The 57671-nt window shown below is 34.2% G+C and carries 47 protein-coding genes (2 of these 47 only partly in view); 27 read left to right on the forward strand and 20 right to left on the reverse strand.

Annotated elements, in window-relative coordinates; all coding sequences use genetic code 11:
* On the reverse strand, positions 1-142 hold the 5' portion of the coding sequence (locus tag LPB88_RS14510) for a GbsR/MarR family transcriptional regulator (protein WP_089351967.1). Its footprint begins 362 nt before the window's first position; the window shows 142 of its 504 coding nt (coding positions 1-142); it begins with the start codon at positions 140-142; its stop codon lies beyond the left edge, outside the window.
* 333 nt (positions 143-475) lie between these two features.
* Here LPB88_RS14510 and LPB88_RS14515 point away from each other — a divergent pair, with 333 nt between their 5' ends.
* The 13 genes from LPB88_RS14515 (at position 476) to LPB88_RS14575 (ending at position 12991) form a co-directional block, all read left to right on the forward strand.
* The gene (locus LPB88_RS14515; protein WP_230716412.1) at positions 476-1129 is read left to right on the forward strand and encodes a hypothetical protein; all 654 of its coding nucleotides are present in this window, start codon (positions 476-478) and stop codon (positions 1127-1129) included.
* Positions 1130-1220: 91 nt separating this feature from the next.
* Positions 1221-1397 (forward strand): DUF1843 domain-containing protein, encoded by a 177-nt coding sequence (locus LPB88_RS14520; RefSeq protein ID WP_089351965.1) that lies wholly within the window; start codon positions 1221-1223, stop codon positions 1395-1397.
* A gap of 95 nt (positions 1398-1492) precedes the next feature.
* On the forward strand, positions 1493-1663 hold the full coding sequence (locus LPB88_RS14525) for a DUF1843 domain-containing protein (protein WP_089351964.1): 171 nt from the start codon (positions 1493-1495) through the stop codon (positions 1661-1663).
* A 79-nt stretch (positions 1664-1742) separates the two neighbouring features.
* A complete protein-coding gene (locus tag LPB88_RS14530) occupies positions 1743-3173 on the forward strand; it encodes a radical SAM/SPASM domain-containing protein (RefSeq protein WP_110835494.1) in 1431 nt (476 codons plus the stop codon).
* Position 3174: 1 nt separating this feature from the next.
* Positions 3175-3753, forward strand: a complete 579-nt coding sequence (locus LPB88_RS14535; protein WP_230716413.1) for a tRNA (guanine-N(7)-)-methyltransferase — start codon at positions 3175-3177, stop codon at positions 3751-3753.
* A 34-nt stretch (positions 3754-3787) separates the two neighbouring features.
* Positions 3788-4618, forward strand: coding sequence for a hypothetical protein (locus LPB88_RS14540; protein ID WP_230716414.1), 831 nt, complete (start codon positions 3788-3790; stop codon positions 4616-4618).
* A 30-nt stretch (positions 4619-4648) separates the two neighbouring features.
* Positions 4649-5878, forward strand: a complete 1230-nt coding sequence (locus tag LPB88_RS14545; protein ID WP_230716415.1) for a hypothetical protein — start codon at positions 4649-4651, stop codon at positions 5876-5878.
* 5 nt (positions 5879-5883) lie between these two features.
* Positions 5884-6798, forward strand: coding sequence for a glycosyltransferase family 2 protein (locus LPB88_RS14550; protein ID WP_230716416.1), 915 nt, complete (start codon positions 5884-5886; stop codon positions 6796-6798).
* Positions 6799-6810: 12 nt separating this feature from the next.
* Positions 6811-8007 carry an AMP-binding protein gene (locus LPB88_RS14555; RefSeq protein ID WP_230716417.1) on the forward strand — a complete coding sequence of 399 codons (1197 nt, stop codon included), beginning with the start codon at positions 6811-6813 and terminating at the stop codon, positions 8005-8007.
* A 268-nt stretch (positions 8008-8275) separates the two neighbouring features.
* Positions 8276-10054: a hypothetical protein gene (locus tag LPB88_RS14560; protein WP_230716418.1), complete on the forward strand. Its 1779-nt coding sequence runs from the start codon at positions 8276-8278 to the stop codon at positions 10052-10054.
* 101 nt (positions 10055-10155) lie between these two features.
* Complete coding sequence (locus tag LPB88_RS14565) at positions 10156-10569, forward strand: DUF1842 domain-containing protein (protein ID WP_230716419.1); 414 nt, start codon at positions 10156-10158, stop codon at positions 10567-10569.
* A 145-nt stretch (positions 10570-10714) separates the two neighbouring features.
* A complete protein-coding gene (locus tag LPB88_RS14570) occupies positions 10715-12202 on the forward strand; it encodes a hypothetical protein (protein WP_230716420.1) in 1488 nt (495 codons plus the stop codon).
* 93 nt (positions 12203-12295) lie between these two features.
* Positions 12296-12991 (forward strand): hypothetical protein, encoded by a 696-nt coding sequence (locus tag LPB88_RS14575; protein WP_230716421.1) that lies wholly within the window; start codon positions 12296-12298, stop codon positions 12989-12991.
* 126 nt (positions 12992-13117) lie between these two features.
* On the opposite strand, the gene LPB88_RS14580 is transcribed toward LPB88_RS14575, so the two are convergent.
* Positions 13118-13777 (reverse strand): vancomycin high temperature exclusion protein, encoded by a 660-nt coding sequence (locus tag LPB88_RS14580; RefSeq protein ID WP_230716422.1) that lies wholly within the window; start codon positions 13775-13777, stop codon positions 13118-13120.
* A 144-nt stretch (positions 13778-13921) separates the two neighbouring features.
* Positions 13922-15949: a M3 family metallopeptidase gene (locus tag LPB88_RS14585; protein WP_230716423.1), complete on the reverse strand. Its 2028-nt coding sequence runs from the start codon at positions 15947-15949 to the stop codon at positions 13922-13924.
* A 229-nt stretch (positions 15950-16178) separates the two neighbouring features.
* Between LPB88_RS14585 and LPB88_RS14590 the strand changes: the two genes are divergently transcribed.
* The gene (locus tag LPB88_RS14590; protein ID WP_230716424.1) at positions 16179-16847 is read left to right on the forward strand and encodes a hypothetical protein; all 669 of its coding nucleotides are present in this window, start codon (positions 16179-16181) and stop codon (positions 16845-16847) included.
* A 141-nt stretch (positions 16848-16988) separates the two neighbouring features.
* Here LPB88_RS14590 and purE read toward each other — a convergent pair whose 3' ends face one another.
* The 5 genes from purE to LPB88_RS14615 all read right to left on the reverse strand — a co-directional run bounded on the left by purE (position 16989) and on the right by LPB88_RS14615 (position 23084).
* Entirely contained in the window at positions 16989-17474 is a 486-nt protein-coding gene (gene purE / locus LPB88_RS14595; RefSeq protein ID WP_230716425.1) for a 5-(carboxyamino)imidazole ribonucleotide mutase, read from the reverse strand.
* 94 nt (positions 17475-17568) lie between these two features.
* Positions 17569-18717 (reverse strand): 5-(carboxyamino)imidazole ribonucleotide synthase, encoded by a 1149-nt coding sequence (locus LPB88_RS14600; protein ID WP_230716426.1) that lies wholly within the window; start codon positions 18715-18717, stop codon positions 17569-17571.
* A gap of 204 nt (positions 18718-18921) precedes the next feature.
* Positions 18922-19473, reverse strand: a complete 552-nt coding sequence (locus LPB88_RS14605) for a hypothetical protein (protein ID WP_230716427.1) — start codon at positions 19471-19473, stop codon at positions 18922-18924.
* 21 nt (positions 19474-19494) lie between these two features.
* Positions 19495-21591, reverse strand: a complete 2097-nt coding sequence (locus tag LPB88_RS14610; RefSeq protein WP_230716428.1) for a TonB-dependent receptor — start codon at positions 21589-21591, stop codon at positions 19495-19497.
* Between the two features lie 221 nt (positions 21592-21812).
* A complete protein-coding gene (locus tag LPB88_RS14615; protein WP_230716429.1) occupies positions 21813-23084 on the reverse strand; it encodes a sorbosone dehydrogenase family protein in 1272 nt (423 codons plus the stop codon).
* 184 nt (positions 23085-23268) lie between these two features.
* Here LPB88_RS14615 and hpt point away from each other — a divergent pair, with 184 nt between their 5' ends.
* From hpt to obgE, 4 genes are all read left to right on the forward strand, one after another.
* Positions 23269-23799 carry a hypoxanthine phosphoribosyltransferase gene (gene hpt / locus LPB88_RS14620; RefSeq protein ID WP_230716430.1) on the forward strand — a complete coding sequence of 177 codons (531 nt, stop codon included), beginning with the start codon at positions 23269-23271 and terminating at the stop codon, positions 23797-23799.
* 75 nt (positions 23800-23874) lie between these two features.
* Complete coding sequence (locus LPB88_RS14625) at positions 23875-24447, forward strand: adenylate kinase (RefSeq protein WP_089351946.1); 573 nt, start codon at positions 23875-23877, stop codon at positions 24445-24447.
* Between the two features lie 237 nt (positions 24448-24684).
* On the forward strand, positions 24685-25959 hold the full coding sequence (locus LPB88_RS14630; RefSeq protein WP_255673711.1) for a hemolysin family protein: 1275 nt from the start codon (positions 24685-24687) through the stop codon (positions 25957-25959).
* 107 nt (positions 25960-26066) lie between these two features.
* Entirely contained in the window at positions 26067-27068 is a 1002-nt protein-coding gene (obgE, locus tag LPB88_RS14635) for a GTPase ObgE (RefSeq protein ID WP_230716432.1), read from the forward strand.
* 103 nt (positions 27069-27171) lie between these two features.
* Here obgE and LPB88_RS14640 read toward each other — a convergent pair whose 3' ends face one another.
* Positions 27172-27702, reverse strand: a complete 531-nt coding sequence (locus LPB88_RS14640; protein WP_230716433.1) for a porin family protein — start codon at positions 27700-27702, stop codon at positions 27172-27174.
* A 310-nt stretch (positions 27703-28012) separates the two neighbouring features.
* On the opposite strand from LPB88_RS14640, the gene LPB88_RS14645 reads away from it, so the two are divergent.
* Positions 28013-30157, forward strand: coding sequence for a S46 family peptidase (locus LPB88_RS14645; protein ID WP_230716434.1), 2145 nt, complete (start codon positions 28013-28015; stop codon positions 30155-30157).
* Positions 30158-30320: 163 nt separating this feature from the next.
* Here LPB88_RS14645 and LPB88_RS14650 read toward each other — a convergent pair whose 3' ends face one another.
* Positions 30321-36605 carry an alpha-2-macroglobulin gene (locus LPB88_RS14650; protein ID WP_230716435.1) on the reverse strand — a complete coding sequence of 2095 codons (6285 nt, stop codon included), beginning with the start codon at positions 36603-36605 and terminating at the stop codon, positions 30321-30323.
* Positions 36606-36734: 129 nt separating this feature from the next.
* Between LPB88_RS14650 and LPB88_RS14655 the strand changes: the two genes are divergently transcribed.
* Together LPB88_RS14655 and murC are read left to right on the forward strand one after the other, a co-directional pair.
* Complete coding sequence (locus tag LPB88_RS14655; RefSeq protein ID WP_230716436.1) at positions 36735-37421, forward strand: lipopolysaccharide assembly protein LapB; 687 nt, start codon at positions 36735-36737, stop codon at positions 37419-37421.
* Positions 37422-37512: 91 nt separating this feature from the next.
* Positions 37513-38868, forward strand: coding sequence for a UDP-N-acetylmuramate--L-alanine ligase (gene murC, locus LPB88_RS14660; protein ID WP_230716437.1), 1356 nt, complete (start codon positions 37513-37515; stop codon positions 38866-38868).
* 83 nt (positions 38869-38951) lie between these two features.
* Here murC and LPB88_RS14665 read toward each other — a convergent pair whose 3' ends face one another.
* Positions 38952-39578: a DUF1287 domain-containing protein gene (locus LPB88_RS14665; RefSeq protein ID WP_230716438.1), complete on the reverse strand. Its 627-nt coding sequence runs from the start codon at positions 39576-39578 to the stop codon at positions 38952-38954.
* 130 nt (positions 39579-39708) lie between these two features.
* On the opposite strand from LPB88_RS14665, the gene LPB88_RS14670 reads away from it, so the two are divergent.
* Genes LPB88_RS14670 through LPB88_RS14685 form a run of 4 tightly spaced genes read left to right on the forward strand, consistent with a single transcriptional unit; the run spans position 39709 to position 42311 of the window.
* Entirely contained in the window at positions 39709-40179 is a 471-nt protein-coding gene (locus LPB88_RS14670) for a GNAT family N-acetyltransferase (protein WP_230716439.1), read from the forward strand.
* Positions 40180-40869: a DNA repair protein RadC gene (gene radC / locus LPB88_RS14675; RefSeq protein ID WP_230716440.1), complete on the forward strand. Its 690-nt coding sequence runs from the start codon at positions 40180-40182 to the stop codon at positions 40867-40869.
* 3 nt (positions 40870-40872) lie between these two features.
* Entirely contained in the window at positions 40873-41559 is a 687-nt protein-coding gene (locus tag LPB88_RS14680; protein WP_230716441.1) for a YjjG family noncanonical pyrimidine nucleotidase, read from the forward strand.
* 2 nt (positions 41560-41561) lie between these two features.
* Positions 41562-42311: a hypothetical protein gene (locus tag LPB88_RS14685; protein WP_230716442.1), complete on the forward strand. Its 750-nt coding sequence runs from the start codon at positions 41562-41564 to the stop codon at positions 42309-42311.
* 15 nt (positions 42312-42326) lie between these two features.
* Here LPB88_RS14685 and LPB88_RS14690 read toward each other — a convergent pair whose 3' ends face one another.
* Positions 42327-43604, reverse strand: a complete 1278-nt coding sequence (locus LPB88_RS14690) for a replication-associated recombination protein A (protein ID WP_230716443.1) — start codon at positions 43602-43604, stop codon at positions 42327-42329.
* 152 nt (positions 43605-43756) lie between these two features.
* Between LPB88_RS14690 and LPB88_RS14695 the strand changes: the two genes are divergently transcribed.
* Together LPB88_RS14695 and LPB88_RS14700 are read left to right on the forward strand one after the other, a co-directional pair.
* Positions 43757-44521 (forward strand): rhomboid family intramembrane serine protease, encoded by a 765-nt coding sequence (locus LPB88_RS14695; protein ID WP_230716444.1) that lies wholly within the window; start codon positions 43757-43759, stop codon positions 44519-44521.
* A 69-nt stretch (positions 44522-44590) separates the two neighbouring features.
* Positions 44591-45100, forward strand: coding sequence for a hypothetical protein (locus tag LPB88_RS14700; protein ID WP_230716445.1), 510 nt, complete (start codon positions 44591-44593; stop codon positions 45098-45100).
* 17 nt (positions 45101-45117) lie between these two features.
* Here LPB88_RS14700 and LPB88_RS14705 read toward each other — a convergent pair whose 3' ends face one another.
* From LPB88_RS14705 to LPB88_RS14740, 8 genes are all read right to left on the reverse strand, one after another.
* Positions 45118-45873: a DUF2490 domain-containing protein gene (locus tag LPB88_RS14705; RefSeq protein WP_230716446.1), complete on the reverse strand. Its 756-nt coding sequence runs from the start codon at positions 45871-45873 to the stop codon at positions 45118-45120.
* A gap of 88 nt (positions 45874-45961) precedes the next feature.
* Positions 45962-46696 (reverse strand): 23S rRNA (guanosine(2251)-2'-O)-methyltransferase RlmB, encoded by a 735-nt coding sequence (gene rlmB / locus LPB88_RS14710; RefSeq protein ID WP_230716447.1) that lies wholly within the window; start codon positions 46694-46696, stop codon positions 45962-45964.
* 85 nt (positions 46697-46781) lie between these two features.
* Positions 46782-47279 (reverse strand): lipid-binding protein, encoded by a 498-nt coding sequence (locus tag LPB88_RS14715; protein WP_230716448.1) that lies wholly within the window; start codon positions 47277-47279, stop codon positions 46782-46784.
* A gap of 15 nt (positions 47280-47294) precedes the next feature.
* Positions 47295-47897, reverse strand: coding sequence for an immunoglobulin-like domain-containing protein (locus LPB88_RS14720; RefSeq protein ID WP_230716449.1), 603 nt, complete (start codon positions 47895-47897; stop codon positions 47295-47297).
* A 36-nt stretch (positions 47898-47933) separates the two neighbouring features.
* Complete coding sequence (locus LPB88_RS14725; protein ID WP_230716450.1) at positions 47934-49391, reverse strand: SusD/RagB family nutrient-binding outer membrane lipoprotein; 1458 nt, start codon at positions 49389-49391, stop codon at positions 47934-47936.
* 16 nt (positions 49392-49407) lie between these two features.
* The gene (locus tag LPB88_RS14730; RefSeq protein WP_230716451.1) at positions 49408-52608 is read right to left on the reverse strand and encodes a SusC/RagA family TonB-linked outer membrane protein; all 3201 of its coding nucleotides are present in this window, start codon (positions 52606-52608) and stop codon (positions 49408-49410) included.
* Positions 52609-53195: 587 nt separating this feature from the next.
* On the reverse strand, positions 53196-54656 hold the full coding sequence (locus tag LPB88_RS14735; protein ID WP_230716452.1) for a SusD/RagB family nutrient-binding outer membrane lipoprotein: 1461 nt from the start codon (positions 54654-54656) through the stop codon (positions 53196-53198).
* 11 nt (positions 54657-54667) lie between these two features.
* Positions 54668-57671, reverse strand: the 3' portion of a protein-coding gene (locus tag LPB88_RS14740) for a SusC/RagA family TonB-linked outer membrane protein (RefSeq protein WP_230716453.1). It continues 275 nt past the right edge of the window; the window shows 3004 of its 3279 coding nt (coding positions 276-3279); its start codon lies beyond the right edge, outside the window; it ends in the stop codon at positions 54668-54670.

Genomic DNA, 57671 nt, shown 5'->3' on the forward strand with positions numbered 1-57671 from the left:
CCATAATGTCCTCCATAGAAACAGCTTCGTTCGAGACCATTAATAAAGCATGGATTTGCGCCATGGTTTTATTAATTCCCCATTGAGAACCTAATGCTCCCCAGGTTTGTACAAACTTATTTTTTGCTTCTTTGAATTCCATGAAACAAATGTAAGTAAAAGTTTTTAAACTTTCAAAAATAAATGAAAGTTTATTTGATGAGGTTTTTTTAAGAATTATCTTATGTCATGTTTTTAGTGTCTTATGACAGATAATTCTCATCTTATTACATTTTTTTTCTTACATCTTCCTATCTAAAATAGCTTTGATATAGAAAATTAAAGAAAAATTAGTTTTCTAAGTCATTCATTATCAGGTAATGAGTGAAAAATGAAAGAGTGGAGCAGAACCCACTGAAAAAACGAACTGTTTCGCACAGTTAAAAGCGAAGGCGGATCTGAAAAGCCTCATGAGTAGGACCAAAAATTAATTATCATGCAAGCAATACCAGTAAAAGTAAAAAATGTAAATGTGTATCCGTATGTCGATTGGAATGGTGGGGGAGTTGGACCCGTTATTCTTCCGGTTGTTGAAGGAGCCAGCGGAACCTATGCTGTTGGTACACTTATCAGGTCAGTATTCTACAATCTAGATTTACAGACTAAAAATTCTAAACTTGGCATACACCAGAAGTATGTAGCAATTGGAGAGACAGAAGATGGTACTCCATTTACAACTCCGTGGATGTACAGTACAAATGTAACTAACGAAGCAGAGTTTGGCAGAACTATAACACTTAATCAGCCAAATTCAGAAGCAATTAGCGCAGTAAGTGTGCCGCCTTATATCACACTTGGCCCTCTAACTGATATTACCGTTTCTCAGCTATTTCCTGCACCGGCAATAGGAGAGAGACTGTTAATTGAAAATGGTTCAGGTAATGTTATTGCAACCAGAACAGGTACACCACACGAAATGGGAGTTGAGGTAATCAGCGGTAATCGTTCAGGAAAATTAGTGGTTGGGATGAAAAATATCATCATTTCAGGAAAAAACAAAGAAGGAAAAACAGTCACTTTTGGACATCTAACTTGTTTGAATCCAAATGAACCAGCGATTTTTCTGCATCAATTTGGTTCGAATGAGTAAAGAAATAGGACAATCTCTTTTATAGAAAAGTATTTTTTATAAAAGAGATGTCCCTTTTACAAATAAGTAATAACCGCTAAAAACAACAACTATGGGAGTAATTATGCCTTATGGTGTCGCTATCAGAGAAGCTATAGCTTCAAACGATTTGACTAAAATGCAGGCTATTGCCGAGCAAGCCAAAAAAACAATAAAAGACCAGGGAGATCTGGGCGGCGCTTTGTTAGAATTGCTGGATGCGATAGACGCTCTAAAAAATAAAAAATAATAGAGCCCTCTAAAAACAAACTGACTTGTACAGTAAAACAAGGGTGTAGCTGAAAAACCTTAAGAGTAGGACTAAAAAACAAAAAACAAACTATTATGGGAGTAACAATGCTTTACGCAGCAGGAATCAGAGAGGCGATCGCTTCGAATGATTTAGAAAAAATGAAGGCAGTAGCTGAACAGGCGAAACAAACTGTAAGAGAACAAAAAGATTTACACGCAGCGTTGTTAGAATTGCTAGAAGCAATCGACACTTTTAGAAAGTAATCTTTACAAAAGACGGTTTATCAAGTTTTACTTCTTAAACCGTCTTTTAATTAATTGTCAAACCGTAAACAAAACTAAGATGGATACTATTAAGACCTCAACACGATACAGAGTAAGAGATGATTACAAAACTGCCACCCCCGTTCATGTAGTGTGGGAAATAACATTAGCCTGTAATCTGAAATGCTCGCATTGCGGATCCAGAGCCGGAAAGGTAAGACCGGGTGAATTAACGACGGAACAATGTTTTGGTGTTATTGATAGTCTTAAACGTCTTGGCACCAGAGAAATTACGATTATTGGCGGAGAAGCTTTTTTAAGAAAAGACTGGCTCGAAATTATTGAAAGAATACATCAAAGCGGAATCGAATGCTCGATGCAGTCCGGTGCTTACAATTTAACCGAAGAGCGAATTGTTGATGCGAAAAAAGCAGGAATACGAAATATTGGAGTTTCTATCGACGGAATGCCGGAAACTCACAATAAAATACGAGGAAGAAGAGATTCTTTCGAACACGTAATAAATTGTCTGCAACTGCTTAAAAAACACAATATACCATCTAGTGTGAATACTGTAATTACTAAAAGGAGTAAAAATGAGCTGAATGAATTACTGGATGTTTTAATTGAAAATGGAGTGAAAAACTGGCAAATACAGCTTGCTGTTGCCATGGGAAATGCTGTTGACAATTCGGAAGAATTGATAGTACAGCCCTATGAGTTAAATGATTTTTACGACAATCTGATTGTCATCTACCGAAAAGCCTTAGTGAATAATGTGTTGATACAGGCAGGAAATAACATTGGTTATTTTGGACCGTATGAGCATATCTGGAGACAGGGCAATGAAAAATATTATACCGGATGTTCCGCAGGACATACAGGAATAGGAATTGAAGCCGACGGAAAAATTAAAGGCTGTCCATCATTACCAACAAGTGTGTACACAGGAGGTAATGTAAAAGACATGAAGCTAGAGGATATCTGGAAATACAGTGAAGAAATGGTTTTCTCCAGATATAGAAATAAAGAAGAGTTATGGGGAGGCTGTAAAGGCTGCTATTACGAATCTTCTTGTTTGGCCGGCTGTACCTGGACGAGTCACGTGTTGTTTGGAAAGAGAGGAAACAATCCTTTTTGCCATCATCGAGCCCTTGAGTTAAAAAAGAAAGGACTTAGAGAAAGAATAAGAAAAACACAAGAAGCACCGGGACTATCTTTTGATATCGGGCTTTTTGAAATCATAGTTGAAAATGAAAAAGGAGAAATTGTAGAAATACAATCGCCTAACGATACTCCTGTAATTCCACCATCAGACCATACAGACAGAGTTCCGAGAATACCAAAAGCACTGAAGTTATGCAATGGCTGTGACAATTACGTCTATGAAGAAGAACATACTTGTACTTTTTGCAATGCTGACATTGAAAAGGTAAATAACGAATATGCTGTTAAGATGGAAAAAGCAAAACGTTCACTGGAAAAATTAGAATTGTTAATGATGAAATAATATGGAGCAGTTAAAAAATATTCAATCTGAAATTGATCAGCATTCGCATCATATTGAAGAAGGTTTAAGCCTTTCGGAAATTACCATTAAGTATGGTCTGAATTCTTACCGGTATGGATCGTCCAGTTTTTTGGGTGACCTTTTTGATCCTATTCCAATCACAGACAAAACAGTGTTTTATGATTTAGGCTCAGGGTATGGAAATATTATTTTGTATGGAGCTGTAAAATATCCGGACACTCAGTTTATAGGAATTGAAATTCTGGAAGAGCGAAACAAAGTTTGCGTTGATTTAATCGAAAAAGAAGGAATCACAAATGTTAGGGCAATTTCAGGCGATATCTTAAAGACTGATGTTTCCGACGGGAATGTTTTTTATCTGTACAATCCTCTTTATGATTTTCAATACACGGCTTTACTGGATAAACTATATCAGATCTCTTTAAACAAGACCATTATTGTAATTGCCGAGTCTCGCTGTATCTTTTTTGATGAAGCCCAATGGTTAGAACAATATCATTTTAAAGACATTGATGTGATCCGGAAAATTAAATATTACCGCTCTAAATCTGCTAAATAAATCAAATCAATAAATAATCTAAAATCAAAAAGTTATGGCTAGTTTAAGTTCAATTATTCTTCCGGTTCTTGAAGGAATGGAAGAATCACATTTAAAAGATCAATTATTAAAATTCCTTCCAAATCAGGAAGAGGCATTTTCAAAAATTGAAAAAAGTTTCAATCAATTGACCTCGAAAGTTCAGGATAAAGAGCGTTTACAGCGTTTTTTTCACAGTTGGAGCCAAACTAATAACAGTGCAATGACCGTTTCCGGAATTAGCAACCGCATGACCATGCTGGTTCATAAAAACCAACCTATTGCAGACGAAAAAGCACTATTACAGTCTATCACCAGTTTAAACCGAATTGTTGATGAAGATCTGGCGGTTGTTGGGAGAATTTTGCATTCGCAGTTGTTTTATACGATGGCAACTACAATTTGTGCAGATGATGAATGGCTTTCACGCCGATATTTAAATCAAAGTGCTTGTGATTTTAAAGCATGGAAAGATCAAAACTCGCTTCGAAATAAAGACATCATGATCGCTTTATTGACCACTTTGATACATGAAATTTATACGCATGGCGAAGTGGAATTGATATTGCCAAAATTTCAATCCTGGCTGGCAAACGATTATGGTTTCACCGAAGAAGAAAGTGATAAAACACTGGCCTGGATAAGCGTTCATTGTGGTCCAACAGAGAAAAACCATTTCTTCTTTGCCGTTAATTCTATTTTCCACTATGCAAAAGCAATGAATGTTGACCTTGAGGCGTATGATTTAGAATCAATTGTTAACGACTATTTAGCTAAGAAATCGGCTGTTATGGTGGATCTTATGGAAGTGGAAGAATTAAGTTTTAAATCTATATACCAACAATAATTATTACAAAGAAATAAACTTCTACGCAATATGTCAAAAATTAAATTGCAACAAAATCAAGCCGATAAACAAGAAAAGTGGGATCAATTGTTTTTTCAATATTTTCAGAAAGATAAAGGATTAAACAGAGATTCTTTTGCTAATTCTTCTGTAATTCTGTCTACGGAATATAGCGGGCAGATGAATCATTTGTGTGCTGTTTTAAACAAAGCCTGTAAAGCGATTGTTTTGAATTATTTTGAAGACGACAGAATTCGGAACTATTATCAACTGGATAATGACCTTGAAGCTTTATTGCGAAAAAGTAATAGCCAAATATACAATCAGGGTTTTTATCGCCCTGATTTTTTATATGACAAAAACGATCAGCCCAAAATTTGCGAAATAGGAGCACGATATCCGCTAAACGGCTGGATGATCAGTTACTATTCGCATTTGATGAACAATCAGACCAATACTTCTGAAGGCAGTTTAAATACCAGAGATACGGCTTTAGAAAATCTTGTTAACGATATATACCATCAGTTTGCTCCATATAAAAAAGTAGCACTTATTCATGATGACGAAAAAGGAAGCGATATTTTCAATCTTCAATGGGAATTAGCAAAACTAAAAATTGAACTAATTTCTGCAAGACCTCAGGATCTAATCGTTTCAGATAATTCAATACAGGTAAACGGAACACCAGTTTCGCAATTTATACTGGAAATGGATCGCGAAGAACTGAAAAAAATAAGTCCGGATGTGTTGGACAAGTTAATTGAAGAAAACTGTTATTTCAATGATATTCGAACTTTAATTTTAATCCATGATAAAAGGGTTTTGGCTGTCATGTACGATTCTCAAATCATGCTTGATTACCTGAGTGAAGAGGATTATGGCTTTTTGCAGGATTATCTCATCCCTAGTTTCGTGATAACAGATCCTGCCGGCTGTGATGCCTTTATCAATTCTGAAGAGAATCTGATCTTAAAATTAAATAGTGGAGGAAGAGGAATCGGGGCCTATGTGAAAAATGATTGCACAACCGAAGACTGGAATACTATTATCAAAGAAAATTGGAATAAATACCTGATTCAGCATTTTGTAGACCAAAAAGAATTTGACGATGTCCAGAATAATCGTCAGATTTATTTAGTGGGGATGTTGCTTTGTAAACATGACAAAACGTATGGATCCGGGATATTTCGAGGCTCAGATGAGTCTGTTGTAAATGTACACCAGGGCAGAGCTTTGATTTATCCAATAGTAGCACAATAAAAAATATGAAACATACAGTTGTTATACCTCTTTATAATAAGGAAGCCTACATCTTTGATACGATTAAGTCCTTGGCTTTTCAGGAAAAAAAAGCGGCACAAATTATCATTGTAGATGATTTTAGTTCAGATAAGAGTCTGATTAATTTAAAAGATTCCTTGTCCTTTTTTGCTCCACAGTTTTTACAGACAGACATTCAGATCATTGAATTAAAAGAAAACAAAGGTCCGGGCAATGCGAGAAACATGGGGTTAGAACTGGCAACTGGAGATGTTATAAGTTTTTTGGATGCAGACGATTGTTACATTTCTTCTTGTTTGAACGATGTTAATGCTATTATGGAGCAGGAGAAAATAGACGTTTTGATTCTTGGAATTGTATTGATTCCCTCCAATTATTATTTGCCAAACATCAAATCGTTTGAAAAAGAATTGATTTCCCTTTCTAATGATCTGTTTTTAATACCAGATCCGTTGCACACCGTTAGTGCTCCGGATTTTATCATGGGGGTCGGCAGTAATGTGGTGATTCAAAAAACACACCTGAAAAACATTCGCTATGAGACTGATGTTTCCTTAAATGAAGGAATTGATTTTTGGTACCGTGTTTTAAAAAATGTGCCACAGCAATCCCGTGTTGGATTATTGAATAAAGCTTCCATCGAAGTAAGAGAGGTTGAAGGCAGTTTGTCCCGCATTAGCTATTCGAATTGGAAAGAATTAGAGATTCCTGTTTCAATAAAAAGATATTATAAAAGTACAAATCGGTACGATCAGCAATTAATGGGAATGTTGTCGCAGCGATGGCTGTCACACGCAATGAAGCGATTACCATCGTGGAAGGAAAAGGCTCTGTTTCTTTTCAAGCATCACAGACTCTTAGTTAAAAACAGTTACTATTTAAAAAAACGAAGTAAATAAAAACGCCCTGTCATGTATCCAGTTTGTATCCCCGCAAAAATAGACCATTCTGAATTTCAAAATTATTTTGAATTAGCAAAACAAAATCCTTTGTACGTCGAATTCTATAAAGGAAATGATTTTGCAGCCGGAGCTCCCATGTTAAGCAAAAAAGAATTAATGCCGATTTTAGATACAAAGTTTAAACTTCAGGATGAAAAAACGGGTGTGTATTTGGTGCGCTCCGGCGGAAGTACTCAAAAGCCTTTAGTTTTTCCGGTAGACATTCAGGAAAATCATAATCAACGACTAGCACTGGCGGAAGAACTCACCAGAAACAACTTCTTTACTTCCAAAACAATTGCCCTGAACATTTTTGGTTACTCCGATATGTATCGTACAGCGTCTATTATGGATGATATTTTAGAAAAATGTCAGGCCACAACTTTAGCATTAAGTGCGCATGCCAGTTATACCGACATGCAACAAGCAGCCAAACATTTTAAACCGGATTTTATATTTGGCACTCCTTCAAAATTATTATGTTTTGCGAAGTTCTTAGAAGAGAACAATACCAAAGTAGAAATAGAAAATTTATTTTATGCGGGCGAGTTTTTAAGACCTAAAACACAAGAATTTTTACAAAAAACATTCGGTTCTCAAAATGTTTATTCCATGTATGGCTCTGCCGAAACTGGAATCTGGGCCTGGTCAAATTGCAGTAAAAATCCATCATTGTTTTCCGTGATTAAAGGCATTATAGTCGAAATCATGAATCCGGATGAAAACGGATATGGTACCATTGCAGTTACTAATACTTATCGTAAAAGATTTCCGGTTTTTAGATATGCAATAGGTGACTTGGGCCGATGGGTTGATTTTGAAGGAAAATCTTTTCTGGAATTAAAATCCAGAGAGTCGAAATCTTTTATCGCCTGTGAACTGCACCACGATTTAGATAAGTTTTTTTCTTTAGCAAGTGAAGCTGACGCTTTTCAGATTCAATTGTCGACCAATGAATTTTTTAAGGATGTAGTTCGATTGTTAATCGTACAAAATGTGGCTGAAGATAAAAGGCAGGAATTCATCAAGGAAAAATGCGCCGAGCTGAAAAGACTATTGAATGACGCAGAAGACTGTGTAGAAGCCGATGTTTTGCTGGTTACAGCTGCTGAATTGTATATCGATCCCAATACGACTAAGACACCTTTACTGTTAGATTTGAGATAATGGTTTTTTAGAAAGCGATATTCTTATTCGGTTCTAAAAAAAAAGTTTTATTTCATTGATTATCCGTTTTATGGGTGAAAATGTCAGCCTCGTGACATTTTTTTACCGAAGACCTTATCTGCATTGTAATTTTAATCAGGAAAATAAAAAGAATGGTTACTAAAGGCTATTTCAAACTAAATCAAAAGGACAAAGTTTTTTTGAATTAATAAGCCAATAAAAAAAGAAACCAGACAATCAAAAAAAGTTAACCCCAAAAACTTAACCCATGAAAGATTTATCTACTTCCCCAGCGGCATGCGTGGATCCTATATCAGATTCAAGATACCCAGTTTTACAGCCTTTTACAGGTGCCCAGCCCAAACTTCCACAATATTGGAAATGTACCTGTTTACTTCATCCATTTAGTCCCATTCAAAGTAACAGTACACCCGCAGATAAAGCGAGCCCGTTTTTTGAAATTTGTACCGCAACTGTTTATTATGCAGAAGGGATTGGATTAAATGCTTTGCTTGTAGGTAGTAGTGGCAAAAAATGGTTCTATAAAGTGACTTCATCGGGAACGACAGTTTCTATAGATGGAGGCAGTTTTAATCCTATAAATATAGGCTGGAGTATTCCTACAACAAATTGGTTTGGAAATGAAAGCAGTAAAGCAAAATGTGCAGGAACGAGTTATCTAAACTGGATGAAGGCACAAAAAGTAGACTGGTGGAAAATTCCGGTTGGCAATGCAAGCCCTCCACCTGCTACCTGGATGTGGTTTGACCATAATACTAATTTTCCGGTACGTCTTATGTTCGGACAAGGCCCTGTTGCTTCTCCTTCTATGGGAGATGTCAATCAACTGGCGCTTTTTCAAATGTTTTCCTTTACCTATTTTCCTTCTTTTGAGAAACTAACGAGTAATCCTTTAAATTCACCTATGGTAGCTCCGGCTATTGACGGTTTTTCGTTTGGTAATCCTAACAACTATGAATTATTTACATGGAATACGAATTTTGGAATGACTGTTTTTATGACCCCGGTCAACGAAGAGTTCAATCCGTTGCCAACAAGGGTTTTATATAATTATAGAGACGATGCACAGTATCGGGTTTCTTCGGATAGGAGTCAGAGTACTTTGATGAAATTCACCTACAATCCTGTAAATCCATATACTTCTCAAGAGGCACTTCTTACTGGAACTGCTCCAAGCGGAATAACACCACCGGCAAACAGTGGTGCCGGTTTTCTAATTGATTATTTAGGCGATAAAATAACAAAAGCCATTGGTTTTGGAAAATTTCAATTTCCTCAACAGCGACCAAATTGGGTTCAAACTCCAGCTGTACAAGCTCGTATTCAGGCAACTATTATTGGTAATCCTGTACTTTGTCCAAATGTTAGGGTTACAGTTGTTGGCGTACTTTTTCCACCTTCATCACCTAATTATCCGGATTCTACTTATTTATGGACTTGGTACAGCCCTTTAAGCGGCGATGGAAGAAAAAGCCGACCAGTAACATTTATGCAATCGCAATCGGGTGTAGGCGTAGGAACAAGTCTTGCTTTGGCAGATTATTTTGATTACGAAGAATTTGCAACTCCTATACCACCTTGCAATTTCGCAGTTCCACCTTGTGATTTTACAGTTGAGGCAAAACCGACTCCAGGTACTGATGAAAATCCTAAGCCTGCTTATCCTTGGCTTGACACAGGTATCAGAATGAATGCTAACACAGTTGCAACCATTAAATATATAGATGGTTTATGGACCGCGAATCCAAATATCAACAACGGTAAGTTATACAATGCTGCCGGAAATCCAACTTTTATTAACGCTAAACCAGGCTATGCTTTGCCTAATGCAAATGAAGGAGCTCTTGTAGGGAGAATTGGGCAGACTGTTTTCTTAATCGGGCTGGGAGCCACAACTCCTGCAGGACTGGTTGGAAAATTAGAATTGTGCATCAACGATGATCTGAAAGGAATATATGGCGCTGGTTTGACAGACAATAAAGGTTCTGTACATGTACATATTAGTGTTGCGAATAAATTTTCATAGAAACATATAAGTTTAAAAATAAAAAGTGGAGCAGAACCCACTTAAAAAAACGAGGCGGTACCGAAAAGCCTTACGAGTAGGAAAACCTAAATCAAAAAATTATGTCAGATTTATTATTAGGTGCTTATTTAGCAAAAGGCACAATCGGAAATGTTGGAATGCCAGGTGCTCCAATCGCGTCATTCAGTTTAGTAGTTGTACCATCACAATATTCTGTGACAGGTACAGTTATAATCACTCAGGCCATAAAAGGTCCTGATAGTCATATTGTTGTTCATGTAAAAGGAAAAATCTATGCAACTGGATTTGGTAAAGTTACACAAGTGGTGAGTCTTCATGGAGAATATGTTCACTCTGTTCCTCCACCGGCAATTGGTTCTTTCTTGGCACAGTTTGATGCTCACTTAGCAATCGATGGTGCATGGAATGGAACTGGAGGTTTCTCATATTATAACCATAATATTGAAAATGTACCAGTGGCGTCAGCAAAAATCTTAAAAGAAGAATTAGTTTAGAAATAAATTTTCCCCAAACAAATTCAACAGGATAACAAAAACTTCCTGACTCAATTTGAGTTTTGATTTAAAAGATCGCCTGGCTTGGGCGGTCTTTTTTGTTAAGAGAATCCTGTTTCTGAATAATTACTAAACCAATGAAAAAATGAAAAGAAAACCCATTATTATAATCGTATTAGCTGTCTTTGTAATAGCGGCTATTTCATTATTTTTTCTGAACAAGGAAAAAATAATGAAAAAAGTTGGCAGCTCTTCAGGATATGCCACAACTGCAAAAGCAGCTCAATCATGTGAATGTGAGACAAGCTGGTTTCCGCATGAGCAAACACCTGCACCGGCAGAAGGTGACGGAAGTCCGTTTGATAGTGAAAGTACAACAAATTGTGATTTTCATCAATGGTCATGGCAAAAGTTTCTGTGGGTTACAAAACCGTTAGCAAGCGGGAATCCGTTTTTCTTGGATTCTCTGGATTTAGTTACTCCGCAAATGGAGCCTGTTGTGCCACAGCTGGGTATGAAATTAACACTGAGCTCTATTAACCAGGCAGGTTTTAGTGCTGTTTTACGTTCTAATCCTAAATATAATAATGCTACAGATACTGTGTATTATTCTATTCATGTTAATGCTCTGCTAAAAGACAAAGCAGTTACAATGGCTTCTTTAATCAATAGCGGAAAATTACCGGTTTCTAATTTAGAGACATTTCCTGTTGGGGCTTTAGAATTAAAAGTTTCCTGGATTAATATAGACGCTATTGCCAAAGCGCAACAACAGAATTATTTTACAACTAAGGCGGCTGTTCAAAATAGTAAAGGACAATATGTCGAAAAAACGGTGGCATTATTAGGTATGCACGTAGTAGGAGTTGTAAAAAATCATCCTGAATTTATCTGGGCAACTTTTGAACATAAGGATATGGCGCCCGTTTACGATAAGAAAACCAATTCAGTAACATCCGCAAATGAAATGCTGTTTTATGAAAAAGGGACAACGACTGGTATAAAAGGTATCAAATGGCTTAGAAATGCAACTTCGCCAGTTGTCACCAATAAAGCATTTATTCTTTATGAATATGGAGTGCCAAAGAATTTAAACACTGGCGACTTTATGGCAACAAGCCAGGCTGAACCTGCTAATTTTAATAATATAGAAGAGATCAATAAATGTGTAGCGTCTAATTTGAAAGATGTTTTTAGAAACTATTTTTACAATGGTTCTGTCTGGTTAAATTTTGACGGAGTTTCTTCTGAAGATCAGAAAAAAGCAATTGTAACCAGAGATATTGCAAGTGCACTTCCGGATTCATTAGCAAGAGGTTCTGTTAATTTGGCAAACATTACTATGGAAACCTACACGCAGACTTTTCAAAATGATATACATGATATTAATAATAGCAATGTAGTTAGTTGCTTTTATTGTCATCAATCTTCAAATTTTGATAAAAGCAGGCCGGGAAAATCTCCTTTGTTTTTAAGCCATTTATTTGGAGATTATTTATTGTTTACCAAACCAGCCACAGCACTTACTGGTAAAAATGCAAATGACCTGAATAGTTCACGAGCAAAACGTATTAAAGAAATTGAAGCATTGAAAACGCAACAGCTTATAGATTTTATTAATGCTAAAAAGTAAAAAAAAAGTAAAACTGTCAGTATTCAGGAAATAATGTTGGGTGTGACCCAAAAAGCCCATGAGTACGGACAAATAATCAAAAAAATATAAATTATGTTAAATATAGATGCATTAAATTCGACCACCAATTATACTATTTATTTGAAAAATGAAAGTAGTGATTATAAAAATTTCTGGTGTTTTTTAGAAAAACCTGCCGGCTTACCAAATAGCGGAGTCTTTGCAAATTCATCTGTTTGCCTAAATGTATTGCCAAATTATGGAGGAATAAATAAGTTCGTTATTCCGACTCAATATTCTTTGGGAGCAGGTGCATCAAACCAAGCAGTAGGTTTGGGCGTTCAAATTGATTCGAGTATTATTAGAAACTCTCAATTAAAGCAAACCTGGGAAGCTCAATATGCTACTATACCTCCTTATCAAGGACCAAATGTCAATCTTGTGCAAGGAGAGAGAAGCCCGGATAATACTATTGGTTTACTATCTAATTCATTTGATAGAGTTAGAAATGAAAATGGAAAGTGGTACAGTAACGCGAGTTTTGGTATTCAGACACAAAATGGATTTTTGGGAGTTACGTGGTCCCCATCTCCAAATGATCAGAACACAATTACTCCAAAGTTTTCATTTTATATCGCTACTGGTTCTTTTACAAGTTATGAACTTGCTGATCTTGCAACAATTTCCAGAGGCTCTGCGAAAGTTGAATTAAGCGATTTTAAAAATTTAGAGGTTACTGTTATCTTGACTGCTACAGGAGAATGGTTAGTGCAGTCGGGACGAGTATAGAAAAATTTAGGAAGGCATATATAACGTAGTCCTTTATAAATAAAATCAAAACACACTCATACATTGATTGTTGTTATGATTAAATTCATAAAAAAATCCGAAGTAAATTTTACTTCGGATTTTTCTTTATCGTTTATCTTCTTTAGAATAATTTGAAGCTCCATTAATATCAATTGGATTTCCTAGAAAGCGTGGTTCTCGATTTCTCAAAACATCAAAAAAAGATTTAAATCTGGAAAGATATTCTCTAAAACAAACATATTTGTAACCGTGATATTCTCCATTATTAGCTGAATAACCAACAGATTTTATGCCTAATTTTTGTCCGATATAAATCGCTCGGTTTAAATGGTATTCCTGAGATATTAAGGTCGCTTTTTTGATTTTAAAAATATGTTTGGCGCGATACATCGTTGAGTAAGTATCGAAGCCGGCATAATCAACAAAAATTTTGGTAGTATCAACTCCATTTCTAAAACAGTAATTTTTCATCACCGTTAGTTCATCATGTTCATCACGGCCATTATCTCCCGAAAGCAGAATTTTATTGATACGTTTTGATTTGTATAATAGGATTCCGGCATCCAATCGATCTTTTAAGTATTTGCTTGGCTGGTCTCCATTAATTCCCGCGCCAAAAATAATTCCAACATCATTTTTTGGGAACTTTTTAAGGGAATAATTAATGTGCTTTTTAGTCGAAGTCGTTATGTAATAATTTACGGAGAGAACTGCAACTAATCCAATAATTACAAGGCAAAGGAGGATTTTAAAATATTTTTTCAATTTGTTTTTTGTAAGATTAAGATTTGAAAACACGAAGATAACTAATTTTATTTTTAGATAAAATCAAATAAAAAAAACCGAAACAGAAATGTTTCGGTTTTTTCAATATCTGATATTCTAAGAAGTCTAATAATCTAAGAAAGTCTATAAAAGTCCCGCTCTCTTCAATAAAGCTTCCGGTTTTGGCTCTTGTCCTCTAAAACGTTTGTACAAAATCATCGGATGTTCAGTTCCTCCTTTAGAAAGTACATTGTCTTTGAATTTTGTAGCAATATCGTGATTGAAAATACCATTTTCATGGAAATATTCAAAAGCATCAGCGTCCAGAACTTCAGCCCATTTGTAACTGTAATATCCGGAAGAATATCCGCCTTGAAAAATATGCGAAAAAGCAGTACTCATTGCATTTTCTTTTACATCAGGATATAATTGTGTGTTGGCAAATTGTTCTTTTTCAAAAGCTTTTAGATCTGTAATGTTTGTTGGATCTTGTCCGTGCCAAGCCATATCCAATAATCCAAAACTCAACTGACGTAAAGTTGCCAATCCTTCCTGAAAACTCGCACTTTCTTTAATTTTCTGAACATACTCAATTGGAATAATTTCTCCGGTTTCGTAGTGATTTGCAAACAAAGCCAAAGCTTCCGGCTCGTAACACCAGTTTTCCATAATCTGACTTGGTAATTCTACAAAATCCCAAAATACAGAAGTCCCGGATAAACTTGGGTAAACTGTATTCGCCAACATTCCGTGTAAACCGTGACCAAATTCGTGGAATAAAGTCGTAACCTCATTAAAAGTTAATAATGAAGGTTTCGTTTCTGTTGGTTTTGTAAAATTACAAACGTTCGAAATATGTGGCCTTTCGTTTACACCGTCTTTTATAGATTGTGATTTAAATGAAGTCATCCATGCACCATTTCGTTTTCCTTTTCTTGGGAAAAAATCAGCGTAGAAAATAGACACTAAATTACCATCAGCATTAGTAACTTCATAAGTTGTAACTTCTTCGTGGTATTTATCAATATCAAAAACTTCGGTAAAGTTTAATCCGTATAGTTTTTTGGCAACTGTAAAAGCTCCGTTTAATACTTTTTCTAATTGAAAATAAGGTTTCAGTTTTTCATCATCTAAATTAAAAAGTTGTTGTTTTAATTTTTCAGAATAATAAGCGCCGTCCCATTTCTCTAATTGTTCGATTCCGTCTAAATCTTTGGCGAAAGCCGTTAATTCAGCAAACTCTTTTTGAGCTGCAGGTTTCGCTTTTGCTAATAAATCATTTAGGAAAGAGAAAACTTTCTCTGGACTTTCGGCCATTCTTTCTTCTAATACAAAATGTGCGTGTGTTTTATAGCCTAATAAATTAGCTCTTTCGAAACGTAATTTGGAAATTTTCAATACATTTTCCTGATTGTCAAATTCGTTATTCTGAAAAGCCTTTGCACCAAAAGCAATCGCCATTTTTTTACGCAATTCACGATTATCGGCGTAAGTCAAAAACGGAACGTAACTTGGATGGTCTAAAGTGAAAATCCAACCTTCTTTTTCCTGGCTTTTTGCCAAAAGTCTTGCCGCTTCAATTGTTCCTTCCGGTAAACCTGCTAAATCAGTTTCGTTTGTTAAATGCAATTCGAAAGCATTCGTTTCTGCCAAAACATTTTCGCCAAATTGTAAACTTAACTTCGATAATTCTTTGTCGATTTCTCTAAGTTTATCTTTTTTGTCTTCTGGTAAATTCGCTCCGTTTCTTGAAAAGCTTTTATATTTTTTATCTAATAAAGTTGTTTGCTCCGGATTTAGATTTAATGTTTCTTTTTGATCGTAAACCGCTTTTATTTTAGCAAATAAAGCAGCGTTTAATGTAATGTCATTTCCGAATTCTGAAAGTAAAGGAGAAACTTCCTGAGCAATTTTTTGCATTTCGTCACTTGTTTCAGCCGAATTCAAATTGAAGAAAACACTTGAAAGACGATCTAAAATATCTCCTGAGAAATCCATTGCTACAACAGTGTTTTCAAAAGTTGGAGTTTCAGGATTGTTTACGATAGCATCAATTTCAGCTTTAGCCAAAGTAATTCCTTCTTGAAAAGCTGGTAAATAATCTTCGATTTTAATTTGCGAAAAAGGCGCTGTGTTATGTTTGGTTGTGAATTTTGAAAGTAAAACGTTCATTATGATATAATTATTTTTATTAATTGAAGTCGAAATTTTTGAATTCCAAAGATAGCAATTTAAAGAAATCAAGCGACCATAACAAGATTGATTCTTGGTGTAAAAGACTTGTTAAAGTGTGTTATATATATGTTATTTATTTCTGTAAGGGTTTTAAAAATCTTAAATTGTGAAAAATAAGATTAGAATACTAAAATGCTAATCAGAAATAAATACAAAATAAAGAACGATGAATTATCAAATTGTAATAAAGAGAATCGATACTGTTAATGAAGTAGAAGGATATTGGTCTAATGAAGATTTTATTCAGTTATTAGAAAAATTCAATTATCCGGATGGAGCAACTGCAGACAAAGCCAGTTTGCCGGAATTGTTAGAAATGGCTATTTCAGATTATGAACCCAACGAAGCTGCCGAAATAGTTTTGAAATATAAATTTCCTGATAGATTAAGCGAAGGGCAAATCGAGCAAATATCGCATAACATGTTAATTGATAAAGTTTGTGAGGAATATCCCCAAATAGATATGCAGGGAACTTTGTTTCATATTAATCAATTACTTTTTAAAGCATACAACGGAAAATTTCCAAATGCAAAAGCTTCTGTTGTTCATTTTTCATTAACACCAATCGATGGCGAAGCACAAAAATTGACAGCAGAAAATGTCCTAAAATTATTGAATGGAGGGTTGTCTGATAGAAATCTTATTAAAAGATTGTTCGAAAATCAAATGTCTCAAAATATTCCGTTTCCTGAAGCTGAAAATATTATTTGGGAATTAAATACAAATGATGATATCAACTATAATTTGGTTACTTCAGAAAACTGGATAAACAAAGAAGATATTACTGAATATGAATTTGAAGCTGTTCTGGAAGATATTGAATTTGAAGCATAATTTCAGATTATAAATAAGTTTTTGTTTCACAAAAACTCGCAAAGAAAAGACGCAGAGATTCACAAAGTTTTTCTTCACTAAAATGTGAAAAAGCTCGGTGAATCTCTGCGTCTTTTCTTTGTGTATCTCTACGGAATAATCTTATTTTTTCAAACCTTCAGCAGCTTTATTAACCGCAGCTTTTAGTTCTTCTTTGTAAGCAATAATGGTATTAAGGACTTTTTTATCGTGACTTCCGATGATTTGTGCTGCAAGAATTCCGGCATTTTTTGCTCCGTTCAAAGCGACAGTTGCAACAGGAACTCCGCCCGGCATTTGAAGAATCGATAAAACCGAATCCCAACCATCGATAGAATTGCTTGATTTTACAGGAACTCCAATTACAGGAAGCGGTGACATCGAAGCAACCATTCCTGGTAAATGTGCAGCTCCTCCGGCTCCGGCAATAATTACCGAGATTCCGCGAGTGTGTGCATTTTTACTGAAATCGAATAATTTTTCCGGCGTTCTGTGTGCCGAAACGATATCTACTTCAACTTCAATATTAAATTGTTTTAATATGTCGATGGCATCCTGCATGACTGGCATGTCAGAGATACTTCCCATTATGATGGCTACTTTGCTCATGTTTTTTGTTTGTTGTTTTTTGTTTCAAGTTTTAGGTTTCAGGTTTTTGCCGTGACTGAAAACTGTTGTTTTTTTTACTTCTAAGGACTAATAACTAAGCACTAATCACTCTAATAGTATTCTTCACTTCTTCAGCAATTCTTCTGGCTTCTGCCATGTTTCCATTTACGATTGTAACGTGACCCATTTTTCTGAAAGGACGTGTTTGTTTTTTACCATAAATATGTGGTGTAACGCCATTCCAACCTAAAATAGTTTCGATATTTTCATAAACTACATCTCCGGAGAAACCTTCGGCACCAACTAAATTTACCATAATTCCGGCAACTTTGCTATCTGTATTTCCTAACGGAAGATCCAGAATCGCACGTAAATGATTTTCGAATTGTGATGTATAACTTGCTTCGATAGAATAATGACCCGAATTGTGTGGGCGAGGAGCAGCCTCATTTACCAAAATTTCATCGTCATTGGTTTGAAACATTTCAACTGCCAAAAGCCCAACGTGATTAAATTTCTCTGAAACATTCAAGGCAATTGCTCTGGCATTTTCAGCAACTTTATCATCAATTCTTGCAGGACAAATTACATATTCTACTTGGTTGGCTTCCGGATGAAATTCCATTTCAACAACTGGATATGTTTTAATTTCTCCAGATGGATTTCTGCAAACAATAACCGCCAGTTCATTTTTAAACGGAATCATTGTTTCTGCAATACATTCTACATTTGGTAAAGTATCTAAATCAGAAACCTGACGAATTACTTTTACACCATTTCCGTCGTAACCAAATTCAGTACATTTCCATACGAACGGTAATTTTAGATCGTTGATTTTAGATTTCAGATTGTCTAAATTTTCAAATCTTTCAAAAGGTGCAGTTGGGATATTATTTTCTGCGTAAAATTGTTTTTGGATTCCTTTATTCTGAATTCCTTTTAAGGTTTTTGGCGAAGGATATATTTTTAAACCTTCATTCTCTAATTGCGTTAATGCTTCAAGATTAACCAATTCGATTTCAAAAGTCAGAACATCAACTTGTTTTCCAAAATTATAAACCGTTTCATAATCCATTAAGTCGCCCTGAAAGAATTTATTGCAGGCAATTTTACTTGGAGCTTCGTCACTCGGATCTAAAACATAAGTTTGTATATCAAATTTTCTGGTGTCGAATAAAAGCATTTTACCCAATTGTCCTCCACCTAATATTCCTAATTTAAAATCAGAAGAAAAATAATTCATTGTAGTTGTGTTTTTGCAAAGATACTTTTTAATCTTTTTTTTGCCACGAATTTCATGAATTTCATGATTTTTTTAGTGTTTGGATTTTAAGGAAAGACTGTTTATGGTTTTTTTGCCACGAATTTCACGAATTAACGCAAATTTTTTATGCTCGAATTTTAAAGAAATATAATTCGTGAAGATTAGTGTAATTCGTGGAAAACGCTATTCAATTTTCTTTAAAACTTCTCTGGCAACGGCTTTATACGCTGCTGAATGATCTGCGTAATCTTTGTTTAGAATAATTTGTAATTCGGGATGGATCCAATCGTAATGGTTTCCTAAAACATATAAAGTTCTTATCGAATAGGCTTTTGTGGCAACTTTTACGTCATTAATCAGCCAATCAAAAGATGCTTCGATACAATCTTGCAGATTAGCTTCGGAAAGTAAAATATGATTTTTGTCTTTTTTGTAATGTGATTTGACTAATAGCTGAACAATTTTTGCAATTGGGCGAATGGAGCTTTCATCTTTCAAAATCTTCAAATTCGAGCAGAGAAAATCAAGATGAGGTTGTAGCCAAATCAATTTTTCGTAAGATACAAACTCTAAAATCCAGCACGCTTTATGATTGTTTTTGTCTGATGGAGAAAAACAAATTGCAACTAATTCCTCAAATAACGAGGGGTTTTCTAAAACATCTTGTGCGACTTGAAGACGGTTTTCTCTGTAAGCTTTTAGATAATCAAGTTTTGAATGTAATTCCGAAGACATTTTTATGAGTTTAATACACGTCTAAAATAAGTAATTTATTGAAACACTTCCGTAATAATTCGTGGGAAGACCAGGATAATAATATCTTGGAGTTGAGTTTCCGACTGCTACGGCATTTGGCAAAATTAGAGAAGCATATTTTTCATCGGTAAGATTATTAATGCCAAAAGCCAATTGTGAATTTAGATTTGGAAGAATCTCAAAACGATAACCTGTCTTTAAGTTGATGATCATATAGGAATCTGAATAAACCGAATTGGCATCATTTAAAGGAATTTTGTCTACAAACTGAAAATCTGAAGAAAGATAAAGACCCAGATTCGTGTTCAACGTTATTCCGGCATTTACTTTATTGGCGGCAACTCCGGTTAATTTATTTCCGGAATAATCATTTCCGTTATCGACAAAATCTTTAAATTCATATTTTCCTAAAGAAGCGCCGATATAAGAGTTTAAGTAGAAAAACCGATTTATCGACCAATTGTGTTTTGCTGAAATTTCGATTCCTTCATGAAATGTTTTGCCAGCATTAACACCTTCATATTGATCATCTCCAATTCTTTTTGCAACCAATAAATCTTTTATTTCCATTCGGTAAACGGCAAATTCAGTATAAAGATTTTTGCCGAAAAGGTAGAATTTTCCACCAACTTCAAAATTATAACCACTTTCAGGTTTTATATCCGGATTTATGTTTCCTGTACTTGTAAGCGTTTCTTCGGTTGCGGGCAATGAAAATCCGCGGCTTGCTGAAAAGTATAATGTTTGTTCCTGATTTGGCTTAAAAAGAAAAGACAATTGTGGCGAAAGAATTCCGTCATAATTATATTTTTCAGTCGAAGTTTTTTGAGGAAGAAAGTTCGTGAGTTCAAAATGAGTTTCGTTGTAATTTAATCCGGCCTGAAACTCGAATTTTTCAGAAAGCAAAGTTCTGATTTGAGAAAAGATATTATAAAAATGCCTTTTCTGATCTGTTTCTGTCAATTCTTTTCCTTGTAAACTTCCTTGACCGTTGTTGGTTTTGTACAAATTTTCAAAAGTATTTCCGTTATAATTGTCTGTAAAATATTCAATTCCGGCAATAAATTGATTTTCTGTTTTTCCAATTTTAAATTTCCCCGAAAACTGCGTTCTTCCGCCAGTACCAAAAGTATATTGACGCAAAATATCAAAAGGGCGAGGTTCATTACTGTCTTTATAATTGACAAATATCGAAGTCGAATTACTCAGATTTTCATTGATTTTAAACTCATAAGCCAATCCCGCCAAAGTCGATTTGTATTCTTTAAATCCTTTCGAAGCAACCCAAGTTGGCGCACCCAATTGCGGATTATTATCGTAAACTTGTTTACTGATCGAACTCGGAATAAAAGCTTTTAGATAAGTATAATTTGTAAAATAAGTAAGTTTACTGTTTTGCTTCTTAAACAATTCTCCCGCAAGCGTTACTCCTTCCCTATTATAAGCGCTGTTTTCGCGCCATCCGTCAGTTTTTAGTTTGTGATAACTGATGTTTAAACTCGACTTTTTTTCAGTTAGACTATAGTTCATACTGTTTTTTAATAATCCAAAAGAACCAAAAACGCTGCTTATACCTGCATTTTCTCCTTTTGTTTTTGAAAGCTGAGGTGAAATTAAAATCGCGCCGCCTAAACCTGCGCCGTAAATACTCGAAAGCGGACCTTTTATAACTTCAATCTGACCGATGTTTTCGAGATCAATATCGTCAATCACAGTTTCGCTGTTTCCAGAAGTCAGCGGAATACTTCCGTAAAAAGCTCTGATTTTATTGGTTCCGTAAGTTGTTCTTGCGCCAATACCACGAATCGAAATTCGGGTTGTAGTAAAATTCGAAGATTGCATAAATACTCCGGGAATCGTGTTGATTACGGTACTAATATCTGTAGCGTTATTTTGCAGAAGGTCTTTTTTTGATAAAATCCCTATCGAAGCAGGTGTATTTTGTAAGCTGTCATTAATATGAAGCGAACTAATAACAACTTCTTCTAATTTTTCTGTTTGAACAGAATCAATAGATTTACTTTTCTGCTCTTGCGCAAAAGTGTTTTGAAAAACAAAAGCGACAAAAACAAAAAACCAATATTTTTTTAAAATCATAAAACAGATTTGAAAGGTTTTTACGTGGAATTTAAACACATAGGGACATAGATTTTGATAGTTCAAAAAAAGGCGTTTTACTTTACATCAAGTCACATAGCTATGTGTGTTTAAATAAGTGAAATGCCTTTTATGAGGTCAAGTAACTATGTTCCTATGTGTTTAAATTCTCAGTGTATAAAGCGTATAATTGGAATTTGGAATTTAAAAAAAATTTAATTTTATTTATTCGCAGTAACCTTCCAAATTGTATTTCCGCTATCATCATTTACTAAAAGCGATCCGTCTTTCATAACCGTTACGGCAACCGGACGTCCATAAACTTCAGCCGTATCAGCGTTAGCAACAAAACCAGTTAAAAAATCTTCAGGTTTTCCAGAAGGTTTTCCATTCGCAAACGGAACAAAAAGAACTTTGTAACCTGATATTATCGAACGATTCCAAGAACCGTGTTGTCCTACGAAAGCGCCGTTTTTATATTTTGCCGGAAAAGCATCTTTAGTATAAAAAGCCAATCCTAAAGAAGCAGTGTGAGAACCAACCGGAACATCAGGAACAATAGCTTTGGCAGCAAGATCTTTACGTTCACCTTTCATTCTTGGATCAAGGTTATTTCCAAAATAAGAATACGGCCAACCATAAAAACCGTTTAATTTTACACTTGTAATATAATCCGGAACCAAATCGTCGCCCAATTCATCACGCTCGTTAACAGCCGTCCATAATTCTTTGTTTACAGGATTCCAATCCATTCCCATTGGATTTCTAAGTCCGTCAGCATAAATTTTTTCACCAGTTCCATCAGGATTAATTTCTAAAATTGCGGCGCGGCGTATTTCTTTGTCCATTCCGTTTTCTCCAACGTTACTTCCGGAACCAACGGCGATGTAAATTTTTGTTTCTTCAGGATTCGAGATTATATTTCTAGTCCAGTGATTGTTATATCCTCCGGCAGGAAGTTCGACAATTTTTACTCCCTGTGTATTTAGTTTCAATGGAGCATTTTTATAAGGATAGCGGTATAATCCGTCCGTATTTGCAATGTAAAAAAAGTCTTTTAGAATCAGCATTCCAAAAGGTCTGTTCAGGTCTTTTATAAAAACTTCACGCGTTTCAAATTTTCCGTCCTTATCTGTATCGCGAAGTACTATAATTTGATTTTTACTTGTTCTTGTTCCGCTTTCCACAACAAAAATGTCATTATTAGGTCCAATATAACTCCAACGCGGATTATCAAAACCATCAGCAAATTTTGTCACCGTAAAGCCTTCAGGTGCTTTTGGTGTTTCGCCTTCCGGCCATCCAATGACTTTACTGTTCTTTGTTTTCGATTCGGTGGCATAAGGTGCAGGCAAAGTAAGATCACCAATAGCAGTTTTTACAACAATCGATGGTTGTTTAGAGAACGTTTCTTTCTCTTGTTTTGATTGTCCATTGCAGGCTGTCAGTACAACAAGAAAGGATATAGATAATATTTGCGAAACAGTTTTCATAGTGGTTTGGGGTTAAAAGTTTAAAGGAGAACAATTTAGTGAAATATTGAATATTTCAAAGAAAAAAAATGCAAATGATTAATGATATTTAACAATCTTAAAAAAATATGTTCACGGTATATTTTGATACTTACAGTTTGGTTGTAATTCTGTATCTTTGCGCATTATTTTAAACACAAAAATAATGATACAACTTCACGATAAACAATTTGTTCCGTTTATTTCGGCTAAAGAAATTGATTTTGCTTTGACCAAAATAGTAGCACAAGTACATGATGATTTTGGAGATGATACCCCAATTTTTATTGGCGTTTTGAATGGTGCATTTATGGTCGTTGCCGATTTCCTAAAAAAATATAAAGGCCATTGTGAGGTTTCATTTATCAAAATGTCATCTTACGAAGGAACTGAAAGTACCAATACTGTAAAAGAATTAATTGGTATCAATCAGGATTTATCCGGCAGAACCGTAATTCTTATCGAAGATATTATCGACACCGGAAATACGATCGAAGAATTAAAGCGCTTGTTTAAACAACAAAATGTAAAGCATTTTAAAATTGCCACTTTGTTCTTTAAACCGGAAGCTTATAAAAAAGACATTAAAATAGATTATATCGGAATCAGAATTCCAAACAAATTCATCGTTGGCTACGGATTAGACTACGACGGTTTAGGAAGAAATCTTGCTGAGGTCTATAAATTGGCCGAATAATTAAGAAAAACACACAACTATATATTCATTTAAAACTTCTTATAAAAAACAGAAGTAACAACACTCACTCATATTATGATTAATATTGTTTTATTTGGAAAACCAGGAGCAGGAAAAGGAACTCAGGCTGAATTTTTAAAAGAAAAATACAAATTGACACATCTTTCAACTGGAGATATTTTTCGTTTCAATTTAAAAAATGACACAGATTTAGGTAAAAAAGCAAGAGTTTTTATGGACAATGGAGAATTGGTTCCTTGCGAAGTTACTACAGCAATGTTAATTGACGAAGTAAACAAACATCCTGATACAGCTGGTTTTTTATTTGACGGTTATCCAAGAACTTTAGATCAGGCAGAAGCTTTAGATAAATTTTTACCAACAATAGGATCAAGCGTTACAGCAACAATCGCATTAGAGGCCGATGATGAAATTCTGGTAGCACGTTTACTAGAAAGAGGAAAAACAAGTGGAAGAGTTGATGATCAGGACGAAGAAAAAATTCGTGTAAGATATCAGGAATACAACGAAAAAACAGCTCCATTAATCGGATATTATAAAGCACAAAATAAGTTTCACGCCGTAAACGGTATCGGAACTATCGAAGAAATTACACAACGATTAACGTCAGTTATAGATAATTTGTAGAAGCTATTCCAGCTGTACGTGAAATCCCGATAGCTATCGAGACGCTAAAAAAAAACTATTTTTCTATACCATAAAACGAGTTTATCCCGATCCATCGGGAGTCGCTGTTTTCTGGCAAGAAAAATTAGTTTTTTTAGCTCCGGGCTTTTCACTCCTCCCGATAGCTATCGGGAGGGCTATGAATATTGAAATTGCAAATTACATTAACGAACTATTAAATAACGAATAATCCACAAATTGGAAATACTAATAATATTTTTTCTAATACTATTAAACGGCGTTTTCTCTATGTCCGAAATTGCACTTATTTCGGCAAGAAAAAATAGACTCGAAACTGCCGCAAAAAAAGGAAATAAAAGTGCCAAAATTGCGCTCGATTTAGCCAATTCGCCAAACAAGTTTTTGTCTACAGTACAAATCGGAATAACCTTAATCGGGATTTTAACCGGTATCTATAGTGGTGATAAAATCACAATGGATGTAGAAGCATTTGTAAGCGGATTTGCCGTTTTAAAACCTTATGCACATTCAGTTGCAGTTGGGATTGTCGTGGTAGTTTTAACCTTTTTCTCATTAGTTTTAGGAGAGTTATTGCCAAAACGAATCGGTTTAAATTATCCTGAATCGATTGCAAAAATGGTAGCGTTGCCAATGAAAATCGTTTCGATTATTACAGCACCGTTTATTTGGATGTTAACTTCTTCAACAGATTTCTTGTTGAATGTTTTGCAAATAAAACCAACAGCAGACGGTAAAGTAACCGAAGAAGAAATTAAAGCCATCATTAAAGAAGGAACCGAAGGAGGAGAAGTTCAGGAAATCGAGCAAGATATCGTAGAACGTGTTTTTCATATTGGTGACAGAAAAGTAAATTCGTTAATGACGCACCGTAAATCTGTTGACATGTTACCTTTTACTGCTGACAAAGCAAAAATAAAGGAGTTAGTATTACAGGATTTGCACACCGTTTATCCGGTTTATAGAGACAATTACGATGACATTGTTGGAATCGTAACCTTAAAAAATATATTTGCCAACATCGAAAGTGATCATTTCGATTTAGATGCAATAATGATAGATGCTCCTTATTTAATGGAGCAAACAACAGCTTACAAAGCGTTGGAAAATTTCAAAAAAACAGGTGTGCATTACGCTTTAGTTTCTGATGAATATGGTGTTTTTCAAGGGATAATTACCTTAAATGACATTCTTGAAGCTTTAGTTGGAGATGCATCTGATTTTTATAAAGACGAATTCCAATTAATCGAACGAGAAGATGGTTCGTGGTTGGTTGACGGACATTATTCATTACACGATTTCCTAACTTATTTTGAGTTAGACGAATTGACAAACGATTACGAGGTAAACACCGTAAGCGGAATGATTATGACAGAGCTTTCTCATATCCCGAAAGAAGGCGAGAAATTAATCTGGCAAAAGTTTGTGTTAGAAGTTATCGATATGGATGGTGTAAAGATTGATAAAGTGTTAGTAAAAGCACTAAAAGAGTAAATAGAATTTGTTTCAAGTTTTATTATGTTTCAGGTTTCAAGTTAAGTGCTTTGCGCTAACCTGAAACCTGAAGCCTGAAACTTGAAACTATATATAAACAAGGAAAAATGACAGAAGGAAATTTTGTAGATTATGTTAAGATATATGTTTCATCCGGAAAGGGAGGAAAAGGATCTACGCATTTACATAGAGAGAAATTTATTGAAAAAGGAGGCCCTGACGGAGGTGATGGTGGTCGAGGAGGACACGTGTATTTAGTTGGAAATAAAGGACTTTGGACACTGTTTCATTTAAAATTTGCCCGACATATCAAAGCTGGTCACGGTGGAGATGGAGGAGGAGACCGTAGTACTGGTGCTGACGGAGATGATAAATTTATCGAAGTGCCTTTAGGAACTGTTGTAAAAGACAAAGAAACCGGAGAAACTTTATTCGAAATTACCGAAGATGGTGAAAAAAGAATTCTTTCTAAAGGTGGAAAAGGTGGTTTAGGAAACTGGCACTTTAGAAGTTCAACAAATCAAACACCACGTTATGCACAACCAGGTTTACCGGGAGTTGAGATGGACGTGATTCTGGAACTTAAAGTTTTAGCAGATGTTGGATTAGTAGGTTTCCCAAATGCAGGAAAATCAACGTTACTGTCTGTATTGACTTCAGCAAAACCAAAAATTGCCGATTATCCTTTTACAACCCTAAAACCAAACTTAGGAATTGTAGCTTACAGAGATTATCAATCGTTTGTAATTGCTGATATTCCTGGGATTATTGAAGGTGCTGCCGAAGGAAAAGGTTTAGGACATTATTTTTTGCGTCATATCGAGCGTAACTCAACATTGTTGTTTTTAGTTCCTGTTGATACGCCGGATATTAAAGGCGAATATGATATTTTGGTAAATGAATTAACCAAGTACAATCCTGAAATGTTAGATAAAGAACGTCTTTTGGTAATCTCAAAATGTGATATGCTGGACGACGAACTTAAAGCGGAATTGAAAGTAGAACTTGATGTTGCTTTCAAGGATATTCCTTATATGTTTATTTCTTCTGTTGCTCAACAAGGTTTGACTGACTTGAAAGATAAACTTTGGAAAATGCTTAACGAGTAAATAAGATGTTTTAAAAATATAAAACCCGACAATGTGAGTTGTCGGGTTTTTTGTTTTTAAACGAAAAAAACAAATTTATTTCAGATGAATTTTAGTTAGAAAACTAAAGTCCGAAATTTTTAGAGATTCCAACATTGAAAGTCTTTCCAAAGTCAAAACCAATACGTTCTTGTCTTGGGTCATTTTTGCCATCAAGATTGTCATAATTTACGCCACCAATAGAGAAGTTTAAGCCAAAGCCTCTTTTCATATTAATAAATAAAGCCGGAGTAAGACTTGCATACATTCCTTTTGCATTATTTAAAGAAGTATTTTGGTAACCCGCTCCCAAATCTGTATAAAATGAGAATGTTTCAGAAAGTGCAGTTGAGTAACGTACAAAACCTCCAATTTTGTAATTTTCGGTTTTTTCAGATCCTTTAACGTCAAGAGTAGCGATAGTTCCTTGAACACCTGCTGTCCAGTGATCTGCAAATTGATATCCTACTTTTGGAGAAAATTCAAAATTAGTTGATTTAGCATCTCCAATTTTTTCTGAGGCAAACCCAACATTTCCACCTAACAAGATTGACCCTTTTTGAGCATTTGTGATTGTTGCAATTAATAATGCAACAGCTAATAATAATTTTTTCATTTTAATTAAATAATTGATAGCAAACTTATGGAATTAAAATTTGTAAGAAATAATTTATTTTAATTTTTTATTATTGAAAGTAAATTTTTACAATTAAGACATTGAATTAATAAGCTTTAACTGTTTTTATTTTAAATTTTAAGAGTTTCGTAGAAGAAGAACTGAAAGAAAAGAAGATATTTTTCTCTTTTTGAAATTGTGAATTTCGTAAAATTGTCTTAAAATTTATCCGGTATCTTTTGGTTTTGGCGATATGTGCTATTTTTTGTTGCGAAAATGAGTTATATTCGCATCACTTAAACAAAATAACATGAAAAAAATAGTTTTATTCTTGACCATGTGCCTAATGGCTTTTCCGGTAAAAGCAGATGAAGGAATGTGGTTCTTGATGTTTATCGAGAGATTGAACCATAGAGATATGGAAAAAATGGGCTTGCAATTAACAGCCGAAGAAATTTACAGTATTAATCACCATAGTTTGAAAGATGCTGTTGTACAGTTTAATGGAGGATGTACTGCAGAAATCGTTTCTAAAAATGGATTGGTTTTGACAAATCATCACTGTGGATATAATGCAATCGCTGAACTTTCGACAGCTGAACAAAATTATTTGAAAGATGGTTTTTGGGCAAAAGAAAGAAGTGCCGAAATGAAACCAAAATCTTTATACGTTCGTTTCTTTGTTCGTATGGATGATGTTTCTAAAAGAATTTTATCAAAAGTAAATGATAAAATGACAGAAACAGAAAGAAATAAAGTGATTCAGCAAGAAATTGCTTTGATCGAAAAAGAGAACAATGAAGGTGGAAAATACACTGTTTCTGTTCGTCCTTTCTTTCAGGGAAATGAATATTACTATTTCGTTTACCAAGATTACACAGACGTTCGTTTAGTTGGAACGCCTCCGGAAAGTGTTGGTAAATTTGGTGGAGACACTGATAACTGGGAGTGGCCTCGTCAAACAGGAGATTTCTCTATGTTTAGAGTTTATGCTGATAAAGACGGAAATCCTGCGGCTTACTCTAAAGACAATGTGCCTTTACAGCCTAAACATTACTTACCAATAAGTATTAAAGGTGTAAAAGAGAACGATTTTGCTATGATTTTAGGATATCCGGGAAGAACAAACCGTTGGATGCCAGCTGGTGGAATCGAGCAAAACGTTAAGTTTGCTTATCCTGCTTGGGTTGAAGGTGCTAAAACCGGAATGGACCAAATGAAAAAGTATATGGATAAAGATGCAACAGTTCGTTTGCAATATGCATCTAAATATGCTTCGACAGCAAATTACTGGAAAAACCGTCAAGGTATGATCGATGCTTTAACAAAAGCAGGAACTGCAGCTACAAAAAGTGAGCAAGAAGATAAGTTCTACGAGTGGGCAGCTAAACCGGCTAATAAAGAAAAGTACGAAAATGTAATTCCAACTATTAATGATTATTACAGAGAAACAAACTTAAAAGCGACTCATGATAATTACTTAACACAACTTATACGTACTTCAAGTTATGGAGCAGGGCCAGCAAATTTAGGAAATGCATTGATCGCTTACTATAACGAGAATGATGCTAAAAAAGCAGAAATGTTACCTAAGATTAACGCAATGATCGATAACATTTATGGTGAATTTTATGCACCGCTTGAAAAAGATGTGTTAACGGCTCAATTGAATTTATATGCTTCTAAAGCTGCTGAATATGGTTTAGCTCCACAAATTGCTAAAATGAAATCAGAGAATAAAGGTGATTTTACTGCTGATGTTGCAAAAGCTACTGAAATAAGTTATTTTACTTCTAAAGATAAAGTATTGGCATTTATGGCTGATCCAAAACCATTGGCAATTGTACACGATCCTTTGTACATTATCTCTAATGATTTGTTGACAAAATACCGTGCTAAAACTGATGATCAGGCAAAAGCCGATGATGGTTTTGCAATTGCTTACCGCAAACTGGTTGAAGGTTTAAGAGAATCAAAATTAAACGCAATTCAATATCCGGATGCTAACTCTACTTTGAGATTAACTTACGGAAAAGTTCGTGCTTTGCCTGCAGATCCACGCAATGATGCTAAAGTAAACAATTATACAACCATGGAAAGTATGGTGAAAAAGTATAAAGCAGGAGATCAGGAATTTGATTTACCAAAACGTTTATTAGAATTAAACAAAGCAAAAGACTTTGGTCAATATGCTGATAAAGCAGGTTACATGCCAGTAAACTTTTTAACTGATAATGATATTACTGGAGGAAATTCTGGTTCTCCGGTTTTAAACGGAAAAGGTGAATTAATTGGAATTGCTTTTGACGGAAACATCGAAGCAATGGCGGGAGATGTTATTTTTGATCCTAAATTACAAAGAACAATCAACGTAGATATTCGTTACGTACTTTGGATTATTGACAAATACGCTGGAGCTAAAAATATTGTTGATGAAATGACGATTATAAAATAATCTGATTTTATTCTAAAAGTAAACCCGACAAGTTATTGAAACTTGTCGGGTTTTTTTATGGCATTTTTTTTCACCACAACCCGAGCGATAGCGAACAGAAGAAGCAATTCACGAATTTTTATTTTAATTAATTCGTGAATTCGTGGCGATTTTTTTCGGAATTTTAATTCACTTTTACTCGAATTCCTTTGGTATGACTTGCAAACTCTGGAGCATACATACTTTCAATTGTTGTAATTCCGTTCGAAAATTCTCCGCTGTTGTTTACGCGAATATCATATTCTAAAACATAAGTTCCTTTGTTGATACGGTCGAAAAAGAAATGAGTTGCTGCATCTTTTGTACTCCTATAATATCCTAAACGATCTTTATATTGATATTCTGAAAGTACATTTACAGGTTCAAAGCAGGAAGCTCTCATGTCTTTTAGATGAACAAATTCCATATCTTCTTTAGATTTGATAATCAATCTTACGGTAACTAAATCTCCGGTTTTTAATGGGTTTTTAGTTGTGATTTTTTCTAATTGATCTCCTTTTAATGAATTCTTCTTCAGATATAATTCTTTAGAAACTGATAAAACCGCTCCCGAATTGGTTTTGATTTTATCTAAATCTTCAAAATATTGCCAATAAACACCTCCAAAACCGGGAACTTTAGATTTGTTTTGAATGCTTATTGAAGCCATTTCTTTTTTAACTTCATTGGCTTTCCAGTTGAGTTTGATATATCCGGTTTCAGCTTCTTTTTCGTTTTCGGATAATTTTTTCGTCAGGATTTTTTCGTCTCCAATTTTAATGACAGTATTGTCTTTTACAGATAGCCAATCGGTTCCTTGTATTAATAAAGCATAAATTGCTTCAGTAGTTGCTTTTGTGGTTGGCCAGTTTTTGGTTTGCTTATTTTTTAACAACCAAACTTTCATTGCATCTACAAATTTGGTGTCGTGATTTACTTCGGCGAAAGCCTCAATTAATAAAGCCTGAGTTTCTATAGGCGCCTGATACCAATACCAACCTGCTTTGTTGGAAATCCAGTACATTCCCCAATCTTCATTGTTTGATGAAGTTTCTTTTAGACTTTCGATGATTTTCTTGGCTGTTTCACTTTCACCAAAACGATTTAAAGTCAAGGCGGCTAATCCTTTTTCGTAAATAGAATAGTTTAACCAATCTTTTTTGGCTGTTTGTAAATACAATTTTGTTGCTTTTTTCAACGTATCTGAAAGTGGGTATTTGTCTAAATAAAAACTTCTGGTATATAAATAATGCAAATCAGAATACGGATTGATCCAGATTATTTTATCAGTTGCTTTTAGGTTTTTTGTTCGACCTTTATAATATTCCATGAATTTATTGTCCAGAAATGGAATTCCGTTTTTGGCGATAGCATCAATTTTTTCATCACTCTCTTTTGTTTTATTTAGTTTGGACAAATGACCTAAACCAGCCAGAATATGTCTGGTAATATATTCGCTTTCGTCATTTCCGTCAAACCATGAAAATCCTCCTGATGGTTTTTGCTTTTGTTTTAATTTTTCGAAAGTAGCTTCTTGCGAAGTTTTCATTTTCTCTAAATCAAATAAAAGTGCCAGATTCTTTTTCTTTTCATCTTCGCTTTGAGCGTCATTTAGCCAAGGCGTTTCTGCCAGAATGATCGATTTTAATTCTTCGTTTTCTTCTAGTTTAGAATTCAGTTTTCCATTTTTTCTCCAATTCTCAAAAACATTTGCAATTTTCGGATTACTCGAAATTATTTCTGAAGCCAAAGCATTTGCATAAAAACGAGCAAAAGTTTGTTCGGCACATTCGTGTTCATATTCCATTAAATAAGGCAAAGACTGAATCGCAATCCACGAAGGATTTGATGTGTATTCAAATGTAAGCTGATGATTTTTTAAAGTCGTTGAAGTATTGTTTTTTAAATTCTCAAACGTATATTCTTTAGTCGAATTCTCACGAACCCAAACCGGAATGCTTTCTGTAACCAACATATTGTTCGTTAAAACCGGAAGAATATTTTCTTCTCCATCAGAGAAATCATCTGATTTGGCTAAGATCTTATATTGCACGCCTTGCAAACCTTCCGGAATCGAAATGGTCCAAGTTGCTGTTGTATTGCCAAAAGCGCCAACAGTAAAGTTGCGAACATTTTTTGCATTCAGCATTTTTGCATCAATTGGCTGCATGGTTGCAGCATCAAAAAACTGTAAAATGGCAATTCCGTTTTTAGCTTTATCTGTAATATTCGAAATTTTAGCAGATATAACAATTGTATCTTTTTCTCTAAGGAAACGGGGGAAATTCGGTAAAAGCATTAACTCTTTTTGAGTCACAACACTTTTCTCCAAATAACCGGAAACAGCATCTTTATTATGTGCCAATAAACGAAGTTTCCAAGCCGTTAAAGCTTCGGGAGATGTAAAGTTGAAACTTACTTTTCCGTTTGCATCAGTTCTTAAATTTGGTAAAAAGAATGCGGTTTCAGAGAGATTTTTTCTGGATTTTACTTGAGTTAAGGCTTCTAAGGCTTTTTTGGTTGTGATTATTATTGCTCCGTTTGCGCCTTTGCTTCCGTAAAGTGCTGCGGCTTTATCTCCTTTTATTGCTTCCATTGATAGAATATCTGCTGGATTTATATTTTCTGCAATATCTTGTTCAGTAATTTCTCCATCTACAATATATAGAAGGTTTTGTCCGCTTAGCTTGGCTGCTCCTCTTATTTTAATTCCCGGAGCACTTCCTGCTAAAGCTCCCTCTACTCCTGCAGTATTGTAAACTTGGTTATCTTCCTCAATTACTGGAGTTGCAAATCCGTTACCAACAGCTTCAACCGTTAAAACAGCATCAGGATCTCCTTTTATCATTTCGTTACCTACTTTTTTATCCTTAATTTCGGTTATAGAGTAGTTAAGAGAATCACCATATCGACTATTGTAAAAGTCAAAACCAAACCAGTTTAATTGTGTTTCTTCTTTACGAAATTTATCTAAGGGCAGAACTTCATTCAGATTTTCTAAAGAGGAATATACTTTATCAAAACCAAGGCTAGATCTAAAATTGGCAGAATTATAGCCATATCGATTAAAACTTAGATTGGTCCAGTCTATTTTTGCAAATTGATCTAAAGAACTATCATACATTGATGCTACTATTTCTGCTTCGCTTTTAGTATTGAGTGAATTTAATTTAAAAGACCATTTCTCATTAATTCCTGGCTCAATTTTGCTTCTGAAACTTTCAACAATCCAGTCTAATTTTACTTCTTCAATTTTTAGTGGAACGTCTATTTCTTTATAAAAAATTTCATTCTCGAAAATACTTTCGAAAGCTATACGTATCGATTTTTCGAATTCATTTTTTAATGGAATTTTTATTGTTACTTCATTGTTTTGCAAGTGATAGGTGTCTTCGAAGTATTTTTGATTTTCGTAGTTTCCTCTTGTAGCAATATATAAATCCGGAATTACAGAAGATAGTTTGACTTCAACAAAACCATCTTTTTTAGGATCGGTATTAATTTGTTCTGCAGTAAATAATTTACTCGGATTAAATTTATCCTTACTTTGTTTAATTTCAAATGTGGAAACCGATTCTATCGGATTATTAAAAGTATCTTTTGCAGAAAAAACAATTTTATAATTCCCGGATTTATAATTTGAAATAAAATCAAGTGCTATTTTTTTGTCTTTTTGTGTGTCTATTTTCTTTGTAAATAATAAAACTTCATTTGTTTTATCCGTTTTAATTTCGCGGATTTCATAAGGAAATAATCTTTCAAAATCTGATGCCGAAATGGTTTCGATTTCAGGTTTTGGCCAAACTTGTTCTTTGAATTTATTAGAAAACGGGCTTACGAAATACAGTTTAATTTCGCCTTTTGCGGCTAAAAATTCACCATTTAAGTTGGTACTTGTAAGTGTGATTTCATTTTTGTTTTTAGTTTCAATACGACTCGAAATGCTTGCGTTGATAATTAAATCATGGTAGCCTACTTTTACGATGGTTTCTGTGGTATGGGTTTCTCCGTTAATATCAGTAACATTGGCAGTTATTCTGTAATTAAAAACAGGCAATTGTTCTTTTATTGCGTTTTTTGAAGGTTCGGCAATAAATTCAATTACAAATTTTCCTGAGGCGTCCGTTTTAGTTTCGCCTATTGCTATAGTTTCGTTTTGTTCTTGTCCGTAATAATTTCTAAAATAACTTGTAAATCGATTAACCGTATAAGTCACTTTTGCATCAGAAATATTGCTTCCTGCAGATGCTGTTGCAGTTCCTTTTACATTAATCGACTTATTTACTTGAAAGCTTTCTTTTTTAGAATCAAAATCTACTTTGAATTTTGGACGTTTGTATTCTTCAACATTAAAATAAGTTGTAGAATTTTCAAATTTCACATTGCCCCAAAATGATGCATTAGGCTGATCTTTATCCTTGAAGTGAGCATCATTTTTTGTATAATCGTCAGGTTTTGCTGTGTAAATGTTGAAGCTGCCAGTTAAAGCATTTTTAGGTAAAATAAACTCTCCTGAAAATGAACCAAATTCATTTGTTGTAACTTCAAGTTCTTTAAAAACCTGATAATTAACATCTTTAATAGTAATTTTGAAAGTAGTATTTGCAACTATGCTGGTTTTGTTTTTTTGTTTTTGAATCGCAATTCCTTTGTAATAAACAGTCTGTCCCGGACGATAAATTGCTCTGTCTAAGTAAAATTGAACTTTTCCGTCTTTATCGTCATTTTGATTGTCAACAAATTCCTGGCTGTAACGGATGTAACTTTTGCTAATTAAAATTGTGTCATTTTGTGTTGAAAATTCAATTGGATTGTTAGAATGATTGTAATTTTCTCCATTGTAAGTAGCATTTCCGTTTGAATCTGTTTTAATATTAAAATTGGTAGATTTTATAGTAACGTTTTCAAGTGGTTTACCCGTTTTGCGATCCAGAACCTGAAAAATCTCTTTTTTGTTTTGCTGAGATGCTAAAACACTAATGTTTGATATTGTAATCGTTTCAAAAGCAAATGCTTTTTTATCTTTTGAGTCTGAATCACTTTCAAAATAAACTAAATAGCTTCCTGTTTCTAATTGTGGTAATACAATTTCTGTACTGTATTCAAAGTAATCTTTTTTGTTTTGAAGACGATATTCTTTGGTTGCAATTTTATTTTGGTTTTTGATAATTATATTAGCTAAACTATCTCTTTCGTTGTATGATTTTATAAAATTGGATATTTGCTTTTGATTAATTTTAAAGAAGGAAACCGTTAAATGATCTACATTTTTGTAGTTAATAAAAGCTCTGGTATTCTCATTGTTATAATTGTATTTTTGAAGTTGAACTGATAATGATTTCGAAATTATCTGATGCTTTTGTTGTAAAGCTGTTTTTGCAGTATTTGATTGATTGTCAGTTTTTAGAATGTTATTAAATATTTTTAGTGCTTCAATATTGTAGTCCGGATGCAATTCTTTTGAAGCCTGATTCATTAAGATTTCAGCTTTTTTTAATAATATTTTTTGTGTAAGAATTGAGTCGTTAGAATGTTGTTGAAGTTCATTTAAATACTTCGTTAAATCATCAGTAGGTTCGGGCAGAAGTTCACTGCAAAATATAATACGGTTAAATTGATTTTCTGGAGAAGGATTACTTAATTCTACCTTTTGATATAGAGAAAGAACTCTTTTGAGATTTTCTTCTTTTATAATATTTAAGTCAAGTTTTAAAAATGCTTCTGAATTTCCTAAAAGTTCGTTTTTATATACTGCTATTTCACTATTTTCAATTTGCCATCTTTTGATCTTTTCGGTGAAAAACTCGATATTTTCTTTGAGCAGATAATCATATAAGTTTTCGTTTTTTAGTTTTTCTAAAGACAAAAAATCAAAGATAGCCTGATAATTGGTGAGGGGAGTAGTTTTTAGAATTGACTCGTTTTCTAATGTTTTTTCGAGAACTGCAAGGACTTCCTTTTCAGATGTAAATTCAGTTGAAGTAGTATGATAATCTAGAGCTGAAGGAACTTCAACACTATCAGCCACGGCATACGCAGCTTCGTCTACAACTGCTACTGCACTGTCAACAACCGCGACAGCATAATCATAATTAGAATAATTATTTAAGCATTTTGCATAAACTAAATTCAAAATAGCTTTTGATGGAATTGAAACTCTACTAATATCAGTTTTAAGATTGCTTAAGATTTTAGCTTTTGCATTTTCATCAACTACCTGAAGATACTTAGAATGATAAAAAAAACATTTTATCATTTGAACTTCATCTTTTTTCGAGACGGCTTTCTTGTAGATTTGATCAACAATTTTGCTTGCAGATTTTATTTTACCTTCATTTTCGTAAGAGGTAACTTTAGTCCATTTTTTATCATTTTGTTGCGCAAATAAAGCTGTTGTGAACAAAAGGAGAACAAATAAGATATTTTTCATAAGTCAGTTTTGGTATATAGAGTGCGGTTTTGGAATAAAGGTTGGGAACGTTGTAAAATAATTCCGTACAAATTACTAATTTATCTCTAAAAGCAAATGATACATTTTATATTTCCTTATTTTTGAAACATGAAAAAGCTACTATTCTTTTTTTTGTTAATGCCCATTTTAGGATGGTCACAATCTAATTTTGAAAAAGGAGAAAAATTGTTTCAAGCAAAAAAATATGATGAAGCGCAAATTGTTTTTGAAGGTATTTTAAAAACAAAACCTTCAGATATTAAAACTCTCGAATATTTAGGTGAGATTGAAGCGCATCAAAAATCATGGGTTAAAGGAGCTGAATATTACAAGAAACTAAAAGAATTGAAACCTACTGAAGCTGATTATTTTTTTAAATATGGAGGCTGTTTAGCCATGAGAGCGATGGAAGTCAATAAAATAAAGGCTTTTACGATGGTTGACGATATGAAAGAAGCATTTGAAAAAGCAATTGCTTTGAATCCGAAACATGTTCAGGCGAGATGGGCTTTGATCGAAATATATTTACAATTGCCTGGTATTTTAGGAGGCAGCGAATCGAAGGCAATTTCATATTCGAATGAATTAGCACAATTTTCGCCTGTAGACGGATATTTGTCGAGAGGAAGAATTGATGAGTATTTTAAAAGATATACATCGGCAGAAAAAAATTATATAAAAGCGAATGAAATTGGTAAATCAAAAGTCACATTTCAAAAATTATATAATTTATATTTGAATAAATTAAAAGACCCTAAAAAGGCACAAGAATTAAAAAGAAAGTTTGAAGCGTAATATCGATTTCAAAATTGGATTCCAACAAAAATTGGAATTTGAACTCGAGCATTTGCGAACAGGCGAAGCAATTTAAAAAATTGGAATTTAAATGAGAACACATTTCATCGCAATAGGCGGGAGCGCTATGCACAACTTAGCATTAGCATTACATAACAAAGGATATCAGGTTACGGGTAGTGATGATGCTATTTTTGAGCCATCAAAATCAAGATTAGAGAAAAAAGGAATTTTACCGGCTGAATTAGGTTGGTTTCCTGAAAAAATTACTGCCAATATTGATGCGATAATTCTTGGAATGCATGCCAAAGCAGATAATCCGGAGTTGTTGAAAGCACAGGAATTGGGTTTGAAAATATATTCGTATCCGGAATTTTTATACGAACAATCTAAAAACAAAACACGCGTTGTAATTGGTGGTTCTCACGGAAAAACTACAATTACTTCGATGATTTTGCACGTAATGCATTATCACAATATCGAAGTCGATTATATGGTAGGGGCACAGTTAGAAGGTTTTGATACTATGGTGCATCTTACTGAAGAAAATGATTTTATGGTTTTGGAAGGTGATGAATATTTATCTTCTCCTATCGACAGACGTCCAAAGTTTCATTTATATCAGCCTAATATTGCTTTGATTTCCGGAATTGCCTGGGATCATATAAATGTTTTTCCAACGTATGAAAACTATGTAGAGCAATTTGAGATTTTTATTGCAAAAATTACAAATGGCGGAATCTTAGTTTATAATGAAGATGATTCTGAAGTAAAACGTGTTGCCGAAGCTGCTACGAATCCAATTCGCAAATTGGCATATTCTACTCCCGAATATACCGTTAGTGATGGTGTAACGTTATTGAAAACTCCAGAAGGCGATATGCCAATCGAAGTTTTTGGTGCGCATAATTTGAATAATTTGGCTGGAGCCAAATGGATTTGCCAAAACATGGGCGTTGACGAAGCCGATTTTTACGAAGCTATTGCAAGTTTTAAAGGGGCATCTAAACGTCTTGAAAAAATTGCCGAAGGAAAAGGGAAAGTAGCTTATAAAGATTTTGCACATTCGCCAAGTAAAGTGGCTGCAACTACAAAAGCGGTAAAAGAACAATATCCAAACAGAACTTTGGTTGCTTGTCTGGAATTGCATACTTATAGCAGTCTAAATGCCGAATTTTTAAAAGAATACGAAGGCGCGCTTGAATATGCAGACGTTGCAGTAGTATTTTATTCTCCTGACGCTGTAAAAATTAAACAATTAGAAGAAGTGACTTATGAGCAAATTGCAACGGCTTTTAATCGTAAAGATTTAATTATTTATACCAATCCTGCCGAATTCAAAGAATATTTATTTAATTTAAATCTGGATAATTCAGCTTTATTATTGATGAGTTCAGGAAATTATGGAGGACTAAACTTTGATGAAGTAAAAGGGTTGATTAATTAGTCAATTAGATAATTTGATAATGTGCCAACGCAGTTTTGTAGTTGGCACTTTTTTTTGGGTTTAAATTGGAATTTTATTTGATTTTATTCCCAATATTTATAATGCCCTACAATCTTGTATTTAAAAAGACAATCTTCTAGAACTTGTCCGTTGCCAACGTTGTGAACGATTAGATTTCGTTTTCCGTCTTTTGATTTTTTGTTGGTGATAATTCCTATGTGAGGTAATTTGTGGTTAATCATCCAGGTTACAATTTCTCCGGTTTTGTAATCTTTTGGATTTTGAGTTAAGGATAATTTTTCTCCGTTTCTTTCAAAGAAGATCTCCAGATTTGGAACTCGCCTGTGATCAATATTTGTATCGGTTTTTGTCATTCCCCATTTTTGTAAATTCGGATATGCTGAAAAATTTGCTATCATATCTTCATGAACTTCTTTTTGTAAATCGATACCTAATTTTCGATAGGAACGGATAATAACATCGGTACAAACTCCTTTATTTTTAGGAATATCTCCATTTGGATATTCTATTGAAAAATAAGCAGGATCATAATCAATTGAAGAATCAATTATAGATAGTGCTGCATTTGACAATTTATCTGCAAAAGTGTTTGAGATTGCCGTAGAATTTTCGGTTAAAATCATTGCTTTTTCCTTTTGATTGCAGGAAAAGAATAAGAACACGACGGCTAAAGTATATATAGATTTCATTATAATAGAGATATGAGTTTGTGTGATAGCGGTTTTGTTTTTAAAATTAGTTAATTTTAAATTAGTAATTTTTATTTGTGAGTGATTTTTCTTATTTTTCAATATATTCGCTTTTTAAGATTATAGTAAAATGAATTCAAGAATTGAGGTTGTGAGAACAACAAGTGAGAATCCGGATTTTGTAAAACTCATCGAAATATTTGATACTTTTTTGTGGGAACGCTATCCGGAACTAAAAAAGGATTATTGGGGTAATAATGTGATCGAATTTAATGATAATGTTGTTCTTATTTATTTAGACGGGAAAGCCGTTGCCAGCGGTTGTTTTAAAAAGTATAGTGAGAATACAGCAGAGTTAAAACGAATGTTTGTTTCGCCAGAAGCCAGAGGTTTAGGATTGGCTCAATTGGTTATAAAAGAACTTGAAGAAGAGGCTAAAAATCAAGGTTTTGAAATTATGGTTTTAGAAACACTTTATAAACAAATTGAGGCAATTAGTTTGTATCAAAAAGTTGGTTTTAGTATTGTAGAGAACTACGAGCCTTATGTAGGTTTGTCGAATAGTGTTTGCATGAGTAAATTCATTAATTCTCTACAATAAATGGAAGCAACTCATTTTCCTATAACTAATTGGTCTGAAGATGACCGACCTCGCGAAAAATTAATGCTAAAAGGAAAAGAAGCTTTAAGCAATGCTGAATTGATTGCTATTTTGATAGGTTCCGGAAGCCGAAAGGAGTCGGCGGTTGCTTTAAGTAAGCGAATTTTGGCTAGTGCCGATAGTCTTAATTCATTGGGGAAAATGTCTATTTCTCAATTGATAAATTTTAAAGGAATAGGAGAGGCAAAGGCGATTGCAATTATTGCTGCTTTAGAATTAGGCCGAAGACGCAGAGCAGAAGATACTGTCGAGCTCCTAAAAGTTACATCGAGCAAAATGGTTTTTGAAATTATGCAGCCTATTATTGGCGAGCTGCCTCATGAAGAATTTTGGGTGCTTTTTCTTAATAATTCTAATAAAGTGATTTTAAAATCGCAATTAAGTAAAGGCGGCATCTCCGGAACAATAGTTGATGTGAGACTCGTTTTTAAATTGGCGCTCGAGAATGGAGCTACAGGCTTGATTTTGTGTCATAATCATCCCTCAGGTGGTTTGATTCCGAGTGAAGCCGATAAGCAAATTACCACAAAAATAAAGCTGGCTGGAGATAGTTTAGATGTTAAAGTTTTGGATCATTTGATTATTACTGAAACAAAATATTATAGTTTTGTAGATGAAGGAATTTTATAGCTTATGAATACCACTATTACCGACATTTTTTTTGATTTGGATCACACACTTTGGGATTTTGATAAAAATTCTGAAATGGCTTTCGATCGTATTTTCAAAAATAAATATCCCGAAATCAAAACAGCAGATTTTGTTGAAAAATATGCTCCAATAAATCAGGCTTGCTGGAAATTATATCAAAACGATGAAATTACGCATGTCGAATTGCGTTACAATAGATTGAAACTTTCTTTTGATGCTTTAAATTATGAAATATCAGATGAAGGCATCAATCAGATTGCAAATGATTATATCGAATACTTAACCGATAATAATCACCTTTTTGATGGAGCAATCGAAGTTTTGGATTATTTAAAACCTAAATATAAACTGCATATTATCACGAACGGTTTTGCTGCCGTTCAGGATAAAAAGATAAATAATGCCGCTCTTGGTGGTTATTTCGATACAATAACAAATTCTGAGTTAGCGGGGGTTAAAAAACCAAATAGTATTATCTTTGATTATGCTGTAAATTTGGCTCAGGCCTCAAAAGAAAACAGTATTATGATTGGAGACTGTCTGGATGCCGATGTTAATGGAGCGTTAAATGCCGGTTTGGATGCTATTTTTTTTAATGATAAAAAAATTGAAGCTCCTCAGAATATCAAACAAATAAACCATTTATTAGAACTTAAAAAATATTTATAATTATGAGAATTAAATTTTTGTTGGTTACACTTTTCTGTTCCGTTATTGGATTTTCGCAATCTGTAAATGATTACAAAGCGGTGATTGTACCGTTAAAATATGATTTCATTAAAACTGAAAATCAATATAGATTGTCTACAATGACTAAGTCAAATTTGCTTAAAGCTGGTTTTCAGGCTTTTTATGCAAATGAACAACTTCCTGCGGGTTATACTGATCGTTGTGAATTATTATATGTTGATGTAAAAAGAGATAATGGATTTTTAGTAACAAAGCTTTATGTTGAGTTTAAAGATTGTTACGGAAAAGTAGTTTACACATCAGAAGTTGGTAAGAGTAAAGAAAAAGATTATGAAGCGGCTTATAGAGAAAGTCTTGATGACGCTTTTAAATCAATAAATGCATTGCATTATAAATATAGTGGCAAAGCGGTTGCTTCAACTGTAAAAGCGACTTCTATTAGTCCTGCAGCTTCAGTGGTTACCACGGCAGCTGTCGTTGCTGCTGCTCCATCACCAGATCTTAAAGACCCAAATTTATTGTACGCACAACCAACAGAATCAGGTTATCAATTGATCGACAAAACACCAAAAGTGGTTATGAAGTTGCTTAAAACTTCACAAAGCAATGTGTTTATCGCGATAAAAAATAATGTTCAAGGTTCGCTAATTTTGAAAGAAGATGGTCAATGGTATTTTGAATCTTATCAAAATGACAAATTAGTTTCAGAAAAAATTGTAGTGAAATTCTAAATATAAAACCTGGTTTTAATAACCATATTTATCTTTCCAACGGTTCTTTAAAAATTCGCGGTTGCTGTTCTCTCTAGAATTGCTTCCCGGATTGTAAAGAACCGTTTCTTTTATAGCGTCAGGTAAAAATTCCTGTTCGGCAAAATTATTGGCATAATCATGCGAATATTTATAGTCATCTCCATAACCTAATTCTTTCATAAGTTTGGTTGGAGCATTTCTTAAATGAATTGGTACCGGCAAATCACCAGTTTGCTTAACCAATTGTTGTGCATTTCCAATCGCCATGTAAGAGGCATTACTTTTAGGAGAAGTTGCTAAATAAATAGCACATTGACTTAATATAATTCGGCTTTCAGGATAACCAATTGTTGTTACCGCCTGAAACGTATTATTGGCCATAATAAAAGCCGTTGGATTTGCATTTCCGATATCCTCGCTTGATAAAATCAGCATTCTTCTGGCGATAAACTTTACATCTTCGCCGCCTTCAATCATTCTTGCTAACCAATAAACTGCTCCGTTTGGATCACTGCCGCGAATTGATTTTATAAATGCCGAAACAATATCATAATGTTGTTCACCACTTTTGTCATACAAAACAGTATTTTGCTGTACTAATTCAAAAACCCGATTGTTAGTAATAACGATTTCATCTCCGGAAGAAGCATTTACAACAAGTTCAAAAATGTTCAATAGCTTTCGGCCATCTCCGCCAGAAAGTCGGAGCAAAGCTTCAGTTTCCTTTAGTGTTATGTTTTTAGATGCCAGATAAGTATCTGTTTTCATTGCACGATGTAATAAAGACTCTAAATCCGCTTTTGTAAAAGCATTTAAGATATAAACTTGACAACGTGACAATAATGCAGGAATAACTTCAAAACTTGGGTTTTCAGTCGTTGCACCAATAAGTGTGATCCAGCCTTTTTCGACAGCAGCCAAAAGCGAATCTTGTTGTGATTTACTAAAACGGTGAATCTCATCAATAAACAAAATAGGGTTTTTAGCCGTAAATAATCCACCGCTTTGTTTTGCCTTTTCGATTACATCTCGAATATCTTTAACACCTGAATTTATTGCACTCAAGATGTAAAAAGGACGTTTGGATTCTTGTGCTATAATTTGTGCCAAAGTTGTTTTTCCCGTTCCCGGAGGTCCCCAAAATATCAATGAAGGAATGATTCCTTTGGATATTTGTTGTGTTAATGAACCATTTGGACCAACCAAATGACTTTGACTGATGTAATCTTCTAATTGCTGTGGGCGAATACGCTCGGCTAAAGGTGCTTCCATTTTGTAAAATTACTATTTTCAATTTTAATTTTATAGTTTTAAAGGGTTACAAATCATAACAAAGGGTGATGAGACTTTAGCTGACAAATTATCAGTATCTTGTAATTGGATAGTTTTTTGATATTGTTCTTTTAACTTTATTTTCAAAAATCATGAACGACAATCACTTTAAATTTACAACCGCTGTTATTGGTCTTCCCGTTTTTTTTGTTCTTTTTCTGTGGATTGTTTATTGGGTTCAGATTCGGTTTGATTTTGATTTTTATCAAAACGGAATTTACCCGAGAGATTTATCAGGATTACAAGGCGTTTTGTTTAGTCCTTTTATTCATGAAAATTTAGGTCATTTATATAATAACTCTATTCCTTTATTAGTTTTGTTGGCCGCATTACAATTTTTTTATCCCAAGCAATCTTTAAGTGTTATTGTTTATGGTATTCTATTTTCGGGATTAATTACATGGATTATTGGTCGGGAAAATTTTCATATTGGTGCAAGCGGCTTGATTTATGTTTTAGTAACTTTTATTTTTTTCAAAGGAATTCAAACTCGTTATTATCGATTAGTAGCACTATCATTGTCGGTTATTTTACTTTATGGAGGAATGATTTGGTATGTGTTTCCGGATGTAGACAAAACGATTTCCTGGGAGGGACATTTAGCAGGTTTTATAACCGGTTTTACAATGTCTTTGATTTATAAAACACCTGAGTATGCAAAACCTATAGTTTACGAATGGCAAAAGCCTGATTTTAATCCCGAAGATGATGCTTTTATGAGGCACTTTGATGAAAATGGAAATTTTGTTAATACCGAAATTCCTGAAGAAGATCCAGAAGATGCTTCTACATATTACAATTCAAATTTTTCTGTCAATTATACGGTAACGAAAAGAGAATCAGAGGATAAAATATAAAAGCGAATATTTGGTTTGATTATAATTGACTATTTTTGATAAAGAAATTTTAATTTCATTCTTCTTTTTATGAAAAAGAGCAGTTTTATAGTGGTTTTATTATTAGTAGTTTTAACTGGTTCAAATGCAGTTGCACAATGCGATGTAAAAAACAAAGTTCTTGCTGATGGAACAATGATGTACTATTTTGAACCGGCTAATTTTTATGTAACAAAGTCAAAATCATTAAAGATTAATATCGTAACAGATAAGGAGCATTATTTTGTTGCTCTTCAGCCGTCACCATTTCCTGCTAAAAGCGAAGGAAAAAAAATAAAAGATGATTTGATTATTCATTTAGCTGATAATAAAGAATACAAATTGACACATTATGATACCCAGTATAGAAATAATGATTCAATTATGCAGGTTCTTTATTTGATTGATGATAAAGATATCGGGTCATTTTCTAAGTTTGAAGCATTAGTGGCCGAAATTAATATGGAAGGAACTGAGTTTGTTCGTAGTTATAATTTCAAATTGCATAAAGATGCCATAAAGGAGCAATTGAATTGTTTCTTAAAGAAGGAAGAAAAATAAAAGAAGAAAAGTAAAAGTTAATCGTCGGTTTTTGTATTATCGTTATTATGAGATAACTTTTTCTGAATAGTTTTGAAAAGATTATTGAACGTAATTGTGAAGGAAGCGGCATTTACAATTTGATTCTCATTGTCTCTTGGTAAATATTCGTTTGCGTACGCTAATTCTACTTGAATATCATCAGTAAATAAATAACCCGCTCCAATAGTAAATCTGTTTCGGTCAAAAAAACTTAAACCGGTAACCTTTGTACCGGATTTAAAATATAATTCATCTGAAGCAACAGCATATATAACTCCTTCTCGTAAAATTTTACTATTTATGGGTTTTATATATTTTATCTGTTGGCGATATCTTACTACATTTTCATAATCATCTTCGCCATTTCTTATATGACGAAGTTCCATTCTCATTCGGGTGCTTAAAGTATATCCGGTCTTATGAAAGTAGTATATTCCTTGTAACGCAAATCTCCATTCAGGAGATTTAAACTGGCCAATTTCTGGCACATCTTTATTGTCGTAGTAAGCAGCAAAAGTTGAGAGTTTCCATCGAGGTGATAGATAGTAATGTCCCCATACTCTAAATGATTTTTGAATGTTTTGCTGAAAAATATTCGATGAAGTTGCGGTACTGCTATAAGAGGAGCCGAGATCGAGTTCGGTAGACCATTTTTCGTTTATGGTTCTATTAAACTGAATTTCATTCCAGGATTGTCCGTATGTTGTAGTTTGTCCGTAGCTTAAGTTTGTAATTAATAAAATTACAAACAAGCAACAGATTTTATGAAAGAATATGTTAAGAATAGATTTTGAAGACATTCATAATAGATTTATTTGTCATCTTAATTCTCAATACTATTTAACTTCTTTGGCGAACAGCTTCGTATAAAAATGCTCCACAAGCTACAGAAACATTTAGAGATCCGATTGTTCCGAACATTGGTAATTTTGCTTTTTCGTCAACAATTTTAAGTACAGATGGGTTTATTCCTCTGTCTTCTGATCCCATGATAATTGCTACGGGTTCGTTTAATGCTATATCGTAAATGTTTTGATCTGTTTTTTCAGTTGCAGCAACAGTTTTTATTCCTGATCCTTGAAGATAGAAGATAGCGTCTTTTATGTGCTCAACTTTACAAATCGGAACGTTGAAAACCGCACCAGCTGATGTTTTAACTGTATCTCCATTTACAGGTGCTGATCCTGCTTTTTGAACAATAATTCCGTTTACTCCGGTACATTCAGCAGTTCTAATAATGGCTCCAAAATTTCGGGCGTCAGAAATCTGGTCTAGTATCAAAAATAATGGTTTTGAACCAGATTCAATTGTTGATTCAACCAAATGTTCTAATTCGATAAAACCAATAGGGGAGATTGTCGCAACGGCACCTTGATGATTGTTTGGTGTTAGTCTATTTAGCTTTTCTACAGGTACGTATGAGAAATTAATGTTGGCACGTTTCATGACCTTCATTAAATCTTTCATTAATTCTCCAGAAATTTCTTTTTGTATAAATACTTTATCAACTTCTTTTCCTGCTTGAATTGCTTCTATAATGGCTCTAATTCCAAATATTTGATGTTCTTTTTCCATGAGGCAAATATAGGTATAATGTTTATAAAAAAAAACCATCCCAAATAATGGGATGGTTTAGTTGTAATATAGTAGAATCTAAGTTCTAGTATTCATCTTCGAAGAAACCAGTTCTTTTTCCTCCTACGTAATTGATATCATATCCAGCTGGATCGTAACTAAAATGAGCTGTAAAAGAGATTTTGTCAACTTTGTGACCACCTTTACTAGTTGCAGCTCCTTTTTCTATTTTACCATTTGTAATTGTTACAGTACCTGTGTCTAATATGTTTGCTGAATCGGTCGCAGAAAAAGTTCCAGCTTTAACATCAACAGTTACTTTACATTTAATAGCATATCCATGTTTTGCATCATCAATCCACATTGTATTGTCGTTTGCTGCCGTGTTGTACGTAGAGTGCAAAGCATTTGCTGCTTGAACTTTACCATTTGTATCGGTAAGAGTGATGTACCAATCTCCAGCCATAGATTCAACAGACGTTCCTCCTGGATCAGTATCTCCAACTTCATCACAAGATGCAAATGAAGTAGCTACAAGTACCGCTACAAGTATGCGTGCTATATTTTGTTTTAATTTTTTCATCTTAATATTTTTAAATTATCGTTTAAATATTCTCTCAGCTGTACCGAAGACTGCTGAAGCATAAATTACCCATTTCCAGTTGTTTTTGTCAGTAATGGTTCCAATGTTACTTTCTGCAGAGATTCCTGATGTAGAAGTGTTTTCTTGAAAAGGAGCGTAAATTTGCTTGTCATCTATATTGTAGAATTCTAAAGTTATAAAGTCTTTAGCTACGTTATAACCTGTTGCATTGTCACACTTGTATTTTCTGTCAGATATTTTTGTTACAGTGTTAGGGTTACCATTTCTAAGAAAAGTTCCAGTCAAATCTATTGTGCTAGGTTTGTTGCTTAATACAACAACTGTACGAGTTAGGTAAGCTGGAAAACCATCACTATTTGTTGCAGAGTAATTAATTTTGTACATAGTAGGTTTGCTTGTGTCTACCGTACCGTCAATTTTTACCTCAAGTACTTTTCCACCGGCTTCAGCTTTAGCACCTTGTTCTGTATATGTTTCTCCTTGAGTTAAAACAACAAGTGCATCTCCATTTAGTGACATGTTTGCGTAAGCCGTTACCTTTGAAACATTATCAGTAGACTCTGAACAAGAAGTTAACAATAGTCCTGAAACTACCATTAAGTATATAAATATTTTTTTCATCGTTTTAATTTTTTAGTTAACATCCCACCATACCGGAAGTGATATTGCTTTTAATGCAGGAGCATTAGGGTTTCTTGTTTTTACTGTATTCGGTAACACAATTCTTTTTGGGAATTTATTTCCAATAACACTTTGAACAGATACGGCAAATTGTCCAGCAAGATAGTCTTCGTCATCTTGAGCAACAGCAGATACTTTTGGGTAACCTGTTCTATTTTGCTCCATAAATGATTCATAACCGTTTCCAGGGAAACTTGCAATCCATTTTTGAGTAATAATTGCTTCAATCTGTGCTGCAGTTCCTGCTGCAGGGAATTCATATTTTCCTCCAGCAGCTAATAAAGCAGTAGCACTTATTGGAGCATCAGTACTAGAATTTTTAGCGAAATTTGCAGCAACAGCTAGGTCATATTTTGCTTTAGCACCAGCACCGGCATAATATCTAGTAAGAGCTTCTGCTTGTAAAAAGTAACTTTCTTCAGCGCTAATGAAATATACAGGAGTTTTAGGAGCCAATATTACTGTTGAAAGACCAGTAGCATTGTTTAAGAAGTCACCTTGATTATTAGCTTTCCCTAGGGAAGTTCCTCCATTTTCGTAATATTTAGCTATACGTGGATCAGCGTTTACATCTAGGTAAGAGTATAAGGTTGTACTTGCTTTAAGATTTAAAGTAGTATTCAATTGTCTTCTGTCTGATTCAAACAAAGGGTTACTTTTACTATCAGCATCTTCAAAGTTGTGCATTGATGCATCAATATCTAAGAATTGAGCACCTGAATCAATTAAAGCTTTAATTCCTGACTGAGCTAGAGTTGGATTCACTTCAGTTAACCTCATGTGCAACTTTAATAATAATGTATTACCATATTTAGTCCACTTTGTCATATCTCCACCAAAAATAAAATCATCTTTAGCAGGCTTGTCACCTATAGATGCATTTTGATCTTTTGATAATGCTAATTTTAAATCAGCGATCATTAAATCATATGTCTCTTTTCCAGTATTGAATTTTGGTTGTAAGATTAGAGGATTGTTTGCCTCAGCATAAGGAATATCGTCATACAAATCTGTCATTACTTGAGAAGCTTGTACTTCAAGTACTGTAGCTATTAAAAAATAGTTCCAGTTACCTTCTGCTAATGCTTTTGCTTTTACGACTCTAATGTCGTTTAACGCATCGTACATTGCAGTCCAACCAAGTTGATAATCATTTGTTCCAATACTGTATTGGTCAACGTCTTTGTATTGATTTGAAGTGGTGTTTTGTGTCCAAAATTGTGACCAAAATCCTCCTACTATAGCATAGTAAGATCCTTGCGCTCCTGCAACCCCTGCAATACCTGCAGGAAGTATAGTACTGTACGCTTGGCCTACAGGCAATAAGTCCGGATCTCTATTAATGTCAAATGTTTCGTCACATGACACTAATAAGAAAAGCGCTGTTATTAATGTTGCTATTTTTTTCATTTTTCTATATTTTATTTTAGAATGATAATTTTAAAACTCCACCGATTGATCTTTGTGATGGGTTAGATCCGAATTCTCCGAAATCTGAAATCGCACGTTGTGCTCCGTATGTTGATACTTCTGGGTCAACGTAAGGGTTGTCGCCAGGTGTCCACATGAAAAGATTTCTTGCATAAACTCCAAGTGTGATTTTGTTTAGCCCCATGTTTTTGCTTAATGCAGAAGGGAAATCATAGTTAAAGTTAACCTCTCTTAATCTAACAAAAGTTTTGTCGATTACGTGGTTGTTTTCGTAAGCAGGATTATCCTGAGTGTTATAGAAAGAATTTATTTTAGCAAAAGTAACTGGAGTTGTATTTTCTGTATATGTTACAGCACCTGTAGTTGCGTCTACGTGTTCGTTAACAGAGTTAGGAACGATAAATGTATTTCTGTCATTATATGTAGTTTCAATACCATTTCCTACGAAATGAGAAAGTCTTTTAGTATAAGAGTACATTTCTCCACCTTCTTTCCAATCTAATGAAAATCCTAGGTTGAAGTTTTTGTATTTAAAAGTATTTTGTAAACCCATTACGAAATCACGTTGTGAGTTTCCAACACGTTGAATACCATCGCTAAGTTCGTACATTCCTGTGCTTGCATTTACGACAGTTTGCCCTGCTGCATTTGTTTTAGGAACATAAGCATAATATTCTCCTATTGGTAGTCCTTTAGTCGCTCTGTAAGTTACTGAATAACCAGTAGCTAAATCGATAGTGTCAAATCCTTCAGCAGTCTTTGTAACTTCGTTTAAGTTCTTAGTGAACGTGTAAGTAATATTCCAAGTGAAGTCTTTGTTTTTAATTGGACTTCCAGTAAGAGATAGCTCGATACCTTTGTTTACAATTTCTGCAGCATTAATAGCTTTAGATGTAAATCCTGTAGATGGGTCTAAAGGTAAAAATACAATTAGGTCAGAAGTTGTTTTATGATATAAAGCAAGATCATAGCTAATTCTGTTTTTTAAGAAAGATCCTTCAGCTCCAACTTCAAATTCAACTGTAGACTCTGGTTTTAATTGGGAGTTTCCAAGTCTTGCAGATGCTTCGTAGTAACTAACTCCTCCAATTGGAGATGTTATAACACCAAAGTTTGCTAAAGCTGATCCAGGTACATATGCATTTTCAGTATTGTATGGTTCAGTGTCATTTGCAATTTTAGAAGCTGCACCTCTTAATTTTAAGAAAGTACTACCGTTATCAATAACAATGGCTCCAAGAGACGCTGCAGGATAAAAGTATGAATTGTTACCAATTGGTAATGTAGAAGTGACATCTTGTCTTCCTGTAATGGTAGCGAAATATCTGTTTTTGAAAGCAAATTCAGCAGATGCATAAACAGCACCAGTTTTTCTTACCAAGTTATTTTGTGTAATTACTGGTCTTGACGCTGAGTTAGAAAGCTCATAGTAGTTTTTAATACCTAGACCTGTAACTGTATTGAATAATTCGTCAGTTTCTCTTTTGTTAAAGTTCACACCTCCTAAAAGATTTAAAGTCCAGTCTTCGCTTAAATTTGTATTGTAGTTAAGGTTGAAGAAAGTGTCAAATTCACTATATTCTGATCTTCCTTCTGTAACTCCACCTACAATTACGTTTTTAGCACCAAATTGAGGGCTTCCTGGTTCGTAATCTACAATAGATCCATAACTTTTGAATCTTTCAGATCTTACGTTACCTCCAACTTGCCATGTAGCAGTAATTTTGTCAGTAATTTTATAACCTAAGTTTACGTTTCCAAAAAGGTTATTTCCGTAAATTTTTGTACTGTTTTCGTTTATTGAAAAATAAGGATTTCCAGCATAAGGAGTAAAGTAATAACTAGCGTTGTTAAACGGGTTGTTTTTGTAGTCCGCTAAATCAACGATACTGATATCTGTTGGAATTTGTAACAATTCTTGTTGCAATGTTGAACCTTGACCAGCGTCATCACCTTGTCCTGTATTTACAACACCTTGGTCTTTGTAAACATAATTGATAGATGTTCTTAATGTGAATTTGTTTGATTTCAATCCACCATTAAATCCTAAAGATTGTTTTTTGTATAAATCAGCATCAGAAGGCACAACTCCATCACTGTTTACGTTTGAAAATACTAAAGAGAAATCAGAAGTATCACCACCACCACTAAGAGTTACAGATTGTGTAGATAATGTTCCTGTGTTGTAGAAATCTCTTACATTGTCTTTTAATCCTACGTAAGGTTTGATTTGTTGAGTGTTTTGGTATATTGTTCCCCAAGGTCTAACTTCTCCATTGAAGGCAGGTCCCCAAGAACCATTTTCATTACTGTAAGAATTAGATCCTGAATATCCAACACCATTCCATCCTTGTCCAAATTGGTTTTGTAAGTGAGGAACTCTTGCTACTTCACTGAATTCTGTTGAAGCTAATAAGTCAACTTTAATTCCAGTGTTTGCTTTTCCTTTTTTAGTTGTAATAATGATTACACCACCACCAGCTCTTGAACCGTATAATGCAGATGCAGCAGCACCTTTAAGAACTGTCATGCTCTCTATATTGTTAGGGTCAAGGTCACTAATACCGTTACCAGCATCGTAAGATCTTGTAGTTGTTGCTACTCCGTCATTACCAGTACCTGATCCACTATTGTTAATTGGAGATCCATCAACAACGTAAAGAGGGCCAGCATTTCCTGTAATAGTGTTTAAACCACGGATGATTACTTTAGTTGACGCTCCCGGTTGAGATGGAGCTGAAATATCAACCCCGGCAATTTTACCAGAAAGTGTTTCAAATGGGTTTGTGTTTACTACAGCAGTAATTTGTTCAGATTTTAAAGTTGTTGTTGCGTAACCAAGAGATTTTTTCTCTCTTTTGATACCAAAAGCAGTTACAACAACACCTTCTAGTTCTTGTGCACCAGCATCGGCTAATTTTACATTCACAGCAGATGAAGAAGCTGTTACCTCTTGGGTTTTCATCCCAATGTAGCTAAATACCAAAACTTGGCTTGAAGATGCTTTGATAGAGTATTTACCATCAAAGTCTGTTTGCGTTCCTGTTTTTGTTCCTTTAACTAATACACTAACACCCGGTAAAGGCATTCCTGCATTGTCAGAAACTGTTCCAGAAACAGCTCTTTCTTGCGCAAAAGTAAGTTGCGCAACTAGTACTAACAATAGTACTAAGAATCCATTGAACTTTAGTTTCATTTTTAAATATTTTGAATTAGTTCGACAAAAATCTTAATAATTTGTTAATCTACCTAATATAAAAAGCTTTTTTTTTAGTTAAATTATGATTTTGAGGTAGGAAATTGCTCTTTTATTGATAAAAAGCGTCTTAAAATTGCAAATCCGTAATTTTTAGTGTTAAATTTGAGAATAATTAAAAATATTACCAAGGCAACAAATGTTAAATTTATTGTAGAAGCCTATTCAATTGTTTTTTTTATAACTTTTGTCTTTGGAAAACAGGCAGGCTTAAGTATTGTATTTTGTTAAAAACGTCATGATTCTGCAATAGAGTATTTATTCTGTAAAAGACAATGGAGTAAAAGGTGATGTAGTTTGAAGAATAAGTAGATTTGTTTTTTGAGTATTAAAATTTGAAAGAAGCTTCTTTTTTATATGTTTTCGATTGCAATCTGCTTGGTTTGTGTCTTTTTAATTGATGATTTAATCGTGAATATTTTTTTTGGTAATGTAAATTTATTGTAAAGAAATTTTTAAAATAAAAACAGTTGCAAAAAGATTTCTTTCTGCAACTGTTTTGAATTAATATGATTAATGTTTTATGATTAAAACTTATCCCAAAATAATTTTGTTGCTACTGCATCTCCTCCGATTGCTGAACTTGCTTCTGTGTAGCTTGCTTTGTTCAAAGACTGTTCGATAATTGGATATGTATAACGAAGAGGTAGTACTGATACGGCATCTGCTGGTGTTGCTAAAACCGGGAAGTCAAGTCTTCTATATGAAGACCAGCCTTCAAATGGACTGTTGTATGTAGCAATCCAGCTTTGAGTTCCAATTTTTTGTTTCCATGTTCCTGTAGCGGTTGTGTATGCAACTGCTGGATTTGCTAAATATGTCGTTGCATCTGCTGCGGTTCCTCCCCAATCTAATATTGATGCTGTTATAGCTGCGTTATAATGAGATTCAGCATCCGCAGGAGTTCCGTAAAGAGATCTTTCCGCGGCTTCTGCTAATAAGAACTGAGTCTCGGCATAATCTAGAATTGTTCCTGGATAATCAGGTACTTGAACTGTTGGTGTTATATGCGTTGTATTTGCGAATGAATTACTTGCGCCATTTTCGCCTCCAATATATTCTATTTGAGGTGTGGATGGGTCATCTTGATTGCTGTCAAAATATTTTGCTAATCTTGGATCTTCCAAGGTTTGCATCGCATCAATTAATGTACTTGTTGGAACGAAATCTGAACGACCACTTGCGACAAGATCTACATATAAAGGATTTGTATTTGGTGTAGCAGTTAAGTATTTTAAATCTGCATTATCAAGATTTGATTCAAATACAAAAGGAGCGGCACTAGAGACAGTTGCTTGTGCTAAGGCGCTTTCAGATGGAATATCTGATATGGTAATACCCATTCTTAGTTTTAGTGTATTTGCAAATTTAAGCCACTTAGTTATGTCGCCACTGTACATCCTATCACTACCTCCAAAACTTTTTCCGCCTGTATTTAGATTTGCAATAGCCTTGTTTAATCTACCAATAAGATCTTTGTAGATAGTAAGGGCATCATCGTATTTAGGAGTTTTGTAGTTTAAGTTTAAAGCTTGAGTATAAGGAACGTTTCCAAATGTGTCTACTAAAACTGAATAAGTATAAACATTTAAAATTTCTATAATAGCAAGTTTGTTTTGCTTGTCTAACGGATTTTCGGTTAAGCCAAGAGGAGTGTTTGTGATGTTTTTAGCACTCTGATCAAGGTCTTTTAATACGTCTTTATATAGAAATTGCCAATGTTGTTCCGGAATTGTTCGTGTTACTAAATCATAGTTACTTTCATCGGTATAAACGGTTTCTGTCCAGTATTGATTTAGCAATCTGAAGATATTGTTGTTTACGTTGGTATTGACCATTTGGTCAACTAAGCTCTTTTGAGCACTAGTAAATAAAGCTTCTCCAGGTACATTTGATGGATCTTTAACGTTCACGTTTAAGTCTTCTATATTCTCAGAGCAAGACCATATTGATATTGCTGCGAGTAGAATTAAAGATATTTTTTTCATGATTTCTTGATTTAAAATTGGATTTTAATGTTGAAGCTAATGTCTCTTGTAGATGGTAAAGATCCTGTTGAGTAGCCTTGCAAGTTACCTGCTCCTAATCCTGATTCAGGATCTGCGTCTGGTAGGTTTTTGTGTATAATCCAAAGGTTTGTTCCAACAATACTAAATGTCATTCCATTCATGAAAGTGTTTTTTAATACTTTTTCTGTTAGGGAGTATGAAATTGCAGTTTGTCTTAATTTAATATAACTAGCATCATAAACAAATGCTTCGTCTGGTAGACCTCTTCTGTATCCTTGTGCTCCAAATCGGCTTGCGTTGATTCGGGTTGTATTTACAGATCCATCAGGATTTACTCCTGGGTTGATAAATCCTCCGCTATCAGCTCCAGAAGTTATAGGATTTCTAACAGGGTTTCCAAGGTCGTTTAAGAATGCTGTGTCATCTGGTACACCAGTTGCTAAACCATAGTAGCGGTCTAATGAGAATATTTGTCCGCCTTTTTGCATGTCAATCAAAAATTCTAAAGAGAAGTTTTTGTAGGTGAACTTGTTGTTTAAACCACCTGTGTAATCTGGATTGGCATTCCCAATTGCATTGTCAGAAGTTGAAGTTTTAATGTATTGTCCATTAGCAGGATCAACAACTCTTTGTCCGTTTAAGTAAGTATACTGAGTACCATAAATTACGCCGTATGGTTGTCCTACTGCGGCATTGATGGTTACACCTCCTTGAAAAGATCCTAATTGTAAGTTGTCAATACCATCTAAAAGATTTAATACTTTGTTTCGGTTTCTGGCCCAGTTTAGGTTTATTTCCCATGAGAAATTCTCTGTTTTTATTGGAGTACCATTTAGAGAGATTTCAATCCCTTTGTTTTCTATTTCTCCCGCATTAATTAATTCGTATAAATAACCAGTTGAAGAGGTTAGTCTCAATGGAATTATCTGGTCGATTGAATTTGATTTGTAATAAGAGAAATCAAGACCAAGTCTCTTTTTAAAAAATGAAAGTTCTAAACCTGCTTCGTAACTTTTTGTACGTTCTGGTTTTAGATTTGGATTGTTTTTGGTATCTTTTACAGAGGCAGATGCAGCTCCAAAAGCTGTGTTTACAGCGTAAGTGTCTAGAATTCTATCGAAGCCTGGGCTGTTTCCAACTTCGGCATAATTAAGTCTTACTTTTCCAAATGATAACCAGTCTGCATCTATAAATTTAGAGAATACAAAACTTGATGAAACTGATGGGTAGTAATAAGAGCTATTTGCCTCAGGAAGTGTTGAAGAGTGGTCTCTTCGAATTGTTCCTTCAAGGAATAAGTAATCTGCATATCCAAAAGAAGCACTTGCATAAATACCGTCAACTCCAATTGATTCTTCTCTTTCAATAGGTGCTAAAAGTGGACTTGCTGTATTTTGTAATGCGTATAATTTTGGGATGGCTAATCCTCCATTTGTTGCTGCAAAGATAGAATTGTAAAAACTTCTTCTAATGTTTACACCGACTACTCCTTTAAGGTTTAATTTTTCAGTAATATCTGTGTTGTAGTTTAACATGAAATCATAGTTGTACTCGCTAAAGCCTATGTTTTTTCTTGAATATCCTGATGGAGCAGGGCTTCTGTTGGTAGATCCATCGCCTCCGCCAGTTCCAATTCCAAAATTACCAGGTACACTACCAATTGCTCTTCTTTCTTCTTGAAGTTCGTCATAAGTATCGACAGACATTCTTCCGAAAGCATCTAGCCAGCTTGCAATTTTATAGTTTAATGAAATATTACCAATAAATCTGCTTCTGCTGTCTGATTCATAATTTTCATAACGTTGAAAGTAAGGGTTGTCCCAGAATATTGGTGCTGGATTGGTATATGAATTTGGGTTCCATGTTACATTTCGTCCAGTTAAGTCGTAAGCTTGTTTTAGGCTTTTAAGGTCGACGTTAGTTTGCCACCATTGTCTAAAGTTACCAGCAATGTTGTCGTTGTAACCTGTGTTGTTTCTTCCAATTGTATTTGTTTTGGTGAAATTACCATATCCGGCTACTGTTAGTTTATCGTTGATAAGAGTTGATGCAGCTAATGTAAAGGTATTTCTTTTTAAAGTACTGTTTGGCATAAGACCTTTTTGATCGAGGTTGTTTATTCCTAATCTTAAATAGCCATTTTCTAAACCTTTATCTATCGAAATAGAATTAGTTACAGCTACAGGTTTTTCAAAGAATGTTATAGGTCCGTTTTTTGCAGCAACCCATGGAGTCGCTTTCATGTAGTTTGGAGATTCCGGGTAAAATGCATCCCATTGGTATACCAATAAATTTGGATTGAATGCTTGACCATAAGAAGCGTCTTCTGTTAAAGGGGTTACATTGTCTAAGACTCCGTCTCCATCTATGTCAATATGATCTAGGTAAGAATCTTCGTCCGGGCCATAGTAAGGGCCATATCCACCACCATATTGATTTTGATATTTTATAAAAGTGCTTTTATCAATAGATCCTACTGTCACACCTGAATTTACAGTTATAGAATATCCTTTTCCTTTTTTGTTTCCTTTTTTGGTTGTAATTACTACAACCCCGTTAGCAGCTCTTGATCCGTAAAGTGCACTTGCAGCAGATCCTTTAAGAACGTTTATAGACTCGATGTCTTCAGGGTTAATGTCAGATGCGGCACTACCGTAGTCGTAACCTGCTCCAGATTGTTCTTGGTCACGTGAGTTTGAGTTGTTGTTGCTTACCGGAACCCCGTCAATAACAAATAGGGCTTGGTTATTTCCGGTTAAAGATGAATTTCCTCTAATAACAATATTGGTTGAACCTCCAAAATTGGTGGTTCTTTTTACTTGCACCCCAGAAACTTTACCAGAGATTGCGTTTACAAAGTTGTCACTTTTTACTGCCGCAAGGTTTTCACCTTTTACTTCTTGCGTTGCGTATCCAAGAGATTTTTTTTCTCTTGATAAACCTAAGGCTGTAACTACAACTTCTCCAAGTTGTTGGGCGTCTCCTGATAATTTG

The sequence above is a fragment of the Flavobacterium sp. JAS genome, from assembly GCF_020991455.1.
In the GTDB taxonomy this organism is placed as follows: domain Bacteria; phylum Bacteroidota; class Bacteroidia; order Flavobacteriales; family Flavobacteriaceae; genus Flavobacterium.

Coding starts and splice junctions, on each gene's coding strand:
- LPB88_RS14515 (WP_230716412.1), top strand. CDS start 476: ATGCAAGCAATACCAGTAAAAGTAAAAAATGTAAATGTGTATCCGTAT.
- LPB88_RS14520 (WP_089351965.1), top strand. CDS start 1,221: ATGGGAGTAATTATGCCTTATGGTGTCGCTATCAGAGAAGCTATAGCT.
- LPB88_RS14525 (WP_089351964.1), top strand. CDS start 1,493: ATGGGAGTAACAATGCTTTACGCAGCAGGAATCAGAGAGGCGATCGCT.
- LPB88_RS14530 (WP_110835494.1), top strand. CDS start 1,743: ATGGATACTATTAAGACCTCAACACGATACAGAGTAAGAGATGATTAC.
- LPB88_RS14535 (WP_230716413.1), top strand. CDS start 3,175: ATGGAGCAGTTAAAAAATATTCAATCTGAAATTGATCAGCATTCGCAT.
- LPB88_RS14540 (WP_230716414.1), top strand. CDS start 3,788: ATGGCTAGTTTAAGTTCAATTATTCTTCCGGTTCTTGAAGGAATGGAA.
- LPB88_RS14545 (WP_230716415.1), top strand. CDS start 4,649: ATGTCAAAAATTAAATTGCAACAAAATCAAGCCGATAAACAAGAAAAG.
- LPB88_RS14550 (WP_230716416.1), top strand. CDS start 5,884: ATGAAACATACAGTTGTTATACCTCTTTATAATAAGGAAGCCTACATC.
- LPB88_RS14555 (WP_230716417.1), top strand. CDS start 6,811: ATGTATCCAGTTTGTATCCCCGCAAAAATAGACCATTCTGAATTTCAA.
- LPB88_RS14560 (WP_230716418.1), top strand. CDS start 8,276: ATGAAAGATTTATCTACTTCCCCAGCGGCATGCGTGGATCCTATATCA.
- LPB88_RS14565 (WP_230716419.1), top strand. CDS start 10,156: ATGTCAGATTTATTATTAGGTGCTTATTTAGCAAAAGGCACAATCGGA.
- LPB88_RS14570 (WP_230716420.1), top strand. CDS start 10,715: ATGAAAAGAAAACCCATTATTATAATCGTATTAGCTGTCTTTGTAATA.
- LPB88_RS14575 (WP_230716421.1), top strand. CDS start 12,296: ATGTTAAATATAGATGCATTAAATTCGACCACCAATTATACTATTTAT.
- LPB88_RS14585 (WP_230716423.1), bottom strand. CDS start 15,949: ATGAACGTTTTACTTTCAAAATTCACAACCAAACATAACACAGCGCCT.
- LPB88_RS14590 (WP_230716424.1), top strand. CDS start 16,179: ATGAATTATCAAATTGTAATAAAGAGAATCGATACTGTTAATGAAGTA.
- purE (WP_230716425.1), bottom strand. CDS start 17,474: ATGAGCAAAGTAGCCATCATAATGGGAAGTATCTCTGACATGCCAGTC.
- LPB88_RS14600 (WP_230716426.1), bottom strand. CDS start 18,717: ATGAATTATTTTTCTTCTGATTTTAAATTAGGAATATTAGGTGGAGGA.
- LPB88_RS14605 (WP_230716427.1), bottom strand. CDS start 19,473: ATGTCTTCGGAATTACATTCAAAACTTGATTATCTAAAAGCTTACAGA.
- LPB88_RS14610 (WP_230716428.1), bottom strand. CDS start 21,591: ATGATTTTAAAAAAATATTGGTTTTTTGTTTTTGTCGCTTTTGTTTTT.
- LPB88_RS14615 (WP_230716429.1), bottom strand. CDS start 23,084: ATGAAAACTGTTTCGCAAATATTATCTATATCCTTTCTTGTTGTACTG.
- hpt (WP_230716430.1), top strand. CDS start 23,269: ATGATACAACTTCACGATAAACAATTTGTTCCGTTTATTTCGGCTAAA.
- LPB88_RS14625 (WP_089351946.1), top strand. CDS start 23,875: ATGATTAATATTGTTTTATTTGGAAAACCAGGAGCAGGAAAAGGAACT.
- obgE (WP_230716432.1), top strand. CDS start 26,067: ATGACAGAAGGAAATTTTGTAGATTATGTTAAGATATATGTTTCATCC.
- LPB88_RS14640 (WP_230716433.1), bottom strand. CDS start 27,702: ATGAAAAAATTATTATTAGCTGTTGCATTATTAATTGCAACAATCACA.
- LPB88_RS14645 (WP_230716434.1), top strand. CDS start 28,013: ATGAAAAAAATAGTTTTATTCTTGACCATGTGCCTAATGGCTTTTCCG.
- LPB88_RS14650 (WP_230716435.1), bottom strand. CDS start 36,605: ATGAAAAATATCTTATTTGTTCTCCTTTTGTTCACAACAGCTTTATTT.
- LPB88_RS14655 (WP_230716436.1), top strand. CDS start 36,735: ATGAAAAAGCTACTATTCTTTTTTTTGTTAATGCCCATTTTAGGATGG.
- murC (WP_230716437.1), top strand. CDS start 37,513: ATGAGAACACATTTCATCGCAATAGGCGGGAGCGCTATGCACAACTTA.
- LPB88_RS14665 (WP_230716438.1), bottom strand. CDS start 39,578: ATGAAATCTATATATACTTTAGCCGTCGTGTTCTTATTCTTTTCCTGC.
- LPB88_RS14670 (WP_230716439.1), top strand. CDS start 39,709: ATGAATTCAAGAATTGAGGTTGTGAGAACAACAAGTGAGAATCCGGAT.
- radC (WP_230716440.1), top strand. CDS start 40,180: ATGGAAGCAACTCATTTTCCTATAACTAATTGGTCTGAAGATGACCGA.
- LPB88_RS14680 (WP_230716441.1), top strand. CDS start 40,873: ATGAATACCACTATTACCGACATTTTTTTTGATTTGGATCACACACTT.
- LPB88_RS14685 (WP_230716442.1), top strand. CDS start 41,562: ATGAGAATTAAATTTTTGTTGGTTACACTTTTCTGTTCCGTTATTGGA.
- LPB88_RS14690 (WP_230716443.1), bottom strand. CDS start 43,604: ATGGAAGCACCTTTAGCCGAGCGTATTCGCCCACAGCAATTAGAAGAT.
- LPB88_RS14695 (WP_230716444.1), top strand. CDS start 43,757: ATGAACGACAATCACTTTAAATTTACAACCGCTGTTATTGGTCTTCCC.
- LPB88_RS14700 (WP_230716445.1), top strand. CDS start 44,591: ATGAAAAAGAGCAGTTTTATAGTGGTTTTATTATTAGTAGTTTTAACT.
- rlmB (WP_230716447.1), bottom strand. CDS start 46,696: ATGGAAAAAGAACATCAAATATTTGGAATTAGAGCCATTATAGAAGCA.
- LPB88_RS14715 (WP_230716448.1), bottom strand. CDS start 47,279: ATGAAAAAATTAAAACAAAATATAGCACGCATACTTGTAGCGGTACTT.
- LPB88_RS14720 (WP_230716449.1), bottom strand. CDS start 47,897: ATGGTAGTTTCAGGACTATTGTTAACTTCTTGTTCAGAGTCTACTGAT.
- LPB88_RS14725 (WP_230716450.1), bottom strand. CDS start 49,391: ATGAAAAAAATAGCAACATTAATAACAGCGCTTTTCTTATTAGTGTCA.
- LPB88_RS14730 (WP_230716451.1), bottom strand. CDS start 52,608: ATGAAACTAAAGTTCAATGGATTCTTAGTACTATTGTTAGTACTAGTT.
- LPB88_RS14735 (WP_230716452.1), bottom strand. CDS start 54,656: ATGAAAAAAATATCTTTAATTCTACTCGCAGCAATATCAATATGGTCT.